We start from the raw sequence: 56,271 nt of genomic DNA on the forward strand, positions 1-56,271 counted from the left end.
GCTCCAGCAGTTGCTGCAGGCTGACAAACTGTTGCAGGAAGGCGTTGCCGTCACTGGCCAGGTGCCCCATGCGCATCAACTCGATGAAGCGCAGCTCATAGCCTTGCTGCAGGCAGTAATCGAGCAGCGGCATGACCTGATCCAGGTTCTGCCCGCGCAACGGCACCATGTTGACCTTGATCTTCAGGCCCGCGGCCCGGGCCTGCTGCATGCCGTCGAGCACCGTGGCCAGATCGCCGCCACGGGCGATGCTGCGAAAAGCCGCAGCGTCCAGCGTATCGAGGGAAACGTTGATCCGTCGGATCCCGGCGTCCACCAGCAATGGCAGCTTGCGCGCCAGGAGCTGGCCATTAGTGGTCAAGCTGATGTCCTCCAGGCCCATCTGCCCCACCGCCCCCATGAAAGCCTCCAACTTGGGACTGACCAGAGGCTCGCCACCGGTGATGCGCAAGCGCTCGATGCCCGCTGCTTCCATCAGGTACGCCACGCCCCGGGCCATCGCCTGGGCCGACAACTCGTCCTGGGCAGCCACCAGCCGCTTGCCGTTGGGCACGCAGTAGGTACAGGCATAGTTGCAGGCAGACGTCAGACTGATCCGCAAGTTGCGAAAGCGCCTGCCTTGACGATCGACGATCATGGATGACTCCGGCGTAGGAAGGAGGAACCGGGCAAAACCTGACTTATAAATCAGGTTTTAGCAAGTCCCATGCCTGAGTATATTCCCCGGACACTGCGCCATACAGTTTCCCGATAGCGCCATACAACGGCTGAATGCCTCAGCCGTTGGAGGTGTCGGGGTCGCGCTTGCGCTTGTTGCCCATGCGCACGCCGATGTCCATCAGGAACTGGAAGAAACCTTCCTGGTCCTCCAGCACATTGCTCCAGAACGGCGAGTGGTACAGCGCCACCGCTCCATGCACCAGCGCCCAGGAAGCGCAGTAGTGGAAGTACGGCGGCACGTCTTCAAGCTTGCCTTCGCTGATACGGCCCTTGATCAACAGGGTCAGGCGTTCGAAGTTGGAAGCGCGGATCTTGTGCAACTCCTCGACCATCTCCGGCACCTGGTTGCCCTTGACCACCTTCTCTTCCAGGCGATCGAACAACCGGTAGCGCTGCGGATCACGCATGCGAAATTCGAAGTAGGCCCGGGACAGGGCTTCCTTGTCCTTGTCGACGTCGGCAGAGTGCAGCAGCTCGTTCAGGTCACGCTCGTAATCGAGCATCAGGCGCAGATAGATCTCTGCCTTGGACTTGAAATGCTTGTAGATGGTCCCTTTGCCGATACCCACGGCATCCGCAATCATCTCGACGGTGACACTGTCTTCACCTTGTTCGAGGAACAGCTTGAGCGCGGTATCGAGAATTTCTTGCTCGCGGCGACGAAACTCACGGACCTTACGAGGTTCTTTCTGCATAAGAAAAGGTCTGTTCGGGGTCAAAATCGAAGCCGCGTATTATGCCTAACTTGCGCAAAAATGCACGGATCATCCATCGTGGCTGCTGTTTCTGACGAAAAAACCGACCTGCCGAAACGGCTGGCACCGGCCTCAAAAACCCGGAAAAACCAGTGAATACTGGGCTGGCAAGCGGTCAAAACAGGAAACACCGCGTGATGCAAAGCCTAAGTTCAGACCATAAAGTCTTGGCCTTCCCGCAATAGGCGCCATATACCACCTCAAGCCCCACACTCGACGAAAACAGCTCAACGAGTCGTAATTCCACCACTATCCAATAGCCCGTAGCCTGCCCCTGGCGTGAAAAAGCGCCTGAATAGCTTCGGAAAAAAACGCCAACAATGGGTGATCACTCTGAAAGTATCGATGATATTGATGAAGATCCGCCTCTCAGGAAATTTAATCTGCAACGGCTTATGTACGAAACAAACGGGTAAAATCGCTTATTCCCAGCAAAAATCGCCTTAATTCAGTAAATATCCATGATTTTTCGCGGAATACTCATCTATACACGGCAAATGAGAACCCAACCGAAGCGCGTGTATTCCAAATTTGTTTAAAAAACGAGCAGGGGTAACTGGACTGAACGTAATAGTGATCAATACTTGAACTGTCGGCGGGACATCTCCCCCAAGTGGAACGCCGATGAAGGTACCGAAGGACCGCGTGCCTTAGTTTTACTCCTAATGGTCTTAACCCGGATTCACCCCCCAGAACCCGGGTTTTTTTTTGCCTGGGATTTACCTTCCCGACTTGCAACTCAAGCGCCGCTCTTGACCCGAGCCAGGGGAAACAGGCGCTTGAAGTTTGCCGTGGTCTGTTCGGCGAAGGCTTCATAGGCTTCGCCCCGCAGCATCGCCAGGAACTCCGCCACTTCACGCACATACTGCGGCAGGTTGGGCTTGCCGCGATAGGGTATCGGCGCCAGGTAAGGCGCATCGGTTTCCACCAGCAGCCGATCGGCCGGCACCTGGCGCGCCACGTCCCGCAAGGCGTCGGCATTACGGAAGGTGACAATCCCTGACAGGGAAATATAGAACCCCAGGTCCAGGGCCGCCTTGGCCATATCCCAGTCCTCAGTGAAGCAGTGCAGCACGCCGGCATTGGGCAGCGCCGCTTCACGCAGCAACGCCAGGGTATCTGCACGAGCGCCGCGGGTGTGCACCACCACCGGCTTGCCGGTTTGCTGCGCGGCCTGCAGATGCAGGCGGAAGGACTGCTGCTGCAGTTCAGCGGCCTCGGGCTCGTAGTGATAGTCCAGACCGGTCTCGCCGATGGCCACCACTCGCGGATGGTTCAGCTCGTCCAGCAACCAGTCCAGCGCTGGCGCCGCACCCGGCTGCACATCCAGCGGGTGCACCCCCACCGAACAATCGACATCGTCATAGCGATCGGCCAGGGCCTTGACGTCTGCCGCGTTGTCCGCGCTGACGCCAATGCACAGGAAATGGCCGACACCGCGCTGGCGAGCCGCCGCAAGCGCAGCATCCAGAGAGCCATCGTGGGCAGCAAGGTCGAGACGATCAAGGTGGCAATGGGAATCTACGAGCATAGGAGGCTACAACTACATCCGATAAATGAAAGAGCCGGACTTCACCGTCCGGCCGGATACAAGCTTGATTCTAGGCGCCGCACATCAGTTCTGGGCAGGCAGTGCCGCCCATTGCACCAGCAGTGCTTCCAACAGCAGTACACGATTGAGGTTGGCCTTGCTCAGGACCTTTTGGCGCTGTGCCAGGATCCAGTCCTGAATGCTCAGCACCTTGGGCTGGCTGGACTTTTGCGCGAGGTACTGCACCACCTTGCGCATATCCTGCAGCCCCAGCCCTTGCTCATCCTGGGTCAATTGATAACGAAGGACCAGGCTCGACCAGTCGCAAAACCAGTCGAACAGCAACAGCAAGGGAATGCTATTCCAGGACTCGGCCAACTGAGTCGGCGACTGCTGCTGCTTGAGCAACTTCTTCACCCCTTCCACCACCAGCGCCCGCTGTTCGCGAACGCCCTGGGCCTGCAAGCTGACCGCAGCCAACGGCGAGCCGGCGGCCAGGGTCAACAGCTCTCCTCGCTCCTCCTCGGTACACTCGGGCAAGGCATGGGACAGCCACTGCAGGCTCACCGCCTGGCTGGGCAATGGGCACGCCTGCTGCACGCAACGGCTCTTGATGGTGGGCAACAGCCGGCTCGGCTGGTGACTCACCAACAACAGCACGGTATTCCCGGAAGGCTCTTCAAGGCTCTTCAACAACGCGTTGGCGGCGTTGATATTCATCGACTCCACCGGCTCGATCAGCACCACCTTGCGGCCGCCCAACTGCGCGGTCTGGACCACGAAGCTCACCAGATCACGAACCTGGTCGACCTTGATCGCCTTGTCCGCCTCCTCAGGCTCCAGCACGTAGTTGTCCGGGTGGCTTCCTGCCTGCAATAGCAGGCAGGACTTGCACTGTCCACAGGCATCCAGCCCATCCGGACGCTGGCACAGCAGCCGGGCCATGAGGCGCTCGGCCAGCGCCCGCTTGCCGATACCCGCCGGGCCATGCAGCAGGTAGGCATGAGCATGCTGCGCGCGCCCCGCCAGTTGCTGCCAGAGGGCATCCTGCCAGGGAAAGACCTCAGCCACGGGCGCGCTCCAGCAATTGCGGAAGCAAAGCATCCAGGGACTGCTGGACCTGAACCAGGGGCTGCGCCGCATCTACCAGAAAATAACGCTGCGGGGCAGCTTCAGCGCGCTTCAGGAAAGCCTCACGGACCTTCTGGAAAAAAGCCTGGCCTTCCTGCTCGAAACGGTCCAGTCGACCCCGGGCGCTGGCCCGCGCCAGGCCGACCTCCACCGGCAAGTCGAAGACCAGGGTCAGGTCCGGGCGCAATGCGCCCTGGACGAAATCCTCCAGGGCAGCGATACGCTCAAGGCTCAGACCGCGACCGGCACCCTGATAGGCATAGGTCGAATCGGTGAAACGGTCGCACAGCACCACCGCCCCGCGAGCCAACGCCGGGCGAATCACCGCTGCCAGGTGCTGGGCTCGGGCCGCAAATACCAGCAGCAGTTCGGTATCGGCATTCATGACCTCCTCACCCGGGGTCAGCAACACCTCGCGAATACGTTCGGCCAAGGGCGTGCCACCAGGCTCACGGGTCAACAACACTTCGATACCCGCATCGCGCAGACGCTCGGCGAGGTACTCGCGGTTGGTACTTTTGCCGGCGCCTTCCGGGCCTTCCAGAGTAATAAACAAGCCAGTCACAGGCAGTCCTTAATCAAAGTCATTGCGGGCTTTTCGGCACAGGCTCGAGCTCGCTGGGCGCAGGAGTCACGACCGGCACTGACGGTGCATCCGGCATGCTGGGCGGAGCAACTTCCGGCGTGACCGCCGGTGCTGGACTCGTAGCCTCGGGAGCCACCGGGCTGGTTGCAGGCGCAGGGCTGGAGCGATAGTCGGCACGACGCTTGAGCTGGAACTCGCGCACAGCGCTGTTATGAGCATCCAGATCGTCGGAGAACACATGACTGCCATCACCCCGGGCAACAAAATACAGGCTCTTGCCCGGCACCGGATTGAGCGCCGCATGAATCGCTTCGCGCCCGACCATGGCAATCGGTGTCGGCGGTAACCCAGCAATCACGTAGGTGTTGTAAGGCGTGGCCTCCTTGAGATGCGCCCGGGTCAGCTTGCCGGTGTAACGCTCCCCCAGGCCATAGATGACGGTCGGATCGGTCTGCAGCAGCATGCCGATCTGCATGCGCCGCACGAACACTCCGGCGATCTGCCCGCGCTCCTGAGGTACGCCGGTTTCCTTTTCCACCAGCGACGCCATGATCAGCGCCTGATAGGGGTCGTTATAGGGCGCATTATCCGCACGCTTGCTCCACTCCTTGGCCAGCACATCATCCAGGCGGTCGTAGGCTTTTTCCAGAAGCTCGGCATCCGTCATGCCTCGCACGAAACGATAGGTATCGGGAAAGAAACGCCCCTCGGGAAACACTCCGGCATGCCCGAGTTTTTCCATCACCTGGCTGTCACTGAGGCCGACCAGGGTCTGTTGCAACTTGTCACTTTTGGCCAACGCGTTGCGCACCTGGCGAAAGTTCCACCCCTCCACCAGAGTCAGGCTGTATTGCACCACTTCGCCACGCTGCCAGAGGCCGATCAGCCCTTCGGCAGTCATGCCGGGGGTCATGCGGTACTCACCGCTGTGCAGAGGCTGGCCCGGCAGATTGAAGCGCCAATACAGGCGCAGCCACAACGCATCCTTGATCACTCCGTCGGCTTGCAGACGATTGAAGGTGCCAGTGGGGGTAGATCCAGCAGGAACATCGAGCAATTGTTCCTGGCTCAGGTTCAGCGGTTGGTCCAGGGCCGAGTACAGTTTCCAGGCACTCGCGCCCAACAGCAGCCCTGCCAGGACCAGTCCGGTTTCCAGCAGGAGCAGTAATTTACGTCTCACGAATCAAGCATCCAGTAGTGCACGGGTAATGACCTGCAGTTTACGGGTGAGCGGTCCTGCCGACCAGCTCATCCCGGCGCAGGCACGTACCGGCCAGATGCCATAGACGCTGTTGCAGACGAACACTTCATCCGCCTGCTCCAGCTGAACAAGACTGATATCGGCGACTTGTGTAGGGATGCCCTGTGACTCGGCCTGAAACAATATTTCAGCCCGCATCACCCCGGCTACGCCACAGCGGCTCAGATCCGCCGTCAGCAAACGCCCCTGACTGATCAGGAACAGGTTACTGAACACACCCTCGACCACCCTCTCGGCGGCATCCAGCATCAAGCCTTCGGCATGCTCGGCGTCGCGCCATTCAGCACGGGCCAAAACCTGCTCCAGGCGATTGAGGTGCTTGAGACCCGCCAATAGCGGCTGCTCGGACAGACGCGTAGCACAGGGAAACAAACGAACCCCCTCCTCGGCATGGGCCGGCGGATAGGTCGGGAATGCGCTGCCCAGGAGAATCCGCCGCGCGGTAGCCGCTGGATCGGCGGCATACCCTCGCAGGCTGTCGCCCCGAGTGAGGATCAGCTTGAGTACGCCATCCCCCAGAGCCGCCGCATAGGCCAGCACTTCACTGCGGATCAGTGACTGATCCGCAGTGAGCGCCAGACGCCGGCAACCTTCAGCCAGGCGCTGCAGATGCCGCTCCAACAGTTGCGGCCGTCCCGATTTGACCGCGATGGTCTCGAACAGACCATCACCGTAGGCCAGGCCGCGGTCCCTGAGCGACGATGTGTCAGCCGGCTGACCGTCGACCCAGCTGTGCATTACTCGGAGAACCGGCGGAACACCAGGGAGCCGTTGGTGCCACCAAAGCCGAAGGAGTTGGATAGCACCACATCGATGTCCATGCTGCGCGCAGTGTGCGGCACGAAATCAAGGTCACAACCCTCATCCGGCTCATCCAGGTTGATGGTCGGCGGCGCCACCTGGCTGTTGATCGCCAGCACGCTGAAGATTGCCTCGATGGCCCCGGCGGCACCCAGAAGGTGACCGGTCATGGACTTGGTGGAGCTGATCGCGAGCTTGTAGGCATGATCGCCGAACACGCTCTTGATCGCCGCGGACTCCGCCAGATCGCCGGCAGGCGTCGAAGTGCCATGGGCGTTGATGTACTGCACCTGGTCGACATTGAGCTTGGCGTCGCGCAAGGCGTTGGCGATACAGCGAGCGGCACCGGCGCCATCGGCTGGCGGCGAGGTCATGTGATAGGCATCACCGCTCATGCCGAAGCCGATCAGTTCGGCGTAGATCGTGGCACCACGGGCCTTGGCATGCTCCAGCTCCTCCAGGACCAACGCACCGGCACCATCGGACAGCACGAAGCCGTCACGCCCCTTGTCCCACGGCCGACTGGCACGAGTCGGCTCGTCATTGCGGGTCGACAATGCACGGGACGCGCCGAAGCCGCCCATACCCAGACCACAGGCAGCCATTTCAGCGCCGCCGGCAATCATCACGTCGGCTTCGCCGTAGGCAATGTTGCGTGCGGCCATGCCAATGCAATGAGTACCAGTGGTACAGGCCGTGGAAATTGCGTAGTTCGGCCCCTGGGCACCCAGATGGATGGACAGGAAACCGGAAATCATATTGATGATCGAGCCAGGCACGAAGAACGGAGAAATCCGTCGCGGGCCGGAATCATGCAGAGTGCGACTGGTTTCTTCGATATTGGTCAAACCACCAATACCCGACCCCATGGCCACGCCGATGCGCTCACGATTGGCATCAGTGACTTCCAGGCCGGAATTGCGCACCGCCTGAAACCCGGCCGCCAGACCGTATTGAATGAACAGGTCGAGTTTGCGAGCCTCTTTGGCCGACAAGTACTCCTCGACATTGAAGCCCTTTACCGAGCCGCCAAAACGGGTGGAATAGGCAGAAAGGTCGGTGTGCTCGATCAGACCGATGCCACTTTGGCCAGCCAGAATGCCCTGCCAGCTACTCGGTACATCCGTACCCAATGGCGACAACATACCCATACCGGTGACTACGACGCGTCTACGCGACACAGCACTCTCCTTTTTCTAATGACGACACTTTGTATCAGGCCTAAAGAAAAAACCGCACGCCGTAACGGCAGTGCGGTTTTTCCATGACAGCAAAAGACGACTACAAACGATTAAGCCTGGTGGCTAGTAACGTAGTCGATAGCTGCTTGAACGGTAGTGATTTTTTCAGCTTCTTCGTCAGGGATTTCGGTCTCGAATTCCTCTTCCAGAGCCATCACCAGCTCAACGGTGTCAAGGGAGTCGGCACCCAGGTCTTCAACGAAGGAAGCGGTGTTCACAACTTCTTCTTCTTTAACGCCCAGTTGCTCAGCAACGATTTTCTTGACGCGCTCTTCGATGGTGCTCATACCTTGTTTTCACTCCTAATGGACAAATTCAGGCAGCTGGCCAGTGGGTAAGTGTATAGAAAGACTTTTCAGCTTTTCAACTGAAAGCTTTGCTCCTCAAACCCTTTGGCCATCTGCCTATAAATAGATTGCAGCTTTATAACGGATTTTAGACAGCTCGTATGACATTTTTTTGAAGCAATCCGTCACATTTGACTTACATATACATCCCGCCGTTGACCGGGATTGTAGCCCCGGTAACGTAGGCCGCACCGTCCGACGCCAGAAAAGCGACCACTTGCGCGATCTCTTGAGCCTGACCCAGACGACCCAGCGGAATTTGTGTCAGCAGGGCTTCACGCTGCGCTTCCGGCAGCTCACGGGTCATATCGGTATCGATAAAACCTGGAGCCACCGAATTCACAGTGATCGACCGCGAACCGACTTCACGCGCCAGAGCACGGCTGAAACCTTCCAGACCGGCCTTGGCGGCGGCGTAGTTTACTTGGCCAGCGTTGCCCATGGCACCCACTACCGAGCCAATACTGATAATTCGACCCCAACGAGCCTTGGTCATGCCGCGCAGAACGCCCTTGGACAGGCGAAACAGACTATTGAGGTTGGTATCGACTACGTCGTACCACTCGTCATCTTTCATGCGCATCATCAGGTTGTCGCGGGTGATACCGGCGTTGTTCACCAGGATCGTCGGCGCACCGAACTGCTCGCTGATGCTGGCCAGGACTGCAGCCACGGACTCATCGCTGGTGACGTTGAGTTCAAGGCCAGTGCCTTGAATGCCGTTTTCCTTGAGGGTGGCAGCAATGCGCTCGGCCCCCGAGGCGGAAGTGGCAGTACCTACCACGATGGCACCCATACGCCCCAACTCAAGCGCGATGGCCTGGCCGATACCGCGGCTGGCGCCGGTCACCAGTGCAACTTTACCTTGCAGACTCATGCAAGCTTCTCCTAGTTCAGGCCAACGCTGCACGGGCGGCAGCGAAAGCATCTGGGGTATTCAGGTTAGAGGTCGACACGCCTTCGGCGCAGCGCTTGTTGAGGCCGGCCAGGACTTTACCCGGGCCACACTCGACCAACAGAGTGGCGCCATTGGCCGCCAGGGCCTGCACCGACTCGACCCAGCGCACTGGCTTGTACAACTGCTCCAGCAAGTCGCGCTTGAGGGTATCCAGATCAGCCGCTACCGCAGCGCTGACGTTCTGTACCAATGCAATCTGCGGCGCCTGCCAGTTGATCGCCGCGATCGACTCGGCGAAACGCTCAGCTGCCGGGCGCATCAGCTCGCAATGGGACGGCACGCTGACTGGCAGCGGCATGGCGCGCTTGGCGCCACGAGCCTTGCAGCCTTCAATAGCCCGCTCCACCGCCGCCTTGGCACCGGCGATCACCACCTGGCCCGGGGAGTTATAGTTCACCGCACTGACTACTTCACCCTGAGCCGCTTCGACGCAGGCCGCCACCACATCAGCGTCGTCCAGGCCGAGAATCGCCGCCATACCGCCCTGCCCCGCAGGCACAGCTTCTTGCATCAACTGGCCACGACGCTCCACCAACTTGACCGCTTCGGCCAAAGTCAGACTGCCTGCGGCCACCAGGGCGCTGTACTCGCCCAGACTATGACCGGCAACAAAGGCCGGGCGCGCGCCCCCCTCAGCCAGCCACACACGCCACAAGGCAATGGAAGCGGTAAGGATCGCAGGCTGGGTTTTATCGGTTTGATTGAGCAGCTCTTCAGGACCTTGCTGGGTCAACGCCCAGAGGTCGTAGCCCAGAGCATCGGAGGCTTCTTTGAAGGTTTCGAGGACCAACGGGTACTGCGCGCCCAACTCGGCCAACATGCCGAGGGACTGCGAGCCCTGCCCTGGAAAGACGAATGCGAGGGATGCAGACATGTAACAAGCCCCTAATGATCTTGTCGTCGGAGAATTGACGTCACACCGCGGTGGACGCAAGAAACTGACAGTTGGATGGCGAATTGAACTGAGCGGTCACATTTAAGCACTCCACAGGAAAAACGCCTAAAGCAACAAGTCTTCAAGACGCCCATGCAGACGTCTCGGCAAGTCTTCCTGAATCTCGATCAGCGCCCGCTGAATGGCACTTTGAAACCCCTGCACTCCTGCCGAACCGTGGCTTTTCACCACAATCCCCTGCAACCCGAGAAAACTTGCACCGTTATGCCGGGCCGGCGCCAGATCCGCCTGCAACCGACGCATCAGCGGCATCGCCAACGCGCCCACGACCCGCGACAACAGATTCTGCCTGAACAGCGCCTCGATACGAGCAGCAATCATGGTGGCTAGACCCTCGCTGGACTTGAGCAGGATATTGCCAACAAACCCGTCGCACACCACCACGTCGGCCTCACCGCGATACAGCCCATCACCCTCGACAAAGCCGATGTAGTTCAAACCGCGGGCTTGCTGCAGCAGACTCGCCGCCAGCTTGACCTGCTGGTTGCCCTTGATGTCTTCGGTACCGATATTCAGCAATGCCACTCGCGGTCGCACAATGCCCAGGGTTTCCGCCGCCACTGAGCCCATGATTGCAAACTGCAACAAGTGCTCGGCACTGCAGTCGACGTTGGCCCCCAGATCGAGCAATTGGCAGTAACCACGCTGAGTCGGAATGGCCGCCACCATCGCCGGACGATCGATACCGGGCAGGGTTTTCAACACGTAACGCGACAGCGCCATCAGCGCCCCGGTATTGCCGGCACTGACACAGGCCTGGACCTTGTCATCGCGCAGCAGCTCAAGCGCCACCCGCATCGAAGAGTCTGGCTTGCCACGCAGGGCCTGGGCTGGCTTTTCGTCCATGGTGATCACTTCGCTTGCCGGGGTAATTGACAGGCGCGAGCGGTCCACAGCCGATTGGCCGGAAATCAGTTCTTCAAGGAGAGAGGGTTGACCCACCAGGGTCAGATGCAGCGAGGGGGTAGCAGACAGGCAAGCAATACTGGCCTGAACAATGCTGCGGGGACCGAAGTCCCCGCCCATTGCGTCAATCGCGATGACTTGAGCGGACAAGGATTACTCGTCAGCGCCCTTGTCGATCACTTTACGACCACGGTATACGCCTTCTGGCGATACGTGGTGACGCAGGTGAACTTCACCAGTGGTCTTTTCTACGGACAGGGTGCTAGCCTCGAGGGCGTCGTGGGAACGACGCATGTCACGGGCAGAGCGGGATTTTTTGTTCTGCTGAACAGCCATAATTGATTAACTCCTAAACGTTTGGGTCACGCTTTAACTGCGCCAATACACTGAACGGGTTGGACCGCGTTACCTCGTCCTCGCTCGGTTCGGGCTCTTCGAGCCCTCCCGGCTGCTGGCATTCTTCCGGATGATGAGCAGGCACGATTGGCAAGGCAAGCAAAAGCTCTTCCTCGACCAATGCCTGCAGATCCAAAGGATCTTCGCCCAGTTCCAGCACGTCATAACCTTTCGGCAACGACTGGGTATTCGCACCCTCCTTCACCACAGCGTAACTGCACTCACTGTGGATCGGCAGGGTGACCAGCTCAAGACAACGCTGGCAAACCATTTTGACTTCGACGTCGATGCAGCTGTGAATAACCACAGCTTTACGCTCGTCACGCTCGAAAACGAATTTAGCCTGCACCGTACCGACATTGTCGGAAAGCGGGTCGCAGAGTCTCTCCAAATCGGCCAGCAGCAGTTCACCTTGAAGGGTGGTGCCACGATCAGCCAATTTGCGCGGGTCAACGTGAGGTGGAATCGGGTCATTCAACATAGGCGCAGCATTATAGGGATGCCCCCAGCCATGTCAAAGGAAATTCAAGCCTGTCCGTCACTTGCAAGCCCCGCTAGAATTCCGACCCTGCCTCAGGAGATGCGCATGCTGCCTTTATTACTCGCTTCAAGCTCGGTCTATCGCCGGGAATTACTGTCCCGCCTGCAACTACCCTTCACCTGCAGCTCTCCTGATATCGACGAAAGCCACCGCCCAGGCGAGACCGCCATAGCACTGGTGAAACGCCTGGCCGAGGCAAAGGCCCGCGCCCTTGCCGACACACATCCGGCGCACCTGATCATCGGCTCGGACCAGGTCGCGGTGCTGGGGTCGCAAATCATCGGCAAGCCCCATACCTTCGACAAGGCTCGCCAACAACTGCTGGACGCCAGCGGCGCCAGCGTGACCTTTCTCACTGGCCTAGCACTGCTCAACAGCCAGACCGGCCGATACCAGGTCGACTGCATCCCCTTTACGGTCAACATGCGCACCCTTGATAGCACCCGCATCGAGCGCTATCTACACGCAGAACAACCCTTTGACTGCGCTGGCAGCTTCAAAGCGGAAGGCCTAGGGGTCAGCCTATTCCAGAGCACCGAAGGCAGTGACGCCACCAGCCTGGTCGGCCTGCCACTGATCCGCCTGGTGGACATGCTGCTCGCCGAAGGCGTGGAGATCCCATGAGCGAACATAAAAAAGCCGGCACTCAGGCCGGCTCTTTTTGTTCAATACCGCCCGATCAGCGCAAGGTCGGCCCCTGAAACCCCATCCACATTGCGATCTGCTCAGCCACACTAGCACCGAGCTTCTTCGAGAAGCGATCGAACGGTGACTCCTGAACAGTGAAGTCCACCACTTCCTTCTCGCCAATCACGTCTCGCGCCACCGAACTGGTATTGCCCAGACCGTCGATCAACCCCAATTGCAGCGCCTGCTCGCCTGACCACACCAACCCCGAGAACAGCTCAGGGTGATCCTTGTCCCTGAGGCGGTCACCACGCCCTTGCTTGACGCTGGCAATGAACTGACGGTGGGTAGTGTCCAGCACACTCTGCCAAAACTGAGTCTCTTCGGGCTTCTGTGGCTGGAACGGATCAAGGAACGACTTGTGCTCACCCGAGGTATAGGTTCGGCGCTCGACCCCCAGCTTTTCCATGGCCCCAACAAAACCGTAACCAGCAGCCGTCACACCAATAGAGCCCACCAGACTCGCCTTGTCAGCGTAGATCTGGTCAGCCGCACTGGCGATATAATAGGCGCCGGACGCCCCCAGATCGGAAATAACCGCGTAGACCAGAGTGTCCTTGTGCAATGCCCGCAACCGACGAATTTCATCATATACGTAGCCAGACTGCACCGGACTGCCACCAGGACTATTGATGCGCAGGACAATACCCTTGACCTTGGGATCGTCGAAAGCAGTACGCAAACTACCAACAATATTGTCGGCACTGGCAGACTCCTTGTCGGCAATCACTCCAGTGACATCGATTACAGCGGTGTAGCTACCACCACGAGTGGCATTCTTTTCCATGGTCATCAGCGGCGTGAACAGCGCCAGCGCCACAAACAGATAGACAAAGGTCAACAGCTTGAAAAAGATCCCCCAGCGACGCGAGCGACGCTGCTCCTGAACACCGGCCAGCAGAGTCTTTTCCAACAGCTTCCAGCTTTTATCATCAGCACCTTCAGCGCCCGACTTGCTTGGCGCTTTCCATTCGTCGGTCATGCCTGCTACCCCAGCAAAAACTTAATCGGCACCCTGGCTAAGCCAGGCATGCAGTTCAGGAAAATGATCAATGGACAATCGCGGCTCGAATGCCTGCAAGGCCTCAATGGATTGAGCGCCGTAGCTCACGGCAACCGAATCCATGCCAGCGTTGCGCGCCATCAACAGATCAAAGGACGAATCCCCGACCATCAATGCCTGCCGAGGCTCGACACCGCAATGAGCAAGAATTTCCTCCAGCATCAACGGATGAGGCTTGCTGGCGGTTTCATCGGCGGCCCGGGTAATATCGAAATACCCCTCCCAACCATGAGCCTTCAACACTCTATCCAGCCCCCGCCGCGCCTTGCCGGTGGCGACCGCAAGATGATAACCCTCACCCCTGAACGCTTCGAGAGACCGCGCCACCCCGGCAAACAAGGGCGAAGGCTCGGCATCAAGCGCCATGTAGTGATCGGCGTAGCGCTGACGAAAGGCAATCACTTGCTCGTCATCAATTTCTGGATACAAGGTCCGAATCGCCTCCGGCAAGCCGAGGCCAATGATGCCTTTGACGGAAAAGTCATCCCGACGCGGAAAACCGGAGCGATCGGCAGACACATGCATCGACTCGACAATCCGACCAATGGAATCTGCCAGAGTGCCGTCCCAGTCAAAGATCAGCAGCTTGTAATCAGGGTGCACTCAGGCGCTCCACGGTTTTGGCCCACATCTCATCCACCGGAGCCTGCAACTTCAACTCACCACCATCCGGCAGCGGCACCGTCAACATATAGGCATGGAGAAACAGACGCTTACCGCCCAGATCGCGAATCTCGCGAGTAAAGTCATCATCGCCGTACTTGCTGTCACCGGCGATGCAATGTCCGGCATGCAAGGTGTGCACACGAATCTGGTGAGTCCGCCCAGTAACCGGCTTGGCCTCAACCATGGTGGCGAAATCACCGAAGCGGCGCAGTACCTTGAACATCGTCAAGGCCTCCTTACCCTCCTCATTGACCTCCACCATGCGCTCACCGGAACGCAGGTTGCTCTTGAGCAGCGGCGCGCGCACCTGCTTCACCGCAGTCGTCCAGTGGCCACGGACCAAAGCCATATAACGCTTGTCCACACCATCACCACGCAACGCAGCGTGCAGATGGCGCAACATGCTGCGTTTTTTCGCAATCATCAGCAGACCGGAAGTATCACGGTCAAGGCGATGCACCAGCTCCAGCTCCTTGGTATCCGGGCGCAACTGCCGAAAGGCCTCGATCACCCCGAAGTTCAAGCCGCTGCCGCCATGCACGGCAATGCCGGCCGGCTTGTTGATCACAATCAGAGCCTTATCTTCGAAGACAATCGAGGCTTCCAGGCGCTGCAACAACCCTTGGGCCAAAGGCACCGGCTCATCGCGCTCAGGCACGCGCACCGGCGGCACGCGCACCACATCACCGGCCTGCAGCTTGTACTCAGGCTTGATCCGACCCTTGTTCACTCGCACTTCGCCTTTGCGCAAAATGCGATAAATCAAGGTCTTGGGCACACCTTTGAGCCGAGCAAGAAGGAAGTTATCAATACGTTGGCCGGCATATTCCGGCGAGACCTCAAGCAATTGAACGCCAGGGGTCGAGGGGGCAGTAGTCGTCATACCGCGAATGATAACAATTTTTTATGGATTTGAAGCACTTAATGATTGCTGCTATAGTCGCGAACGCCGCCAAAAGCGGCTGGACAGCGGAACAGCGGCAACTAGCCGGCCCTGACCAACGCAATTCATAAGGGCGCAAGGCCGTCCTACGCAGCTCTCGCTACATACCGGAAGAGTTTGACGTTGTAACAAGCGCAGGTGACATGAGGCCTGAAACCCGTAGAAAGCAGAGTGATCACTCGCCTTTTACGCAGCGATTAACGGCCAGTTCACAAAGTGCAGTCAGCGACTAACAACCCCAAGCGAAGGTTGTGGAAACAATGCCTTTAGCCATGATGCGTGACCTCCCCTTTCGGAGTTCACGGTAAATGCCAACCCGCTGCGGATTCTGCGCGCGGCAGCACCCGAATTATCAGGGATACGTGTAGGGTGGAGATGCACAACCGTCGGACTGTGTAGCATTAGGCTTTATCAAGACGCTTCATCTCGTCCACAGTTGCCGGTTGATTCCTCCTCCTGACAGACTTTTGCTTAAGCGGTGCCTTAGTCACCACAGCAAGCAGGACGCGTGAGTCGCGACTTCGTCCTTGTTACTTGGATGATTCTCGCCAGACACTCGAGTGGACAACCACTCCTGACGCACCTGACACCGACCGTGAGAAGTCGTGTGTGCCGAACGCCGTTTCCGGCAGCCCGGAAACCGACGGTACTACATGAAAAGAATGCTGATTAACGCAACTCAACCCGAAGAGTTGCGTGTTGCTCTGGTAGACGGCCAGCGCCTCTACGATCTGGACATCGAGTCCGGTGCACGCGAGCAGAAAAAGGCCAACATCTATAAAGGCCGAATCACTCGTATCGAACCTAGCCTCGAGGCTGCCTTTGTCGATTTCGGCTCTGAGCGCCACGGCTTCCTGCCCCTTAAAGAAATCTCCCGCGAATACTTCAAGAAAGCCCCCGAAGGCCGCGTCAACATTAAAGACGTCCTGAGCGAAGGCCAGGAAGTCATCGTTCAGGTCGAGAAAGAAGAGCGTGGCAACAAGGGTGCAGCCCTGACCACCTTCATCAGCCTGGCAGGTCGTTACCTGGTACTGATGCCGAACAACCCGCGTGCCGGCGGCATCTCCCGTCGCATCGAAGGCGAAGAACGCAACGAACTGCGTGAAGCCCTGAACGGCCTGGTAGCACCTGCCGACATGGGTCTGATCGTGCGCACTGCCGGCCTGGGCCGCAGCAGCGAAGAAATGCAGTGGGACCTCGACTACCTGCTGCAACTCTGGACCGCCATCAAGGAAGCGTCCCTGGATCGCTCCGCGCCATTCCTGATCTACCAGGAAAGCAACGTGATCATCCGCGCGATCCGCGACTACCTGCGCCAGGACATCGGCGAAGTGCTGATCGACAGCGTTGAAGCCCAGGACGAAGCCCTGACCTTCATCCGCCAGGTGATGCCGCAGTACGCCAGCAAGATCAAGCTCTACGAAGACAGCGTTCCGCTGTTCAACCGTTTCCAGATCGAAAGCCAGATCGAGACCGCTTTCCAGCGTGTGGTCGAACTGCCTTCCGGCGGCTCCATCGTCATCGACCCGACCGAAGCCCTGGTGTCCATCGACATCAACTCGGCGCGCGCCACCAAAGGCAGCGACATCGAGGAAACCGCTCTGCAGACCAACCTGGAAGCAGCGGAAGAAATCGCTCGCCAACTGCGTCTGCGGGACATCGGTGGCCTGATCGTCATCGACTTCATCGACATGACCCCAGCCAAGAACCAGCGCGCCGTGGAAGAGAAAGTCCGCGAATGCCTGGAAGCCGACCGCGCTCGCGTGCAGATCGGCCGCATTTCGCGCTTCGGCTTGCTGGAAATGTCTCGTCAGCGCCTGCGTCCGTCCCTGGGCGAAAGCAGCGGCATCGTCTGCCCTCGCTGCAACGGCACCGGCATCATCCGGGACGTCGAGTCGCTGTCCCTGGCGATCCTGCGCCTGATCGAAGAAGAAGCCCTGAAAGACCGCACCGCCGAAGTCCGCGCCCAAGTTCCGATTCCGGTTGCAGCCTTCCTGCTTAACGAAAAACGCAACTCGATCACCAAGATCGAACTGCGTACCCGTGCTCGCATCGTCATTCTGCCGAACGACCACCTCGAAACTCCGCACTTCGAAGTTCAGCGTCTGCGCGATGACAGCCCGGAAGCCAGCACCAACCAGTCCAGCTACGAAATCGCTGCTGCCGCTGCCGAGACCGAGGAAGTTCAGCCTGTCGCCGCTACCCGCACCCTGGTTCGCCAGGAAGCGGCAGTGAAGACCGCACCGGCCCGCGCCAATGCACCAGTACCAACCGAAGCGCCTGCTCCAGTAGCCGCCCCAGCTCCGGTTATTGCTGAGCCAAGCCTGTTCAAAGGCCTGGTGAAGTCCCTGGTCAGCCTGTTCGCCACCAAGGAAGAGCCAGCGGCTCCAGTTGTGGTCGAAAAGCCAGTGACCGAGCGCGCACCTCGCAGCAATGAAGAACAACGTCGCAATGGCCGCCAACAGAGCCGCAACCGTAACGGTCGCCGCGATGAAGAGCGTAAGCCACGCGAAGAACGTGCTCCGCGTGAAGAACGCGCACCACGGGAAGAGCGCCAGCCACGTGAAGCTCGCGAAGCCCGTGAAGAAGTTCAAAGCGTAGCCCGCGAAGAGCGTGCACCACGTGCACCGCGTGAAGAACGTCAACCACGTGCCCCTCGTGAAGATCGCAAGCCACGCGGTGAGCGTGAAGAGCGCGTTCGCGAACTGCGTGAGCCTCTGGATGCCGCTCCAGCTGCAGCCGCCGCTACCGCAGCAGTTGCTGTTGCCGAAGAACGTCCGGCTCGCCAGCCTCGTGAAGAGCGCCAGCCGCGTCCGCCACGTGAAGAGCGTCAACCACGTGCCGAGCAGGCTCAAGCCGCAGACATCAGCGAAGAAGAAGCTCTGCCGAACGAAGAGCAATTGCAGGAAGATGGCCAGGACAACGCCGAAGGCGAACGTCCACGTCGTCGCTCCCGCGGCCAGCGTCGTCGCAGCAACCGTCGCGAGCGTCAGCGTGATGCCAACGGCAATGAGATCGAAGGCTCGGAAGAAAACGCCGAAGAGCCAAGCAGCGCCGATCTGGCCACAGGCCTGGCGGCTACCACTAGCGTTGCCAGCATCGCCAACACTGCAGCCGAAGCGCACCAGCAAGCCGAACGCGCTACCGCTACCGCTGCAGAGCAGGCTCCAGAAGCGCCTGCAGTCGAAGCTACAACACCGGTGGAAGCAGCTGCTGCCCCGGCAATCGAGGTCGCTCCAGTTGTTGAAGAGCCCGCCCAGGTTGAAGCTGCTGCCGAACCAGCGGTAGTTGTCGAAGCTCAGCCAGTGGTTGCCGAACAGCCTGCAGAACCTGCGGTTCAAGCACCAGTCGCTGAAGAAAAAACCAGCGCGCCGACTCAGGAAGCTCCAGCCCCTGCTGCTGAGCCTGTAGCAGTCGAGCAACCTGTGGTTGCCCAGCAGCCAGCTCAGGTTGAAGAACCTGCTCCGGTTGTAGCCCCTGTAGTTGCCGAAGCTCCAGCTCCGGTGGTCGAGGCGGCTCCGGCCAGTGCCCTGACCAGCAACGGCCGTGCACCTAACGACCCACGTGAAGTGCGTCGTCGCAAGCGTGAAGCCGAGCGCCTGCAGAAGGAAGCCGAACTAGCTGCCGCTGCCGCCCCGGTGGCCGCTGTGGTCGCTGCCGAGCCCGCTCCGGTAGAAGCACCAGTGGTCGTCGAGGCCGCTCCTGCTCCTGTCGAAGTGGCTGAAGCTGCACCAACCGCAGAGCCTGTGGCAGAGCAACCGGCCCCAGTGGTCGAGGCTCCACACGCTGTCGAGCACGCAGTTGAGCACGCAGTACACACCGAGGAAGAACAGCACGAGCCTAAACCTCTCGCCTGATTCCATCGGCCAATGAAAAAGCCCCGCCCGGGTAACCGGGCGGGGCTTTTTTTATCTCTGTACGATTCAACGATCCCGATAGATCAATGCCTGGGGCAGGTCCACATCCCATACCACGCCCGGATCCGTCACCGGCACCTCGATCACGCTCCCCGAAGCGAACAGGAGCCTGGCACCGCGATCACCGGACAAGCCTTGCAACGCTGCACCATAGGCCCGGCCGAACCCCACCGGATGCCCCAGATCAGCACCCAGCCGTGGCACGCTGATACCGTCCTCGGTTAGCGCCTCGATCACCTGCCTCACCGTAGAGGGCAAGATAAAGGGCATATCTCCCAGCAACACCAGCCAGCCATCGGCATCGGCACAAGCAGCGACCGCCGCCGCCAGGCTATGCCCCATCCCGGCAGAATCCAGCAACAACACCTGGCAGCCGTAGGCCCGCGCCAGATCCGCCACCTGCGGTCGATCCGCAGTGGTTACCAGCACTCGCCGAAGCACTTGCGCAGGCAGATTGACCAGCACCTGTTCCAATACAGAACGCACCACGCCATCACGCCCTCGACAAGGTGCCAGCAACTTGTCCTGATCAGCCCCCGCCGCCTGGCGATAACGACGGCCCTGCCCTGCCGCCAGAATGACTGCACTTGGCGCTGGGCTCACGTCGTAGCCTCGCCGACTCGCAGCAGCGACTTCTTTTGCAAGAGCTCAACGCCATTCTTGATCGCTACGATTTCTGCCATCAGCGACAACGCGATCTCCGCCGGCGTATGACTGCCGATATGCAGGCCAACCGGCCCGTGCAAACGCTCAATGGCTTGCTCCGACAAACCTAGCAGAGCCAGATGGCCTCGGCGCTTGCGAGTGTTGGCCCGAGACCCCAGGGCTCCGACATAAAACGCCCGGGAATCGAGCGCCGTCAGCAGGGCCATGTCATCCAGACGCGGATCATGGGTCAAGGCGACCACAGCAGTACGCTCGTCAGGCTCGATACTCAACACCGCATCGTCAGGCATGCCGGCAACAAATCGGCCATCCCGGTCGTCCCAGCCGTGAACAAACTCCTGTCGCGGGTCGCAGACCAATACCTCGAAATCCAGCAAGCGAGCCATTTGCGCCACATACCGGGACAACTGCCCCGCGCCGATCAGCAGCAGACGCCAGCGCGGCCCGTAAATCGCCCGCAAGGTAAGTCCGTCAAACGCCAGTTCATCGGTCTTGCTTGCCGCCTTGAGCTGTACCTCACCACTGCTCAGGCTTAACTCCCGAGCCACGATCTGATGCGCCTCGCAACGCTCCAGCAACTCAGCAACCCAACCCGGATCGCCGACCGGCTCTTCAGTCAGGCGCAAAGTACCACCGCATGGCAGACCGAAACGCGCCGCCTCCTCCAGGGTCACGCCATAGGTCACCAACTGCACTGGTGGCCCAGCCCCGAGCAAGCGCTCACGTCCCTGGCGCGTAATCAGGTCGTCCTCGATACAACCGCCAGACACCGAGCCGATCACCACCCCATCATCGCGCAAGGCCAGCATGGCTCCCGGTGGGCGGGGTGCACTGCCCCAAGTCTGAACCACGGTATAAAGCACCACCGCCCGCCCGGCACGGCGCCATTCCAGGACACTGCGCAGGACATTCAGGTCGACGCTGTCCATCAGGCGCTCCCCTGCCGCCAGCCCTGCAGCTGGTAGCGCACCGGCAGGTTGCGAATACGCTTGCCGGTAGCCGCGAAGATCGCGTTGCACAGCGCCGGCGCAATGGGCGGCACGCCAGGCTCACCGACACCGCCCAACGGCACATCCCCTGGTGGCGTGACCAGATGCACCTGCACCTGTTTCGGCGCCAGGGACATGCGCGCCACTTCATACATATGGAAGTTGTCCTGCTGGACCTTGCCGTCCTTGAAGCTGATTTCCCCCAGCACCGCATTGCCCAAGCCCATGACGCAGGCACCCTCGAACTGCGAGCGGATACGTTCGGGGTTGATCTGCGGACCACAATCCACGGCGATATCGGCCTGGTGCACGATCAACGTGCCATCTTCCTTGACCTCCACCTCGATCACCGCCGCTACATAGGTCACGAAACTGTAATGCACCGCCAGCCCCAGACCTCGCCCCTTGGCCAGAGAGCGCCCCCAACCGGCAGCCTTGGCCGCGGTTTCGAGCACCGCGCGCAGACGCCCGGTATCGATGGGATAGCGCTCGGGGGATTCACCGTAGTTCCACTCTTCGCTCAAGGTTCGCGGATCAATCTGACGATCCGCCCCCAACAACTTGAGCTGGTACTGCAACGAGTCCTGGCCGGCTTTATGAGCCAGTTCATCGACAAAGCTCTGGATGGCGAAGCCATGGGGAATGTTCGACACCGAACGGTACCAACCGACCCGGGTATGAGCGACGGCCTCAGGATTCTCCAGGCGCACGTTGGGAATCGCATAGGCCATGTTGGTGAAGCCCATCCCCAGTTCGAAGGCGCCCTCATGGTTCATCCCCGGGGCGAACAACGCGGTGATACTCGGCGCCACGGTGCGATGCAGCCACGCCACTGGCATGCCGTCCTTGTTCAGCCCGGCCTTGAGGTACTCCGCCGACACCGTATGAAAGTAGGAGTTGTGGATATCGTCTTCCCGGGTCCATTGCACCCGCACCGCCTTGCCGGGAAACGCCTTGGCCAGGATCGCCGCCTCAAGAATGAAGTCCGGCTTGGATTTGCGACCAAAGCCACCACCCAACAAGGTGACATTCACAGTGACCTGCTCAAAGCCTATTCCCAGCCTCTCGGCAATCCGCTCACGGGTAACCTGAGGCGCCTGACTCGGCGCCCAGACCTCACATCGCCCCCCCTCGAAGCGGGCCACGGCGACCATCGGCTCCATCGGTGCCTGGGCCAGGTGCGGCAGGTAATAGGTCGCCTCCAGGCTGCTCTCAGCACTCCCCAGAGCCTCATCGAGACTTCCGGTGCTGCGCACCACCTTGCCCGGTTTTTGCGCCGCCGCCTCCAGCGCCTTGCGGTACTCAATGGAGTTGTAACCGGCATTGACCCCGTCGTCCCACTCGATCAGCAACGCATCGCGGCCCTTGATCGCCGCCCAGGTATTGCTCGCCACCACGGCCACGCCGCCCAGGGGCTGGAACTCGGAAGGCAGAGGACGACTGTCAATGGGCATGACCTTGATCACCCCCGGAACCTTCAGCGCCGCACTGTCATCGACGGACTTGACCGTGCCGCCATAAACCCGGGGACGGGCCACTGCCGCGAACAGCATGCCGTCAAAATGCACATCCGCGCCGTACACCGCGCGCCCATTGACGATGTCCTGCCCATCAATCGCGCGGGCGGCCTCCTTGCCGATATAGCGAAACTCCGCAGGCTGCTTCAGTCGCAAGCTGTCTTGCGCCGGGACTGCCAAAGCCCCTGCTGCAACGGCCAGGGCGCCATAACCCAGCTCACGCCCCGTGGGCTGGTGAACAACCTTGTGCAACTGCGCCCGGCATTCCGCCAGCGGTACCTGCCACTGTTCGGCGGCCGCCTGCTCCAACATCGCCCGCGCCGCAGCACCGCAACGGCGCATGGGTTCATACCAGTGGCGCATGCTGCGGGAGCCGTCGGTGTCCTGGTTGCCAAAACGCACCTCGTCCCCCGGTGCCTGGCTGACCTTGACCAGCGCCCAGTCAGCGTCCAGTTCGTCGGCCACCACCATGCTCAGGCTGGTGCGCACGCCCTGGCCCATTTCCGAGCGATTGCAGACCACAGTCACGCTGCCGTCAGCGGCGATGCTCACATAAACCTTGGGATCATCGACCCAACCATGGGGCATGCCATCGGCACCGAACTTCTTGTCCTCGGCGAATGCGTCCTGCCACCCCCAACTGGCCGCCAGCACCAGGGCCCCGGTGGCGCCCACGCCTTTGAGAAAGCCCCGACGACTCAGGTTGCCGAGGGCAAAATCACTCGGTAAACGGTTCATGCCTTGGCCTCCTGCAGATGGCTGGACGCCCGGCGGATCGCAGTCTTGATCCGGTTGTAGGTACCGCAGCGACAGATATTGCCAAGCATCGCTTCTTCGATCTGCTCGTCGCTGGGATTGGGGTGAGTCTTGAGCAAGGCAGTGGCGGACATGATCTGCCCGCCCTGGCAGTAACCGCACTGGGCCACCGCCGTATCGAGCCACGCCTGTTGCACCACCTGCCCCACCGGATCGGTGTGCAGGTTGTCGATGGTGCTGACGTTCTTGCCCTGCACCGAGCCGATCGGGGTGATGCAGCTGCGTGCCGGGGAACCGTCGATGTGGATTGTGCAGGCACCGCACAGGCCCATGCCGCAGCCGAACTTGGTGCCGTTGTAGCCCGCCACGTCGCGGATTACCCACAACAGCGGCATGTCCTCGGTAACGTCCAGTGGATGATCTTGACCGTTGAGCTTCAGGGTAATCATGGGCACGCCCGCATTCTGTGAGGTGATGGGGTCAAGCCATCTGCCGCGCAATACCGCGGCTGCGGTGCACGCAGATCGGCTCAGGCTAATCAGGCTCTCTTATGAAGGCTGGGCTTCACTGGGCCTTTGAGAAGAACAAACATTGCATTCTTGGCTTGCTAAGTTAAGCCGCAATTAACAAAAAAGCCTTGCCCGAACGTCAGCCGGGCAAGGCTCTTGATGATTCCTGAAAGCGCTATCAGCGGACCATGCCTAATAAAGGTTGGGCTCCATCTCCAGCTCGACGCCGAACCGCTCGGCGATATCCCGCTGAATCCGCCGTGCCAGTTCAAGCAGTTGCAAACCAGTGGCCGTGCCGTAGTTGACCAGCACCAAGGATTGCAGGCGATGGACCCCGGCATCCGCGTCACGGAAACCCTTCCAGCCTGCCTGCTCGATCAACCAGCCGGCAGCCAGCTTCACTCGTCCGTCGGCTTGGGGATAACCCACCAGCCCCGGGTGCGACTGCTTGATCTGCGCTGCCAACACTGCCGATACCACCGGATTCTTGAAGAAACTGCCGGCATTGCCGAGCACCGCTGGGTCCGGCAGTTTTTCGCTGCGGATACCACAGATCGCCCGACTGACGTCGCTGGCGGTAGGTCGCTCGATGCCCTGCTCGCTCAGGCGCTGACGCACCGGACCGTATTCAAGGCGCAGGTGATCGACACGGTTCAGGGCAAAACGTACCCGCAGGATCAGCCAGCGACCTGCCTGGTGCTTGAACAGGCTGTCACGGTAAGCGAACTGGCACTGCGCCAGATCGAAGTCCCGCAATTCACCGGTCTGCCGGTCAAGGGCGGTCAAGCCAGCGAACACGTCCTTGATCTCGACCCCATAGGCACCGATGTTCTGCATCGGCGCAGCGCCGACCGTACCGGGGATCAAGCTGAGGTTCTCCAACCCGGACAAGCCCTGCTCGAGGGTCCACTGGACAAAGGGATGCCAGGTCTCACCGGCCTCGGCCTCCACCACCACCCGCTGCCCGTCATCACTGAGCAGGCGAATGCCACGGCTGGCCATGCGCAACACCAGGGCCTGGATATCCGCCGTCAGCAGCAGGTTGCTGCCACCGCCGATCACCAGCAGCGGCAACTGCTGCTCGGCACAATAGGCCAGCGCCTCACGCACGTCGTCATCGTTGTGAGCCTGAGCGAACAACCGAGCTCTGACCTCGACCCCGAAGCTGTTGAACGGCTTGAGGGACACATCGGACTGAAGGTGCAGGGTCATAACCGCCCCTTCAATTCGATCACCAGCCGATCACAGGCGCTCTCGATCAAATCCAGTACCTGCTCGAAGCCCTGCTCACCGTCGTAATAGGGATCCGGGACCTCGTCCAACGGCGCCTCGTAGCGGCGCAGGAACAGATCCAGTTCGGCCTTGCCCCGGGCTGGCTGCAAGGCCTTGAGATTACGCAGGTTGCTCTGGTCCATGGCGAAGATCAGGTCATAGCGCGCAAAATCGGCACTGCTGACCTGCTGCGCCCGTTGCGCCGAGAGGTCGTAACCACGCTGCAACGCCGCATGCTGGCTGCGCGTATCCGGCGCCTTGCCGACATGCCAGTCGCTGGTGCCGGCAGACGCCACCTGGACCTGGTCAGCAAGGCCAGCATCACGCAACTTGCGGCGTAGCACGCCTTCAGCGGTGGGTGAACGACAGATATTGCCCAGGCAGACGAACAGAACCTGCATCAGGCCTCCAGCAAGCGCCGAACGCGCTCAAGGTCTTCGGCGGTATCAACGCCCGTGGGCGGTGCTTCCAGGGCATCGGCAACGTGAATCCGCACGCCGTGCCACAAGGCACGCAACTGCTCCAGAGACTCGGTGTTTTCCAGCCAGCACGGGCCCCAACTGACGAAGTCATGGAGAAAGCCGGCGCGGTAGGCGTAGATGCCGATATGACGGCGATAAGGCACGCCTTGCGGCAGCTCGTCACGACGCTTGGCAAAGGCATCCCGTGCCCAGGGCAAGGTGGCGCGACTAAAGGTCAGCGCCAGGCCGTTGAGATCACTGACCACCTTGACCACGTTCGGATTGAACAGGGTCTCTACATCCTCGATCGGCTCGGCCAGGGTGGCCATGCGCGCCTCGGTGTGCGCCGCCAGGTTGGCCGCCACCTGATCGATCACAGCCGGCGGGATCAACGGTTCGTCGCCCTGGACATTGACCACGATTGCATCCGCGGCCAGGCCGAGCTTGCCGGCGACTTCCGCCAAGCGGTCGGTACCGGAGTTGTGATCTTCCCGGGTCAGTACTGCCTCAGCACCAAAACCCTGGCAAGCCTCGACGATGCGCTGGTCATCGGTGGCCACCACTACCCGCTCGGCGCTGCTCTTGCAGGCCTGCTCCCAGACCCACTGGATCATCGGCTTGCCGGCGATCAGCTGCAGGGGCTTGCCCGGCAGGCGGGTAGAGGCAAAACGCGCCGGGATGACCACGGTAAAGGCGTTGCTCATTTGTCCAGACGCTCTTCGGTGGTCAGGGTGCGGGCCTCGGTTTCCAGCATCACCGGGATGCCATCACGAATCGGATAGGCCAGGCCGGCGCCCTTGCTGATCAGCTCGGTCTTGTCGGCGCTGAGTTTGAGGGGACCTTTGCAGATCGGGCAAGCAAGGATGTCGAGCAGTTTGGTGTCCATGAGGATTCCCTGAATAGAAGCGTATTAAGGCAATAGACGATCAGGCAGCAGGCGCATCAACTGGGTATCGAACCAGGCGATGAAGGCCGGTGACGGCACCGCGTCGACCGCCAGGTACCACCAGTCGGCCGCCGCGAAAGCACGGCACTTGACCGCATCTTTCTCGGTCATGACCAACGGCAATGACGGGGTGAAAGCCAAGGCCTGCGCACTGTATTGGGCGTGATCGGCAAATGCATGGGGGACAGGCCGCCAGTGTAGCGTTTCGAGGGTATTGAAGAAACGCTGAGGGTTGCCGATACCGGCCACCGCATGCAGCGCCTGCCCTGGAGCAAAGTGTTGCACCGGGTAGCGCTCGCCGGTCTGTAGATTGACCAGCGCCGAAGGCTTGAGGTGAAAGGCGAAACCGTCGGCGCGATCATCGGCGGCGCCGTTGTACAGCAGCGCATCGACGCTTTGCAGGCGCTCCACCGGCTCACGCAGGGGACCGGCAGGCAGGCAGCGACGATTGCCCAGACCGCGGGCGGCATCGATCAGCACCAGCTCCAGGTCACGGGCCAGGCGGTAATGCTGCAGACCATCGTCAGAGAGAATCAGGTCCAGCCGCTCGGCAGCCAACAGGGCCTGCACTGCGCGACTGCGATCCGGGTCGATCATCAAGGGCACACCGCAGCGCTGGACAATCAGCAGCGGCTCGTCGCCGGCCACCTCGGCAGCGTCTTCGGCGCCAACCCGCCAAGGCAGCTGTGGCGGCTTGGCACCGTAGCCCCGACTGACCACCCCGACCCGCAGGCCAAGGCGCTGGCAGTGCTCTACCAGCCACAGGATCAACGGCGTCTTGCCGGTGCCACCGACAGTGATATTGCCCACAACAATCAATGGCACCGGTGGTTGATAGATCTCCCCTTCGCCGGCCAGGAAACGTTGGCGCTTGCCCACCACTACGCGGCGGTACAGCCATTCCAGGGGCTGCAGCAATTTCAGCGCGGGATGGCCGTTGTACCAGGCGGCGAGCAGACGATCGGAAAGTGCCATCAGGGTGCCGCAGCCGCCTCGACGGTGGTCATGCGCAGGTGGCTGAAGCCGAGCTTGCCGGCCGCATCCATGGCAGTGATCACCGCTTGATGTTGAGTCTTGCCATCGGCACTGATGGACAGCGGCAGGTTGGTGTCGCCTGCGGACTCCTTCTGTAGCGCATCGATCAGGGTTGTCAGATCGTTCTTGGGCAGCACCTGATTGTTCACCGAGAACACCCCGTCGGCGCTGATGGCGATGTCCAGTTGCTTGACCTGCTGGTCTTCGGCCGGCGAGCCACTGACCGCTTCCGGCAGGTCGACACGCAACTCGGTCTCCCGGGTGAAGGTGGTGGTCACGACAAAAAACAGCAGCAGGATAAACACCACGTCAATCAGTGACGCAAGGTTGATGTCCACGGTTTCCCGGGGTTTGCGCCGAAATTTCACGCTTTGCCCTCAGCCAGGTCGACATCACGGTCGCCCTGGATCACTTCCACCAGCTTGATCGCTTCCTGCTCCATGCCCACCACCAGCTCATCGACCCGACGCTGCAGGAAGCGATGGAAGAACACCGAAGGAATCCCCACCATCAGGCCCGCAGCGGTGGTGATCAAAGCCTTGGAAATACCACCGGCCAGCACATGGGCGTTAGTGGTCATGCCCGAGCCCATGAACGAGCTGAAGATATCGATCATGCCCAACACGGTGCCCAGCAGGCCCAACAAAGGAGCCATGGCGGCGATGGTGCCGAGGGCGTTGAGGTAGCGCTCCAGTTCGTGAATGACTCGGGCCGCGGCCTCTTCGATGCATTCCTTCATGATCTCGCGACCATGCTTGGAGTTGGCCAGCCCTGCCGCCAGGATCTCACCCAAGGGCGAGTCGGCGCGCAGAGCCTTGAGCTTTTCCTTGTCGAGCTGCTTGTCCTTGATCCAGCGCCAGACCTGGCCCAGCAGATGGGGCGGGGTGACACGGCTGGCCCGCAAGGTCCACAAACGCTCAGCAATGATGCCTACAGCCGCGATGGAACTCAGAATGATCGGCAACATCATCCAGCCGCCAGATTTGACCAATTCCCACACAGTGACAGTCCCCTCGAAAAAGTGCGCCACTCTAACATAGGGGCTGGACGCACCGAAGACCGTGATGTCGCATGTTCACGGGGTTTAATAACTCTCGGTTATTTAAGGTATTGCTGGTGACTCGCGCCAGAAACGCCGCTGCGCCCGCAGGCTTTCAGGTGGAGCGAAAGTGCCCAGTTGCAGCTTCAGTGCGCCGTGCTCGGCGCTGTCATAAATCGCTACACCCAGCCGTTGGTAGCGTGCCAACACTTGGGCATGAGGGTGGCCAAAGGCGTTGCCCTGCCCCCGGGAGATCAGTACCGCCGCCGGCATCAGGCGCTGGAGCAAGGCCACGGATGACGAGGTGCGACTGCCATGATGGGGCGCCTGCAACCAGTGAGTGTGAAGCGCCAGCGGGCTATCGAGCAAAGCCCGCTCGGCACGGGCATCGATATCGCCGGTGAGCAACAGGCGTTCACCGCCCGCCTCGACCTGCAATACACAGGAGGCCTGGTTGCCGTCCGTGGCGGCCGACCATTGCCATTGGGTGAAGTTAACGCCGTTCCATCGCCAGCTCAGGCCGGACTCGCAAGCAACCGACTGCAGGGAGACGGGCAACCCCTCGGGCTCGCCGCTGCGCACCTGGGCCACCGGCATGCCCCGCTGGACCGCCAGCGCACCACCGGCGTGATCATTATCAGCATGGCTGAGCAACATCAGGTCCAAACGCTTGATTCCGAGCCGATGCAGGGTCGGTAGCACCACCCGCTCCCCCAGGTCGAAATCGGCGACCCGTGCACCGACGTCATACAGCATCGCGTGATCACGGGTACGCAGGATGAACGACAGCCCCTGCCCCACATCCAGCTGCCAGACCTCCACCTCGCCGTGGGGCACCCGGTGCTGCGGCGGCCAGACCGCCAGCAACAACAGCGGCCAGCCCAGGACCCGCAGCGGTATCCCTTTGGGCAGTAGCAACAACAACGCGCCCAAGGTACTGAGGCCCCATAACCAAAGGGGAATCAGCGGCGCCACCCAGGCCGGCCACAACCCGGCGATCCACCCCAACAAGCGGAACAACAGATCCAGCAGCCCACCGGCCAGCCATAACAACCCTTCACCTACATAAGGTACAGGCAGCAACAAACAGCCCAGCAAAGCCGGCGGCAGGACCAGCAGACTGATCCAGGGCACAGCCAGCAGGTTGGCCAGCGGCCCACTGAGGCTGATAGGCAAGCCAAGGGCCAGCAGCGGCGGCAACAGGCCAATGGCAATCAGCCATTGGGCTCGGGTCCAGCTCTGCCACCAGCGCCAGGTACCCAGGCGACCGGCGAAGGTGAAAATCAGGATCGCCACGGCCGCAAAGGACAGCCAGAACCCGGGCTGCAAGCTGGCTAGGGGCTCGAACAGCAGCACTGCGTTCAGCGCCAGCAACCAGGGCCACCATGCCCCCAGATGACGGAAGCGTAAACGCCAGAACAGTACCAGGGCGACCATCATGCAGGCACGTTGCACCGGCACCTCAAACCCCGCCAACAGGCCATAACCCAGCGCCCCGAGAAAGGCCAGGGCACAGGCCCAGGGCAGCCACGGCCAGCGCTGGGGCCAGGCACCATAACGGGCCAGCCCGGCCACCCCGAGGTAGATCACGCCGGCCAACAGGCTGATGTGTTGCCCGGAAATCACCATCAGATGGACAGTGCCGGTGTCCTGCAACAACTGCCATTCTTCCCGCGTCAGCCCTGAACCATCGCCCATCACCAGCGCCGCCAGACCACCGGCCCGACCGTGGGCCTCTACCCCGAGCACTCGCTGACGCAACCCGTCGCGCCAGGCCTGAGCAGCCGGCGCCAACAATTGCCCATCCTTGACCGTACCGGTAGCACCGATGCGCCGGGCCAGTAGCCAGGCCTGGTAATCAAAGCCGTGAATATTCAACAGTCCCGCCGGGCGCCGGAGCTTGACTGCCAACCGCCAGCGCTCACCGCTGCTGACTGCCGGGCCGCCGTGCCAGGCCAGACGAATCAGCCGCGGCAGACGCTCGCGCCGGGACTGGGAATCTTGCAGCTCGAAACGCACCACACCCGTTCCCCGCTCCGGCAAGCCGCTGACCCGCCCCTCCAGCCAGCGGGTTTGCGCGTCCAGGCGCACAGGTAAACGATCGTCCAGTGCCCATTGCGCGGACACACAAGCCCAAGTGAAACCGAAGAGAAAAAATGCCACTGGATGTGTACGAAACGGCAGCAGCATCAGTGCCAGTATCGCCATCAGCAGCAACAGCCAGCCCGGCGGCAATACCGGCAGAAAACCCAGTGCCAGCAGCCCCGCAGCCAGCGCCAGCATTCCTGTACGCATCAGCCAGCCCATCCTTGGCAGTCCCTACTCTTGGCTTAGCCGAGAATGCGCGGGGCGGCTTTATCATTTGTCACAATGTCTGAATTTTCGCCGACTAGAATCCGGTCATAATCGCGGCCTGACCCGACCGAGAAGCCTTATGCCCCGGCGCTTATTCAAACGCTACATGCCAGATCCGACCAGCATCCGGGAACACAAGTCCTTACGCTTTCTCGGCACTCTGCTGCATGACGCCAACCTCTGGCACCTCAATCGGCATTCGGTGGCCCGAGCCATGGCCATAGGCCTGTTCGCCGCCTTTATCCCGATCCCGATGCAGATGCTGCTGGCGGCAGTTCTGGCCATCTGGCTGCGCGGCAATATGCCCATCAGCGTCAGCCTGGTCTGGCTGACCAACCCTATCACCATGCCGCCGGTGTTCTTCTGCACCTATCAACTGGGCGCCTGGATGATGAATGTACCGCCACGCAGCCTGCCCGACGAGCTGACCTGGGAATGGATCAGCAGCCAGCTCAGCACCCTGTGGCAGCCCTTCCTCCTCGGCTCGGTAGTGGCTGGACTGGTGCTGGGGGCCATCGCCTATTGCCTGACCATGCTGTATTGGCGCTGGTGGGTAGGACGCCAATGGCACAGACGCAAGCAAAAGCGCCAGTAACCAACGAAAACGGCCTCCCAAGGGAGGCCGTTTTCATCACTCGGCGAAACGGTTTACTGACGCATGCCACGCCCGCTGACCAACAGCCGGGCACATCCGAGATACAGCACGACAGTGGCCACCAGCATGAAGGTAATGGCCACGCTGATCTTGATGTCCGAGACCCCCAGGATGCCGAAACGGAAGGCGTTGACCATGTGTAGCACCGGGTTGGCCAGGGACACCGTCTGCCAGAACGGCGGCAGCAGGGTGATCGAGTAGAACACCCCGCCCAGGTACGTCAGAGGCGTCAGCACGAAGGTCGGGATGATCGAGATATCGTCGAAGTTGCGCGCAAACACCGCGTTGATAAACCCCAGCAGCGAGAAGATCGTCGCCGTCAGCACCACCACCAGTACAGTCACGCCCAGGTGATGCACCTGCAGCGAAGTGAAGAACAGCGACAGCAGGGTCACGATGACCCCCACCATCAGACCCCGCAGGACCCCGCCCAGGGTGTAGCCGACAAGAATGGTGTGAGGCGACACCGGCGATACCATCAACTCCTCGATGGAGCGCTGGAACTTGCTGCCAAAAAAACTCGATACCACGTTGCCGTAGGAGTTGGTGATCACCGACATCATGATCAAGCCCGGCACGATGTACTCCATATAGGTGAAACCACCCATATCGCCGATCTGCCGACCGATCAGGTTACCGAAGATGACGAAGTACAGGACCATGGTGATAGCCGGAGGCAGCAGGGTCTGCGGCCAGATCCGGGTAAAACGTCGGACCTCGCGATAAACGATCGTGTTCAAGGCCACCAGGTTGGGTTGCAGCTCGGAACTCATACCGCCACCTTCGACAGATTCTTCTCCACCAGGGACACGAACAGCTCCTCAAGTCGGTTGGTTTTGTTACGCAGGCTCAAGACCTCGATGTTCAGCAAGGCCAGCTGGCCGAACAGCGCGGTAATACCCACGGCTTTGTCCACCTGGACTTCCAGGGTGTGGCTGTCCACCAGTCGATTCGGGTAGCCCACCAGTTGTGGCGCCACGCTCATGTCGTGCTTGAGGTCGAGAAGGAAGGTCTCCACATGCAGCTGGCTCAGCAACTGGCGCATGCTGGTGTTCTCGACAATGGTGCCGTGATCGATGATGCCGATGTTGCGGCACAGTTGCTCAGCCTCTTCCAGATAGTGGGTGGTGAGGATGATGGTGATGCCTTTCTGGTTGAGCTCGGTGAGGAAGGTCCACATCGAACGACGCAGCTCGATGTCGACCCCGGCGGTGGGCTCGTCGAGGATCAGCAGACGCGGCTCGTGAACCAGCGCGCGGGCAATCATCAGTCGGCGCTTCATCCCGCCGGACAGGGAGCGCGACGGCACATCGCGCTTGTCCCACAGGCCGAGCTGGGTCAGGTACTGCTCGGCCCGCTCCTTGGCGATTTTCGCCGGAATGCCGTAGTAGCCGGCCTGGGTCACGACGATGTCGAAGGTTTTCTCAAACTGGTTGAAGTTGAACTCCTGCGGCACCACGCCGATACAGCGCTTGAGCGCCGCCGGCTGACGATCCAGGTCGTGGCCGAAGATATTCACGCTGCCGCTGGTCTTGTTCACCAGGGTCGAGAGAATGCCGATGGTGGTGGATTTACCCGCCCCGTTAGGGCCGAGCAAGGCGAAGAAGTCACCTTCGGCGACGTCCAGATCGATACCACTCAGGGCCTGGAAACCGTTGCCGTAGGTTTTGGTTAGCTGCCGGATGGACAGAGCGGAACTCATATCGGATTTACGCACCAAGAAGGGGGAGTTTTATAAGTAAGGGCAGCCCGGCTGGATTGCAACGACGCTGGACGCACGCCATGTTGCGTGCCGACGCCGTGCAAGTACAGTCACGCGTGTTGATAGTGGGTATTAAGTCAACGCGGTCATCACCGCCTGGCGATAGGCCGGACGTTGTTTCAGACGCAGGTACCAAGCCTCCAGATGCGGCAGCGACGGTCGCTCGATGGGCATCTCGAACCAAGCGTAGATGAAACTGCCCAAGGGAATATCACCGACACCGATTTCCGTTCCCGACAGATAAGGTTGCTCGGCCAGCGCCTGATCAACCCGAGACAGCAGGTCGCTGCAAATGGCTTTGGCGGCGTTGATCTGCTCCCAGTCCTGCTGCGGCGCCGGGGTGCGCAACACGCCCCAGAACAGTTGCCGGAAAGGTTCGGCGAATGTCGAGGTGGTCCAGTCCATCCACTTCTCGGCACTGGCCCGAACCTGCACATCGGCGGGATACCAGTGAGTGTTCGCGGCATGCCGGGCTGCCAGGTAACGCACGATGGTGTTGGATTCCCAGAGGACGAAACCTTCGTCTTCAATCAGCGGGATACGCCCGTTGGGGTTCAGCGCCCGGTACTCCGGGGTATCCACCACACCGAAGGCACCACCGGCGTCCAGGGACTGGTAGACCAGCCCCAGCTCCTCAGCGCACCAGAGTGCCTTCCTGACATTCGACGAGTTCTTGCGACCCCAGATCTTCAGCATGACCATCCCTCAGTAATGAATGCCGGGGCAGTCTACGCCTGATCAGCCACGACTCAAATCGCCGTGCATATCCCCCAATGAGCCAGTCAACGGCTCGCCGAACAGGTGCGGATAGCATTTTTCCAGGTGGGCAAAGAAGAAGTTTTCCGGCACATCGGCGAACTGCCCGTGGTCCACCAGATACTCCATCGATTGCTCACCCTGGCGGTTGAAGGGATGAAAAACGCTGTCCTGCACGCCATCAAAATCCAACGGCGCCACATCGAACAACTCGCACAGGCTCTGATTGAACGCCGGAGTGGCCTTGACCCAGCGTCCTTGCAAGAACATCTCGGTATAGCCGTGCATGGCGAACACATCACTGCGCAGCAATTCCAGCAGACGTGGCGTCGACAGATGATTGCGTACGTCTGCCAGGCCGATGCGCGCCGGAATCCCGCAGTGCCGGGCACAGCCGGCCAGCAATGTGGCCTTGGGCACGCAATAGCTTTCGCCGCTGGCCAGAGCATGGCTGCCCCGCAGGGTCTCGGGATCGCGATTGAAGGAGTAGAAGTTGTAGCGCACGGCTTCGCGCACTGCGTAATAGAGACTCACCGCTTGCTGCACCGGGTCACGGTCCGCACCGCGATGAGATTCGGCGAACTCCACCACCGCCGGGTGGTCACTATCGATGAAGCGGCTGGGACGCAGATACTCGAGCATGGGCATAACCTCCGAGTGAAGCCTGGAGTCTAGCGAGGCACCCGGCCCAGAGATAACGACGTTTCGGCCAAAGATCATGGCCTGCTTGATCAAACGAACCGGGCTTGAAACGCCTGGCCCACCCACAAAGGCTAGCGCTGCACCCACAGCGCCCTGATCACCCGCTTTGTCGGAGGCCGACTAAGCTCTGAGGTGATTTGGACCCCTGGCTTCATGGAGGATTGAATATGCTGTTGTTGTGGATACTGGTTCTGCTGGTTGGCGTTGCCTATCTGGCGCACCGTCGCATCTCTCCCCTGCCCGCCATGGGCGCAGTCGCTGTGTACCTGCTGGCCATGGGCGCGTTCAACCATGCTCCCGGCTGGCTGCTACTGGTTTTCTGGGTACTGCTGGCAGCGGTTGTCGCCCCTCTGCTGCTGCCCGACCTGCGGCGTAAATACTTCAGCGCACCGTTGTTCAGCTGGTTTCAAAAGGTCTTGCCGCCAATGTCGCAAACCGAGCGCGATGCCATCGATGCCGGCACGGTCTGGTGGGACGGCGAACTGTTCAGCGGTCGTCCGGACTGGAACACCTTGCTGGCCTACCCCAAGGCTCAGTTGACTGCAGAAGAGCAGGCCTTTATCGACGGCCCCGCCGAAGAACTCTGCGCCATGGTCAGCGACTGGCAGATCGGCCAGCACATGGACCTGCCAGCCCAAGCCTGGGCGCACATCAAGGAACATGGCTTCTTTGCCCTGATCATTCCCAAGGAATTCGGCGGCAAGGGTTTCTCCGCCTACGCCCACTCTCAGGTGGCGATGAAACTGGCCACCCGCAGCGGCGACCTGGCGTCCACCGTGATGGTGCCCAACTCTCTCGGCCCGGCAGAACTGCTGTTGCATTACGGCACCGATGAGCAGCGCAATCACTACCTGCCGCGCCTGGCCCGAGGTGACGACATCCCCTGTTTTGCCCTCACCGGCCCACTGGCCGGCTCCGATGCCGGGGCCATGCCCGACACCGGGATCATCTGCAAAGGCCAATGGCAGGGTGAAGAAACCATCGGCCTGCGCCTGAACTGGGAAAAGCGCTACATCACCCTGGGGCCGGTAGCGACCTTGCTCGGCCTGGCCTTCAAGGCTCACGATCCGGACCATCTGCTGGGCGATCAGGAAGACCTGGGCATCAGTCTGGCACTGATTCCCACCGATACTCCCGGGGTGGAAATCGGCCGTCGCCACCTGCCCCTGGGCGCCGCCTTCATGAACGGCCCGAACTCCGGCAAGGACGTGTTCATTCCCCTGGACTTCCTTATCGGTGGCCAGGAGATGCTCGGCAAGGGCTGGATGATGCTGATGAACTGCCTGTCGGTGGGCCGCTCGATCTCGCTGCCCGCCGTGGGTACCGGCGCCGCCAAGTTCACCAGCCTGGTGACCGGCCAATACGCTCAGGTACGGGAACAGTTCAATGTGCCACTGGCCGCCTTCGAAGGAATCCAGGAAGCTCTGGCCCGCATCGGCGGCAACGCCTGGCTGATGGACAGTGCGCGCATGCTCACCGCCAATGCCGTGGACCTGGGGGAAAAACCCTCGGTGCTGTCGGCGATCCTCAAATACCACCTCACCGAGCGTGGCCGCGAATGCATCAACCACGCCATGGACGTGCACGGCGGCAAGGGCATCATCATGGGGCCCAACAACTATCTGGGCCGCAGTTGGCAGGGAGCGCCGATCTTCATCACCGTGGAAGGCGCCAACATTCTCTCGCGCAACCTGATGATTTTCGGCCAGGGGGCGATCCGCTGCCATCCGTTCGTACTCAAGGAAATGGCCCTGGCCGGACGCGAAGACCATGCGCAGGCACTGCAAGAGTTCGACTCCCTGCTGCTCAAGCACATCGGTTTTGCCGTGAGCAATGCCGCCAGCACCCTGGTGCTGAACCTCGGTCTCGGCCACTTCGAACACGCCCCTGGCGACAAGATCAGCCAGGGTTATTTCCGTGCGCTGAACCGTCAGGCGGCGGCCTTCGCCCTATTGGCCGATCTGTCCATGATGCTCCTGGGAGGCGAACTGAAACGTCGCGAACGCCTGTCCGCACGCCTGGGCGACGTGCTCAGCCACCTGTACCTGGCCTCGGCGGCACTCAAGCGCTATCACGATCTCGACTCCCCGGAATACCTGCATCCCCTGCTGGCCTGGGCCATGGAAGAAAGCCTCGGCCATTCCGAGCGCGCCCTGGATGAATTGCTCAACAACTTCCCCAATCGCGTCTTCGGCTGCCTGCTGCGAGTGCTGGTGTTCCCCTTCGGCCGTCGCCATACAGGCCCCTCGGACCAGTTGGATGCCGAAGTGGCGGCGATCATCGGTCGCGCCCAGGGCGATCCGGCGCTGGAAGCGGTACTTGCCGGTTGCTACCGCCCACAATCCACAGACGACCCGGTGGGCGCCCTGCAACACGCCTGCAACCTGCTGAGTGCAGCCCAGCCACAGCAGAAGAAACTCCACGAAGCGCTGAAAAGTGGCCAGGTCAAACCAGCTGCTGGCGAATCGGCCATCGACGCAGCACTGGAGGCCGGTGTGCTGCAGGCGGCCGAGGCACAAACCTTGCGCGAAGCCGAAGCGGCGCGGCGCAAAGTCATCGATGTGGATGACTTCGCCAAGGAACAACTGACCTTGAGCGAGGGCAAGACCCGCTAGGCGGGCGCCCTCGCGGCAGGTCGATTATGAAACCGGGCGCGGGAGCTATATACTCCCGCGCCCGTTTTGCTCTTGAGGACCCTGTCATGTCCAACGTCGTCGCCGATCACCTCGTCCTCCTGGACCACCTGCGCAGCATCCTGGTAGCCGTGGGAGAAGCCGAACAGGTTCCCGAAGAAAGCCACGCCCTGTTCCTGGAACGTTTCGATGAACTGCGTGCGTCGCTGCCGATCGACCCGATCGAAAGCCAGTACCTGGGCCAGGACCTGCTGTGCCAGATCATCCAGCGCTATCCGCAGATCGCTCACCTGGTGCCTCGCGACCTGTTGTGGTACTTCGCCGGTGACTGCCTGCACTACATGCCCGATGATGAGATCGACCTGTACCAAGCCCTGGAAGAGCGTCGCTTCGAAGCCGAGCAGAACGACGAACCCTTTGACTGGAACCAGGAAAAGCAGCTGCTGGCACTCTCCGCCCAAGACAGCAAGCACTGATAGCTGCGCCTGCCGCAGCCAAGGCCCGTCCGGTTTGACCGACGGGCCTTTTTTTGTGCCGGGCTTTCGCTGGCAAGCCTGCGCCTACGGAGCGCGCTCCGCTTTGCCCGGCCGATTCAGGGTTGGCTCCCTGGCCAGGCATTCCACCAGGTAGTCGATGAACACCCGTAGTTTCGGCGGCAGGTAGCGGGTCGGCGAATGCAATAACCAGGCGCCGCCGTGGTAGGACGCCAGGAAGGTCCACTCCGGCAGCACCTGCTCGATCAACCCCTGCTCCAAGGCATGACGTGCGGTGAAATACGGCAGGCTGCCAATGCCCAGATGCTGCAGCACCGCATCCAGGCGCACCCCGGTGTGGTTGGCGGCATAACGCCCGCGCACACCGACCGTCACCGCCTTGCTGCCCTGGGTGAATTTCCAGCGCGCATCGCTGGAGGTTTCCCCCAGGTAGATGCAACTGTGCTGGCGCAGATCCTGAGGGTGAACGGGCGTGCCATGCTCCGCCAGGTACTGCGGCGTGGCGCAAAGCAGGTGATCGATGCGCAACAACTGACGACCGATCAACCCCGGCGGCGGACGATCGGTGATGCGAATCGCCAGGTCGACATTGTCATCAATCAGGTCGACATCGCGGTCCTCATGCAGCAACTCCACATCCACCTTCGGGTAGCGCCGAAGAAACTCCGGCATGTGCGGGTGCACCACGAAACGCCCCACCGCCTTGGGTACACTGACCCGTACCACGCCTTCGGCCTCATGGGTGAACTGGCCACTGATCTCCATCACCGAACGGGCGGCGCTGACCATCTCGCTGCAGCGCTTGAAAACCTCCTCGCCGCCATCGCTCAAACGCAGCTTGCGGGTGGTGCGCTGCAGCAGACGCGTGGCCAGGGCCTTCTCCAGGCGCGAGATGCTGCGACTCACCGCCGACGGTGACGAGCCCAACTGGCGCGCAGCCTCGGAGAAGCTGCCGGTCTCCACGACCCTGACGAAGATCGCCATTTCCGCCAGCAAAGGCAGGGATAGATTTATGCTCATGACGCAATAGTCCATTGAGTTTCGAACGGATTATCACGCAATTATCCAACCCGCATAATAAAAAAACACTTCGCTCCAGGGTTTGAGAAATGACGCTTCGCCTGTATTACCAACATGACCAATTGACCGCCCAGGTAGAAGTACTGAGTTGCACGCCCCACGACGACCTGTTCGCCACGACACTGGACGCCACACCCTTTCATCCCCAGGGCGGCGGCCAACCCAGCGACACCGGCTGGATCGGTGCAGCTCAAGTGCAGCGCGTAATGCAGGAAGGCGAGCAGATCGTGCATTACCTAGACCAACCCCTGAAGCCAGGGGTCTTTGAGGCGCTGGTGAATGAGACGCAGCGCCTGTTCAATAGTCGCATGCATTCCGCCGGACACCTGATCGGCCACTTCGTGCAGAGCCAGGGCTGGACACCAATCAAGGCCCATCACTGGCCGGGAGAGGGACGGGTGTCGTTCAAGCCGAGAGAACAGCCCGAGGAAATTGATGGTGCCAGCGTGCAGAGCGCCATCGAGCAGTGGGTCAACGCAGATTTAGAGCGCCACATCCTGATGGAGAGCGGATCGCGCCAGATCAGTTTTGGCCCATTGCCGGCTTATGGCTGCGGCGGCACTCACGTACGCCACCTGCAAGCACTGGGACAGGTAACCATCAGCTCGATCTCGGAGAAGAAAGGCATCCTCTCGGTCTGCTACAGCCTCGACTGAAAAACCTCGCACTCACCTACCTAGCTACCAGCCTTGCGGAGTCAGCATGCTGTCCAATTATCTCGGCGAGTTTCTCGCCCTGGCTGTCGTTCACTTTCTCGCCGTGGTCGCACCCGGACCGGACTTTGCCGTCACCATCCGCCAGAGCGTGCGCTTCGGTCGCATGACCGGAGTCTGTACGGCCCTGGGGATCGGCGCAGGAATTTCCGTGCACGTGCTCTACACCCTGCTGGGGGTCGGCGCACTGATGCACGCCACGCCCTGGTTGCTGAGCGCCGCCAAACTGCTCGGTGGTGCCTACATTCTTTACTTGGGCGTCAGCTTGCTGCGCAGCAAGGCCAAGACCACAGTTCCAGGCGATAGCGCGCAGGACGAGCCACGGCAAACCTTGCTGCGCGCATTTGCCACCGGCTTTCTGACCAACGCCACCAACCCCAAGGCGACACTGTTCTTCCTGGCAATCTTCACCACGCTGGTCAGCGCCACCACCCCATTGAGCATCCAGGCTTTGTATGGCGCCTGGATGTGCCTGGTGAACGCCCTGTGGTTCGTCACCGTTGCGCTGTTCTTTTCCAGCGCCCGGGTACGCCTGCAGTTCATGCGCCTGGGCCACTGGTTCGAGCGTTGCATGGGGCTGATCCTGGTGTTGTTTGCCGGGCGCCTGCTGTTATCGCTGTAAGCGCCACAACGACGAAGGCCCGCACAGCCAGGCTGGCGGGCTTTTTTATTGCGCAACAGCGCGAAAAGCTGAATCGCAGACAAACAAAAACGCCACTCAATGAGCGGCGTTTTTGTGAAATTGGAGCGGGAAACGAGACTCGAACTCGCGACCCCGACCTTGGCAAGGTCGTGCTCTACCAACTGAGCTATTCCCGCAAATGGCGTCCCCTAGGGGACTCGAACCCCTGTTACCGCCGTGAAAGGGCGGTGTCCTAGGCCACTAGACGAAGGGGACACGCTACCCGGAACACATGGTGTGTGTTTCGGTGTCCAGCCCCGCATCCGAAGACTTGGTTCTGGTTTCACTCAGCCCTGCCCGAGAGCAGTGCTGTTTAAAATTGGAGCGGGAAACGAGACTCGAACTCGCGACCCCGACCTTGGCAAGGTCGTGCTCTACCAACTGAGCTATTCCCGCAAATGGCGTCCCCTAGGGGACTCGAACCCCTGTTACCGCCGTGAAAGGGCGGTGTCCTAGGCCACTAGACGAAGGGGACACGCTACCCGGAACACATGGTGTGTGTTTCGGTGTCCAGCCCCGCATCCGAAGATTTGGTTCTGGTTTCACTCAGCCCTGCCCGAGAGCAGTGCTGTTTAAAATTGGAGCGGGAAACGAGACTCGAACTCGCGACCCCGACCTTGGCAAGGTCGTGCTCTACCAACTGAGCTATTCCCGCATTGGCGTCCCCTAGGGGACTCGAACCCCTGTTACCGCCGTGAAAGGGCGGTGTCCTAGGCCACTAGACGAAGGGGACACGCTAAAACATTCACTTCCTTCAACGTTTCGCTATTTGCTTTCCATTGAAAGTGGCGCGCATTCTATGGATGCTTTGGGGGGCCGTCAAGCCCCAGATATATTTTTATTTAAATCAATGACTTCGGGGTAGTTTGAGGCCCGCTTCGGGCTTTTCTGCCGTCCGTGCTTTGACGCCTATATTCTGGCACTCGACAAGGCGTTATAGTCCTCCGCAGTCGATGATGGCAATTTGAACCCAGGGAGCTCCTGGTCGTTTGCCACCTAATATAAGCAGCGCTATTGATGCTCTGCTCGTCGAGCGACGCTATGCGTCTAAATGCCAAGCCACTACACTCGCACGCGAATCCTATAACGAGGTTTTAACGGTGACACCACTCATGATCACCCTGCTGGTAATAGCCGGGATCGCACTATTGATCGCCATTGGCTACATGAACCATGTGGTGGAAAACAACAAACTGGAAAAAGCCCGTACCAAGGTCGAACTCAATGATCGCCTGCGTCGCTGTGGCGAAATCACCGAAACCTTTCCCGGCCAATTCATGTCGCCAGCTCTCAAGCTGCTACTGACACGCCTGGAACTCAATGTTGTGCAGCGCATGCTCAACCTCGACAAGACAGATACAGCCCTCAAGGCGCGTCAGGCCGAGCTCAATACGCTGATCGGCCAGGGTGAGTCGATCCCGGTGAACAATCCGCCGGCGCCAATCCAGACCGAAGCCAAGGCCAAGGATGTACGTTTCCTGCTGGAAGCCATGCACGGCCAGGTGACCCGTGCCGCCCATGACGGTTTCCTGCAGCCCAACGAAGCCAAGCGCTGGATCAAGGAAATCCGCCATATCCTGGTGCTGCTGCATATCGAGTTCTTCAACAACCTGGGCCAATACGCCCTGCAGCAGAACCAGCCGGGCCAGGCGCGCCTGGCCTTCGAACGCGGCGTGCAATACCTGCGTAAACAGCCGGACCCGGCGACCTACAAGGAACAGCTGGAGTACCTGGATAAACTCCTGGCACGGGCCAACTCCATGGTGCTGTCCACCCTTGAGCCGGCGCAAGATGAGGTCAATGAACTGACCCAGGGCCTGAAGACCGTGGAAGCCGACGCCGACTGGAAGAAGAAAGCCATCTACGACTGAGATGAAAAACCCTTGCCCGACGCGTCAATCGCCGGGCAAGGGTTCGATAGCGCAGCGCCCTCCCCACCGCTACAAGCGGAAATGCCCCACCATCCCTTTCAACTCGACGCCCAACTGCGCCAGCTCAATGCTCGACGCAGCGTTGCCCTGCATGGCCAGGGAAGACTGATCGGCACTGGCACGAATGCTGGTGACGCTGCGATTGATCTCTTCGGCCACCGAACTCTGCTGCTCGGCAGCGGCGGCGATCTGCTGGTTCATCTGTTGGATCAGTGACACCGCTGCAGCAATGCTGCCTAGGGCGCTTTCAGTTTGCAGGGCATCGCTGACCGCCAGCTTCACCAGTTCACCACTGCTCTGGATCTGCTGCACCGAAGAGTCGGCAGCCACGTGCAAGGCGCTCACCAGGCGCGCGATCTCCTCGGTGGACTGCTGGGTGCGCTTAGCCAAGGCCCGCACTTCATCGGCGACCACTGCAAAACCCCGGCCCTGCTCTCCTGCCCTGGCGGCTTCGATAGCGGCGTTGAGGGCCAGCAGGTTGGTCTGCTCGGCAACACTCTTGATCACATCCAGCACACTGCCGATGTTGTCGATTTCCGTACTCAGGCTCTCTATACCGCTGCTGGCACGGGTCGCGGAATCTGCCAACTGTTCGATCCGCTGCATGCTCTGGCGCACCACCCGCTGGCCGCTTTCCACCTTGTCATCCGCCGCCTGCGCGGCCTGGGCCGCTTCCTCAGCATTGCGCGCCACGTCGTGCACCGTGGCAGTCATTTGATTCATGGCAGTGGCCACTTGCTCGGTTTCTTCTTTCTGGGTGCTGACTTCAAGGTTGGTCTGCTCGGTCACCGTGGACAGCGACTGGGCCGAATTCGCCAGTTGCTCGATCCCGGCCTGCAGGCCACTGACGATACCGCTCAGGCCACTGCCCATCTGCTGCATTGCCTGCATCAACTGGCCGATCTCGTCACGCCGGGTCACCACCACGCTGGTAGTCAGGTCCCCCGCGGCAATCTGCTGGGCCACATGCATCACGCTGCGCAGCGGACGAACAATCAGGCGGGTGATGCTCAACGCCGCCAACAAGCCCACCAGCAGGGCCAGGGCCGAGGAGCCGATAATCAGCCAGGAGTTCTTCTCCAGCTCCCCTTGCATCGACTGGTCTTCAGCCAGATAAGCCTGATCAACCCGCGCCATCACCCGGGCCGCGCGCTCATGCAACTGTTGATAGACCTGCTTCTCCTGGGCCAGCAGGCCGGTGTATTCGTTGAGTTTCTCGCTGAAGTTGCCGATGTGCCCCGACACTTCATTGAGCACGGTCTGATAACCCGCATCCTTGACCGCCGCCTTCAACTGTTCGGCCTGGGCCAGGGCCTGCTCGGCCTGTTCGATCTTGCCTTGCTCGGCACTATCCTGGTCACCGCCCTTGCGATTCTGATCCAGGCGCACCCGGGCTTCGTTCATAGCCTGCAGCATCAGGCGCGAGACCTGGCTGATCTGATTGGCTTGCTCGATGAGTTCGGCGCCTTCCTTGCCCTGGGAATCCTTCAGCGCATAGGCGCCGTCATCCGCCAGCCCGGCCTGCAGCACGTCGAGGTTGTTGGCCACGCTGGACACCGACCAACTGGCCATTTCCAGGGCCAGGTCCTTGGCCTGGGTCAGTTCGACGAACTCATCAAAGGCCTTGCGATAATCCGCCAGGGCCAACTCGACATCAGCCATGGCCACTTGGTTGGCCGGGGATTGCCCCTTGAGCTGCAGGGCCAGGGCCAACAGAGCCGCAAGGCTTTCATGCAGGCTGTCGACGGTCTTGGCGTCGCCATGCAAAGCATAATCCTGCTCCAGCAGGCGCACCTTGAGCACGCCACTGTTGAGCTGCGACATCTGCTTGAGGCCATCAAAACGCTGGCTGATGGTTTGCAGGGACCAGACGCCAATGCCGGCCACCAGGGCCGTCAGGAGCAATACCAGGGCAAACCCGATGCCCAGTTTCTTGGCCATGCCCAAGTTGGCAAAACGTCCACTCGCGGTCGAAGTCATGCTGTGCAGCCCCCTTCCAGTCCCCAATGGCAATAGGGCCATTTTGTCTAAGTGAAGGGTCGCAACGGTGCGTACCGACGCACAAGTCTCTGACATCGGAATAATGGCAAAAAGCTACGTCAAGGTCGTTTTCAGGACACTGGAGGTCGATTCCACAAGGCACCCGGCGGCCCGCGCCGCCCAGAACCCGCCCCTCCACTCAGATTGCGGTGGCACCACCGTCGACGGCCAACGCATGGCCGGTGGTAAAGGCGGCGCCATCGCTGCACAGATAGAGCACGGCACTGGCGATTTCCTCGACCGTACCGATGCGGCCCACCGGATGCATCGCCGCGGCGAATTCGGCCTTCTTCGGGTCTGCCTCATAGGCACGACGGAACATATCGGTGTCGATCACCGCCGGACATACGGCATTCACCCGAATTTTCTTCTTCGCGTACTCGATGGCCGCCGACTTGGTCAGGCCGATCACCGCATGCTTGGAGGCCGCATAGATGCTCATTTTCGGTGCCGCGCCCAAACCCGCCACCGAGGCCGTATTGACGATCGCACCACCGCCCTGGGCGAGCAGCAGCGGCAACTGGTACTTCATGCACAACCACACCCCTTTGACATTGACCCCCATGATGGCGTCGAACTCGTCCAGGGAGCCCTCGGCCAGCCGGCCCTTCTCGATCTCGATCCCGGCATTGTTGAAGGCATAGTCCAGGCGGCCATAGGCTTCGACGGTACAGGCCATGAGGTTTTGTACATCAGCCTCCAGTGTGACGTTGCAACGCACGAACGACGCCTCGCCACCCGCCGCTCGAATCAGCGCAACAGTGCCTTCGCCTCCGGCCACATCCAGGTCCGCCACCACCATCTTCAGACCTTCTGCAGCGAACGCCAGAGCCGTCGCCCGGCCGATACCATTGGCCGCGCCAGTCACCAGGGCCACCTGGCCGGAAAACCTCATGCTCATTGCTCAGCTCCTCGATCAATTACGGGTCAACCACCCGAGCCAATCTAGCCACAGCCAGCCTTGCTCGCGTCAGCACTATCAAAAGGCCGGTTGGGTCCTTATGCGTCCGGGTGATGAAAGTGCCTGGGCCTTCATCACGGCATTGGATTGGCCCCCATTCGGCGGGCCGGCAAACCTTGCGGCATCGGCTTCGAGGGTCTATCAACTAGTGTTTCGTTCCCCCCTTTGAGTGCCTGCCATGACCAGCCTGACCAACCGCCAGTTCCTGCTCGCCAAACGTCCCGTCGGCGCGGCCACCCGCGAAACCTTCACCTACCAGCAGGTTGCAGTAGGCGAACCTGCCGCGGGGCAGATCCTGGTGCAGAACCAATACCTGTCCCTGGATCCGGCCATGCGTGGCTGGATGAATGAAGGCAAGTCCTATATTCCGCCGGTGGGCATTGGTGAGGTGATGCGCGCGCTCGGGGTGGGCCAGGTGATTGCCTCGAACAATCCGGGGTTCGCGGTTGGCGATTACGTCAATGGTGCCCTGGGCGTGCAGGACTACTTCCTCGGCGAGCCTCGGGGCTTCTACAAGGTCGACCCCAAGCTTGCACCGCTGCCGCGCTACCTATCGGCCCTGGGCATGACCGGCATGACCGCCTACTTCGCCCTGCTGGATGTTGGCGCACCGAAGGCCGGTGACACCGTGGTGCTGTCCGGCGCCGCCGGCGCGGTGGGCAGCATTGCCGGGCAGATTGCCAAGATCAAGGGCTGCCGTGTGGTGGGCATCGCCGGCGGCCAGGACAAATGCCAATTCCTCATCGACGAACTGGGTTTTGACGGCGCCATCGACTACAAGAACGAAGATGTCCATGCCGGGCTCAAGCGCGAGTGTCCAAAAGGCGTCGACGTGTTTTTCGACAACGTCGGTGGCGACACCCTCGATGCAGTGCTCAGCCGCCTGAACCTCAAGGCGCGGGTGGTGATCTGCGGCGCCATCAGCCAGTACAACAACGACGCGGTCAAGGGTCCGGCCAACTACTTGTCGCTGCTGGTCAACCGCGCGCGCATGGAGGGCTTCGTGGTGATGGACTATGCCGCTCAGTACGCCGCCGCCGGGCAGGAAATGGCCGGCTGGATGGCCACGGGGCAGCTCAAGAGCAAGGAAGACATTGTCGAGGGACTGGAGACGTTCCCGGAAACGCTGATGAAGCTGTTCAGCGGGGAAAACTTCGGCAAACTGGTGCTGAAGGTCTGAAAACAAGCCAGCCCCGGAATCGGGGCTGGCTCAGGTGCCGGACCTGGATTGCCGGCGTCGGCACCACCGGATCGCAGCGAGCCGGTTGTTACAGGGCCAGTTCGGCCACGACATCGGCCAAGGCCTTGGCCGGGTCAGCCGACTGGCTGATGGGGCGGCCGATCACCAGGTAATCGGAACCGGCATCCAGGGCCTGGCGCGGAGTCAGAATCCGCCGCTGGTCGTCCAGGGCGCTGCCCGCCGGACGAATCCCCGGGGTCACCAGTTGCAGGGACGGGTGAGCACTCTTCAAGGCCTGGGCCTCCAGGGCCGAGCACACCAGGCCGTCCATGCCGGCCTTTTGCGCCAGCGCGGCAAGGCGCAAAACCTGCTCCTGGGGCTCGATGTCCAGGCCGATGCCAGCCAAGTCCTCACGCTCCATGCTGGTCAGCACGGTGACACCGATCAGCAGGGGCTTGGGGCCGCTGCGCTGGTCGAGCACATCGCGGCAGGCGGCCATCATGCGCAGGCCGCCGGAGCAGTGCACATTGACCATCCATACGCCCATTTCCGCAGCGGCCTTGACCGCCATCGCAGTGGTGTTCGGAATGTCGTGGAACTTCAGGTCCAGGAACACTTCGAAGCCCTTGTCCCGCAGGGTCCCGACAATTTCGGCGGCGCAGCTGGTGAACAGCTCCTTGCCGACCTTGACCCGGCACAGTTTCGGGTCCAGTTGATCGGCCAGTTTCAGCGCGGCGTCACGGGTGGGGAAATCCAGGGCGACGATGATAGGAGTCTGGCAGATGGACATGAAGGGGCTCTCAGGCAAGTCGAAATCGGCGCGGATTGTAGCGCAAGCCGCGCCGATCCGGGACCCGACGAGCGCTATTTCATCCTCAACGGCAGCCCACACCGACGATCCGCCCGGTAAATAGCCCTGGCTGCCGGGTATTTGTATCAACCCGGATACACTGAAGACACGCCAGCAACAATCCGCAGCGCTACCCTCGCCAGCCGCAATACCCTCGAACAGCACTTCCAGCCCTCGGGCCGGACGCCTATGCTGAAGCCACAACCTCGTCGCCACCCTCTGGTGGCCGGCAGCCTACCTGGCAGATGACCGCACCTATGCATACCACTCCAGCCCCTCTGTACGACGACTCCAAAGCCCCGGTCAATGGCGACGACAAGCGCTGGAATACCCGAGCCCTGATCGTCGACGACGACGTACCGATCCGCGAGCTGCTGATCGACTACCTGGCGCGTTTCAATATCCACGCCAGTGGCGTCACCGACGGTGCCGCGATGCGCCAGGCCCTGCAGGCCGAACACTTCGACGTGGTGGTGCTCGACCTGATGCTGCCCGGTGAAGACGGCCTGTCCCTGTGCCGCTGGTTGCGTACCGAGTCGGACATTCCGATCCTCATGCTCACCGCCCGTTGCGAACCCACCGACCGTATCATCGGCCTGGAACTGGGGGCCGACGACTACATGGCCAAGCCTTTCGAGCCTCGGGAGCTGGTGGCACGGATCCAGACCATTCTGCGCCGGGTCCGTGATGATCGCAGCGAACAACGAGCCAATATCCGCTTCGACAACTGGCGCTTGAACAGCGTCCTGCGCCAGCTGATCTCTGCCGATGGCCTGGTGGTACCTCTTTCCAACGCCGAGTTTCGGCTGCTCTGGGTGTTCATCGAGCGCCCGCGTCGGGTGCTGAGCCGTGAACAACTGCTGGATGCGGCTCGCGGCCGCTCCATCGAGGCCTTTGATCGCAGCATCGACCTGCTGGTGTCGCGCCTGCGGCAGAAGCTCGGGGATGATCCGAAATCACCGCAGTTGATCAAGACTGTACGCGGTGAAGGCTATCTGTTTGATGCCCGAGACATCGGCTGATGCGTGGGCGCTTCGATACGCTGTTCGGCCGCCTGTTCGGTGTCCTGCTGATCGCGATCGTGCTCGCCCACCTGCTGGCGTTCTTCTGGTTTCACCACTACGGGCCTCCGCCCCCGCCACCGCCCATGTCCGCGAGCTTGAGCAACGGCCAGCCACCCGGCCAGCCCCCAGCCTATCCAAGACGGCCACCACGGCCCTGGTTCGGCGGCCCGCTGGTGCCGCTGACGTTCCAGTTCATTTCCTTGATCATCGCTGCCTGGTACGGCGCCAAGCTGCTGTCACGACCCATCCAGCGCCTCAGCGAAGCTGCTGAACGCTTGAGTGAAAACCTCGACAGCCCGCCCCTGGAAGAAGTCGGCCCCCGTGAGGCACGGCAAGCGGCCAATACCTTCAACCAGATGCAAAAGCGCATACGCGAACAGGTGCAGCAACGCGGGCGCATGCTCGGCGCCGTGTCCCATGACCTGCGCACCCCGCTTTCACGGCTGAAATTGCGCCTGGAACAGATCGAGGACAGCAAGCTGCAAGGGCAGATGCGCCAGGACCTGGACGACATGATCAAAATGCTCGATGCCACCCTCAGCTACCTGCATGAACAGCGCACCAGCGAGGCCGAGCAATGGATGGACGTGCAGGCACTGGTGGAGTCGCTGTGCGAGAACGCTCAGGATCAGGGCGCCAAGGTCCAGGCACAGGGCCATTGCGCGCCGCTGCTGGTGCAGCCCATGGCTCTGCAATCATGCATCAACAACCTGCTGGACAACGCCTTGCGATATGCCGGCCAGGCCACCCTGGCCCTGGAAGACAACCGTGAACACCTGCTGATCAAGGTCATCGACCACGGGCCGGGCATCGCAGCCGACAAGCGCGAGGCCGTGTTCGAGCCGTTCTTCCGCCTCGAAGGCTCGCGCAACCGCAACTCCGGCGGCGTCGGCCTGGGCATGACCATCGCCCGCGAGGCGGCGGGACGCATGGGCGGCCAGTTGCTTCTCGACGAAACCCCCGGCGGCGGCCTGACCGCGGTATTGCGTCTGCCCCGGCCCTGAGCGCCTTGTGTACCCATAGGTACAAAACGCCAATACCCAGGATAACTACCCCCCTGAGCCTGCATGAGCCGGAGCCCCCACCGGCTCTATTCATCCGCAGGGAGTGAGTCCAATGATCGGTAGCGTCAGCAGTAACCATTCGAGCTGCTACAGCTCCAGCAGCACCTCCAGTACCAGCCGTGGCCAGCAATTGCAGAAGGAGCTGTTTGCCAAGCTCGACAGCAACGGCGATGGCGCAGTGGACCAAGACGAGCTGAAAAACGCGCTGTCACAGAAGAGCGACAATCGCATCCTGGTCAGCCTGAGCAAGAACTTCAGCGACCTGGACACTGATGGCAACGGCAGCCTGAGCAGTGACGAGATGGCCGCCATGGCACCGCCCGCGCATGACCACGCGCCCAATACCGAACTCGCGGATGCCCTGCTCAGCGCCCTGGACAGCAATGGCGACGGTGTCATCAGCAGTGATGAACTGAACAGCGGCTTGAGCAGTGCTGGCAGCAAGCAGATCTTCTCGGCTCTGGACAAGAATCAGGACGGCACTGTCAGCCTCGATGAACTGGCCGCCAGCCTGGCGCCGCCACAACCGCCACAGCAGGGCTCCGGCAACCAGCTGTTCAGCCAACTCGACAGCGACTCGGACGGCAGTATCAGTGCCACGGAACTGAGCAGCGCCTTGCAGGCCAGCGACAACGGCTCAGGCAGCAACAGCAGTTCGGCGCTGCTGAAGATCCTCGATAGCGACAGCAGCGCTGGCATCAGCAGCGAACAGCTCAAGGCCACGCTGCATGCCGGGCCCAGCCAGGACATTGACACCCAGGGCAAACAGGCCAGCGTCGCCGATGCCCTGGGCAAGATGATCGCCAACCTGAGCAAGCAGTATCAGTTGAACGCCACCAGCAGTGTCGGCGGCAGCGTCAACGTCGCCGCCTGATAGGCCCTTGCCGTTCCCTTGCGGAGCGGCAATCGAGGTTTCAGTGCGGTTCCTGGGTCCGGGCCTGGCTGGCGCTCCAGTCCAGCAGCAGGCTGTAGGCCACTGCTAGCAGGGTCGGGCCGATAAACAGACCGATGAAGCCGAAGGCAATCAGGCCGCCGAACACCCCAAGCAGCACGATCACCAGGGGCAGGTTGCCGCCGCGGCTGATCAGGTACGGCTTGAGCACGTTGTCGACGCCACTGATGATGAACGTACCCCAGATCCCCAGGAACACCGCCATACCGTACTCGCCTTTCCAGGCCAGCCAGGCGGTGGCCGGAATCCATACCAGGGGCGGGCCCATGGGAATCAGGCTGAGCAGGAAGGTGACAATCCCCAGTACCAGCGCTCCCGGTACACCGGCAATGATGAAACCGATCAGCGCCAGCAGGCCCTGGGCCGCCGCCGTACCGATCACCCCGTTGACCACACGCTGCACGGTGCCAGCGACCAGGTCGATGTAGTAACCGGCACGCTCGCCGATCAATCGCTCCAGCAATTTGTGCACGAACAGCGCCAGACGCGGACCGTCGCGGTAGAAAAAGAACACGAAAACAATGCTCAGGGTCAGCTCGAGGATGCCCCCGCCGATCTGCGCGCTACGGGCCAGCAACCAGTTGCCCACTTGCCCCAGGTACGGCTTGACCGCCAGCATCAGGGCCGCGCCCTGCTGGTCGATGCTGTTCCACCAGCCTACCGCCCGCTCCCCGATAAAAGGCAGGCTCGCCAGCCAGTCCGGCGCAGCGGGCAGGCCATCGACCTGCACATCCTTGATAAAGACCGTGGCATCGCGCACATGGTCCGCCAGGTTGAGGCCAAGCCAGACCAGGGGCGCTGCCACCAGCAGCATCCAGCCCAGGGTCAGCAGGGCTGCGGCCAGGGACTCGCGCCCGTTGAGCCAGCGGGTCAGTAAACGCATCAGCGGCCAGCTGGCAAACGCCAGGACTGCACCCCAGAACAGCGCCGACCAGAACGGTGCCATCACCCAAAAGCTGGCACCAAAGAGCACCAGGAGCAGGATCTGCACCAGCAGGCGATCGTTATTGAGCATGAAATGTCTCGCGCAAGGATAACCAGTGAAGAGTAGGCGAACCCGCAATCGCGGGTTGCCCAAAACAGCTTAACGCAGCAGTTCGAAGTGTAGGCCAGCAGTATCGGTGTTACCGGTTTCCATCCGCCTCGCCAGCACTCCTTGCCCGATCAAGGCCTGACGCCAGGCTTCGGCCTGCTTCCCGGACAGGCTGACGCGCAGGGTGGTATCCAGATTCAGCCCGCGGGACAGCAGGTTGAGCCAGGTCGGCTGGGGATCCGTCAGTTTCGGAAAGTCCAGTTTTCCGGTGTCTTTCAACTGCCGCAGCAGGGTCGCCGAGGTCGGCAACAAATCCCCCAAGGGGGCTGCGGCGTCGAACTGTTCCACATGCAGATAAGCCCGACGGTTACCTCGAGTAATGCCGTACAGGGCTACCAGAGAGTTGTCCTGGGGCGCCGCCAGCCGCAGCAACAGATAGGCCTGCTGCTCATCGGCGCCAAACAGCTTGGCATTGCCGAACACCTCGTTGGCCCACAGGCTACTCTCGCCGCAATCACGCGCCTGGCACCAGAACAGCAGCTCGGCGCCCTGCTTCTGCAAGGCCTCCCGAGCCAGGGTGAAGGCATCGTTGGAGGTGCGCTCCGCTGGCAGTTGATAGGTGATGGCGGTGAGCTTGCCTCGGGCATTGACCTGGTTGTCAAAGCGCAACTGACCGCTGATCCTGCGGATCGAGCCCAAGGGATAGATGCGCTCCTGCTCCACTTCCGGACGGTAGTCGACGATTTGGGCATCGGTCAGGCGGGGTATCAAGGGCAGGTCATGACTGCCGGGCAGATCGGCGGCAAGCGCCAGGGAGCTTAGCAAGGACAAGCCCAGAACACTGATTGAACGCATGGAAACTCTCATCGGATAAGCATGGCCTGGGCGCCTTTGACGACGTTGGCATCGTCACTGCGTTGCGGAACCTGCAAGCCGCGCTGGACTGCAGGTCGGGCTTCCAGGGCCGCCATCCAGCGTTGCAAGGCAGGCAAACCCTCCACCGAGACACCGGACCACTCATGACCGCGCACCCAGGGGAAGGTGGCGATGTCGGCAATGCTGTAGTCCCCGGCCAGGTAATCGGCCTGTTGCAGACGAGTGTCGAGCACCTCGTACAAGCGCCGGGTTTCGTGTTGATAGCGGTCGATGGCGCCCTGAAGCTTTTCCGGGAAGTAGCGGAAGAACACGTTGGCCTGGCCCTGCATGGGCCCGATGCCGCCCATCTGGAACATCAGCCATTGCATGACGATCGAGCGGCCCTTGGGATCGGCAGGCAGCAATTGACCACTGAGTTCGGCCAGGTACACCAGGATCGCGCCAGATTCGAACACTGCGAAGTCGCCATTGTCGCGGTCGACGATGGCCGGAATACGCCCATTGGGATTGATCTTCAGAAACGCCGGCGCCTTTTGCTCCCGCTTGTCGAAACTCAAGGCGTACACCGTATAGGGCAGGCCGAGTTCTTCAAGCAGGATGGAAACCTTGTGGCCATTGGGGGTCGCAGCGGTGTACAGATCTATCATGGTTGTCTCCCATTTCAACCTGCCCAGCCTCGACAGTTGCCCCCGTCAAGTCAAGGAACGGCGAAAAACCGATTGAAACAGTCTGCGACAAAGCTTGCACCGATCTCATCGTTGAGGTGCAGGTGGTGCCCGCCTGGCAGCTTTTCACGGTTGAAATTGAAGGGTAGACGCTGCAACAGGCTTTCGTGCCTGGCCAGCATGCCGTCGGCGGCCACCACCAGTTGCGTCGGGCAACTGACCCGCTGGACGAAGGACATGGCCTGCTCATCGGTCAGGCGCAGCGGCGAGGCCAGGGTCAGGCGGCTGTCGCTGCGCCAGGTATAACCACCGGCCACTGGCATCAGGCCGCGCTGGGCCAGCAGTTCAGCGGCTTCGCGACTGACCGCCACCAGCCCCTGCATGCGCGCCTCGATGGCGCGTTCCAGGGTGCTGTAGACCGGCTTGCGCTTGCCCTGCAGCTCCAGTTGCGCCTGCAGGGCCATGCCCAAGCGTTCGGCGGCCCCCTCGCCACTGCTGGTCGGCGGAACAATCCCATCGATCAAGGCCAGGTGGCTGACCCGTTCCGGCAGCGCCGCCGTCAGCACCAGAGAGACAATCGCCCCCAGGGAATGGCCCATCAGGGCAAAACGCCGCCAGCCCAGTTGTTCGGCGACTTGCAGCACGTCATACGCGTAATCCCACAGGGCGTAACCCGCGCCCAGGGGGCGATGCGCGGAATGACCGTGGCCGGCCATGTCCAGGGCAACAATGCGCAGGCCTTTGAGCTTGGGCGCCAGCCGGGCAAAGCTGTTGGCGTTGTCCAGCCAGCCATGCAGGGCGATGACCGGCAAACCGTCCTCGGGCCCGAACAGATGGGCCGCCAGTTCGATATGCGGCAGGCTCAGGCGTACTTCTTCGACGGCGTGGCTCATGCACAACTCCGTGGCTGGCGCAGTTCCCAACGAGTGAACAGGTCCTTGAGCAAGGTCGCAGTGTCCTGGGGCCGCTCAAGAGGAAACATGTGGCCGCCCGGCATGGTCAGCGACTCGCCCTGGGGCATGCGCCCCACGGCACTGGTGTGGTGACGCATCACCACCCGGCTTTGCTGCCCGCGCACCACCGCCAGGGGCACCTTGAGCTGACGAGCACTCCCCGGGCTGGTGTGGGGCACACCACGATAGATGCTGATTTCCGTGGCCGGATCGAAGCGCAGCCGCAAGCGATCACCCACTTGCTGCAGGCCGTGCTGCAAGTAGGCGTCCAGGCACTCCGGATCGAACGCACGAAACAGTGTCTTGTGCGCGAAATAGTGGCGAGCGGATTCGATATCGGCAAACTCCTCGCGGCGCCCCAGGGTACGTCCAGCCGGAGTCAGCCGGTCGATGAAACCGAAGCGCTTGGCTGCGCGGATAACCCATTGGTCGGCCCGGGTCAGCACCGGCGAGTCGAGCATCACCACCCCCCGATACAACTCCGGACAGCGCAAGGCTGCATGCAAGTGCAGTACACCACCGAGCGAGTGCCCTACCCCCCACACCGGTTGCGCCTGCTGTTGCAGGTGGTGGATCAACTCATCCACCAGGCTGCGCCAGTTGTCGTCCACCGGAAAACGCGGGTCGTGGGCATGCTGCGGCAAGTGGGTCACCTCAAACTCAGGCGCCAGGGCAGCGAACAGCTTGCCGTAAGTGCCGGAGGGAAACCCATTGGCATGAGCGAAAAACACCTGTTGCGACATACCGACTCATCCATCCACCAAACCAACGGCGATTGTCCGCAAGCCCCGCCACCAGGGCAATGACCGTAACGGACAGGAATACTGACACCCAGGTTCAGCCTATGCAGGCTGAGTTCAAGCCGCCGGCGGCGTCTGCCCCAACGGCACCACCGCCATGGTCAAGCGCGAGACACAACTGGCCTTGCCTTCGTCGCTGCTCAGGCGGATGTCCCAGACGTGAGTGGTACGGCCGATATGGATAGCCCTGGCCACCGCCGTTACCCGCCCACTGCGCAAGCCCCGCAGGTGATTGGCATTGATCTCCAGGCCCACGCAATAGAACTTGCTGGCATCGATGCACAGGTAACTGGCCATGGAGCCGACGGTTTCCGCCAGCACCACCGACGCTCCACCATGCAGCAGGCCATAAGGCTGGTGGGTGCGATGGTCAATGACCATGCTGGCCGTCAGCGACTCCTGGTCAAAGGACTCGAAGCGAATGTCCAGCACTTCGCCGATGGTGTTCTTCTGGATTGCATTCAACTGCTCGATGTTCGGAATGGTACGCCACAGACTCATCGCCGCTTCCTTCTAGGGTGGTTATTGCCAATCAATCCTGCCACAGCACGGCTTCGCTGCGCTCGCTCCAGGTTTGAAAACTCCCACCATAGGTGGCCTCGATCACATTGCGCTTGATCTTCAGGGTCGGGGTCAGGAAGCCGTTCTCCACCGCCCAGCTGCCCTTGACCACCACCAGCCGATGCAGGCGCTCATGCTTGTCGAGGCTGCCATTGACCTGGGCCAGGAGACTTTCCAGGCTGCTGTGCAGCCCTTCACGGGAACTGCCACCGGCGGCCTGCAAGCCTGCTGCCGACAGCACGCACAACCCCAGGGGAGCGCTCAACCCGTCGCCGACCACACACACCTGTTCGATATGTGAATGCACCGCCAGGCGGTTCTCGATAGGCGCCGGAGCCACATACTTGCCCTTGCTGGTCTTGAAGATTTCCTTGAGCCGGCCGGTCAGGCGCAGATTACCGGCAGCGTCCTGCTCGCCCTTGTCACCGGTGCGCAGAAAACCGTCCTCGGTGATGGTTTCGGCAGTTTTATGCGGGTCCTTGAAGTACCCCTGCATGGTGGCGCCGCTGCGTACCAGGACCTCTCCCGCCTCGTCGATACGCACCTCGACTTGTGGACACGGCCGGCCGATCCAGCCGGGAACATGCTCCCCGGGACGACCGATATGGGAATAACCGCAGTTCTCGGTCATGCCATAAACCTCCAGCACGTCCAGGCCCAGGCGGCGATACCAGAGCAACAGGGTCTGGGGCACCGGCGCCGCTCCTGACAGTGCCACCCGCAAAGCATCCAGCCCCAGCCCGGCGAGAACCTTGTGGCCGATACGCTTGCCGATAAAAGGCAGGCTCAGGAGAAAATCCAGGCGTTTGGCCGGCACCTTGCTGTAGACCCCCATCTGGAACTTGGTCCAGATCCTCGGCACCCCAAATAACGCCGTGGGCCGAGCCCGTTGCAGATCGGCCAGAAAGGTATCG

Annotated in this window: 56 protein-coding genes, 6 tRNA genes and 1 pseudogene (2 of these 63 running past the window's edge); 12 read left to right on the forward strand and 51 right to left on the reverse strand. The window is 61.1% G+C overall.

Annotated features, from left to right (window positions below; all coding sequences use genetic code 11):
• From GV818_RS05740 to GV818_RS05805, 14 genes are all read right to left on the reverse strand, one after another.
• Window positions 1-637, reverse strand: partial view of a GTP 3',8-cyclase MoaA gene (locus tag GV818_RS05740; protein WP_161753431.1) — the 5' portion only. It extends 332 nt beyond the left edge of the window; the window shows 637 of its 969 coding nt (coding positions 1-637); its start codon is at window positions 635-637; the stop codon falls past the left edge of the window.
• A 139-nt stretch (window positions 638-776) separates the two neighbouring features.
• The gene (locus GV818_RS05745; RefSeq protein WP_159897239.1) at window positions 777-1,415 is read right to left on the reverse strand and encodes a TetR/AcrR family transcriptional regulator; all 639 of its coding nucleotides are present in this window, start codon (window positions 1,413-1,415) and stop codon (window positions 777-779) included.
• Between the two features lie 799 nt (window positions 1,416-2,214).
• Complete coding sequence (locus tag GV818_RS05750; protein WP_161753433.1) at window positions 2,215-3,006, reverse strand: TatD family hydrolase; 792 nt, start codon at window positions 3,004-3,006, stop codon at window positions 2,215-2,217.
• 84 nt (window positions 3,007-3,090) lie between these two features.
• A complete protein-coding gene (locus GV818_RS05755) occupies window positions 3,091-4,077 on the reverse strand; it encodes a DNA polymerase III subunit delta' (RefSeq protein ID WP_161753435.1) in 987 nt (328 codons plus the stop codon).
• Entirely contained in the window at window positions 4,070-4,702 is a 633-nt protein-coding gene (gene tmk, locus GV818_RS05760; RefSeq protein WP_161753437.1) for a dTMP kinase, read from the reverse strand. The genes GV818_RS05755 and tmk overlap by 8 nt, the downstream gene beginning before the upstream one ends.
• A gap of 19 nt (window positions 4,703-4,721) precedes the next feature.
• Window positions 4,722-5,903, reverse strand: coding sequence for an endolytic transglycosylase MltG (gene mltG / locus GV818_RS05765; protein WP_161753439.1), 1,182 nt, complete (start codon window positions 5,901-5,903; stop codon window positions 4,722-4,724).
• Window positions 5,904-5,906: 3 nt separating this feature from the next.
• Entirely contained in the window at window positions 5,907-6,722 is an 816-nt protein-coding gene (pabC, locus tag GV818_RS05770) for an aminodeoxychorismate lyase (protein WP_161776042.1), read from the reverse strand.
• A complete protein-coding gene (gene fabF, locus GV818_RS05775) occupies window positions 6,722-7,966 on the reverse strand; it encodes a beta-ketoacyl-ACP synthase II (RefSeq protein ID WP_161753443.1) in 1,245 nt (414 codons plus the stop codon). The genes pabC and fabF overlap by 1 nt, the downstream gene beginning before the upstream one ends.
• A 110-nt stretch (window positions 7,967-8,076) precedes the next feature.
• Window positions 8,077-8,313, reverse strand: coding sequence for an acyl carrier protein (acpP, locus tag GV818_RS05780; protein ID WP_003175607.1), 237 nt, complete (start codon window positions 8,311-8,313; stop codon window positions 8,077-8,079).
• Between the two features lie 196 nt (window positions 8,314-8,509).
• Complete coding sequence (fabG, locus tag GV818_RS05785; RefSeq protein WP_161753445.1) at window positions 8,510-9,250, reverse strand: 3-oxoacyl-ACP reductase FabG; 741 nt, start codon at window positions 9,248-9,250, stop codon at window positions 8,510-8,512.
• A gap of 16 nt (window positions 9,251-9,266) precedes the next feature.
• On the reverse strand, window positions 9,267-10,205 hold the full coding sequence (fabD, locus tag GV818_RS05790) for an ACP S-malonyltransferase (RefSeq protein WP_161776043.1): 939 nt from the start codon (window positions 10,203-10,205) through the stop codon (window positions 9,267-9,269).
• 126 nt (window positions 10,206-10,331) lie between these two features.
• A complete protein-coding gene (gene plsX / locus GV818_RS05795) occupies window positions 10,332-11,342 on the reverse strand; it encodes a phosphate acyltransferase PlsX (RefSeq protein WP_161753450.1) in 1,011 nt (336 codons plus the stop codon).
• Between the two features lie 3 nt (window positions 11,343-11,345).
• Window positions 11,346-11,528 carry a 50S ribosomal protein L32 gene (rpmF, locus tag GV818_RS05800; protein ID WP_003179396.1) on the reverse strand — a complete coding sequence of 61 codons (183 nt, stop codon included), beginning with the start codon at window positions 11,526-11,528 and terminating at the stop codon, window positions 11,346-11,348.
• Between the two features lie 13 nt (window positions 11,529-11,541).
• Window positions 11,542-12,069, reverse strand: coding sequence for a YceD family protein (locus GV818_RS05805; protein WP_161753452.1), 528 nt, complete (start codon window positions 12,067-12,069; stop codon window positions 11,542-11,544).
• 105 nt (window positions 12,070-12,174) lie between these two features.
• Between GV818_RS05805 and GV818_RS05810 the strand changes: the two genes are divergently transcribed.
• Window positions 12,175-12,753, forward strand: coding sequence for a Maf family protein (locus GV818_RS05810; RefSeq protein ID WP_161753454.1), 579 nt, complete (start codon window positions 12,175-12,177; stop codon window positions 12,751-12,753).
• 55 nt (window positions 12,754-12,808) lie between these two features.
• On the opposite strand, the gene sppA is transcribed toward GV818_RS05810, so the two are convergent.
• From sppA to rluC, 3 genes are read right to left on the reverse strand one after another with little or no spacing between them, the layout of a single operon-like run.
• Window positions 12,809-13,798, reverse strand: coding sequence for a signal peptide peptidase SppA (gene sppA, locus GV818_RS05815; RefSeq protein WP_161776044.1), 990 nt, complete (start codon window positions 13,796-13,798; stop codon window positions 12,809-12,811).
• 21 nt (window positions 13,799-13,819) lie between these two features.
• Complete coding sequence (locus tag GV818_RS05820) at window positions 13,820-14,482, reverse strand: HAD-IA family hydrolase (RefSeq protein ID WP_161753458.1); 663 nt, start codon at window positions 14,480-14,482, stop codon at window positions 13,820-13,822.
• Entirely contained in the window at window positions 14,472-15,428 is a 957-nt protein-coding gene (gene rluC / locus GV818_RS05825; RefSeq protein WP_161753460.1) for a 23S rRNA pseudouridine(955/2504/2580) synthase RluC, read from the reverse strand. The genes GV818_RS05820 and rluC overlap by 11 nt, the downstream gene beginning before the upstream one ends.
• Window positions 15,429-16,141: 713 nt before the next feature.
• Between rluC and rne the strand changes: the two genes are divergently transcribed.
• A complete protein-coding gene (gene rne / locus GV818_RS05830; RefSeq protein WP_161753462.1) occupies window positions 16,142-19,345 on the forward strand; it encodes a ribonuclease E in 3,204 nt (1,067 codons plus the stop codon).
• 66 nt (window positions 19,346-19,411) lie between these two features.
• Here the strand turns inward: rne and GV818_RS05835 are convergent, their stop codons facing one another.
• The 12 genes from GV818_RS05835 to GV818_RS05890 form a co-directional block, all read right to left on the reverse strand.
• Window positions 19,412-20,008 carry a nucleotidyltransferase family protein gene (locus GV818_RS05835; RefSeq protein WP_161753464.1) on the reverse strand — a complete coding sequence of 199 codons (597 nt, stop codon included), beginning with the start codon at window positions 20,006-20,008 and terminating at the stop codon, window positions 19,412-19,414.
• Window positions 20,005-21,000, reverse strand: coding sequence for an XdhC family protein (locus GV818_RS05840; RefSeq protein ID WP_161753466.1), 996 nt, complete (start codon window positions 20,998-21,000; stop codon window positions 20,005-20,007). The genes GV818_RS05835 and GV818_RS05840 overlap by 4 nt, the downstream gene beginning before the upstream one ends.
• Entirely contained in the window at window positions 21,000-23,315 is a 2,316-nt protein-coding gene (locus tag GV818_RS05845) for a xanthine dehydrogenase family protein molybdopterin-binding subunit (RefSeq protein ID WP_161753467.1), read from the reverse strand. The genes GV818_RS05840 and GV818_RS05845 overlap by 1 nt, the downstream gene beginning before the upstream one ends.
• A complete protein-coding gene (locus GV818_RS05850; protein WP_161753469.1) occupies window positions 23,312-23,782 on the reverse strand; it encodes a (2Fe-2S)-binding protein in 471 nt (156 codons plus the stop codon). The genes GV818_RS05845 and GV818_RS05850 overlap by 4 nt, the downstream gene beginning before the upstream one ends.
• 252 nt (window positions 23,783-24,034) lie before the next feature.
• A complete protein-coding gene (gene murB / locus GV818_RS05855; protein ID WP_161753471.1) occupies window positions 24,035-25,054 on the reverse strand; it encodes a UDP-N-acetylmuramate dehydrogenase in 1,020 nt (339 codons plus the stop codon).
• Window positions 25,051-25,515: a low molecular weight protein-tyrosine-phosphatase gene (locus tag GV818_RS05860; RefSeq protein WP_161753473.1), complete on the reverse strand. Its 465-nt coding sequence runs from the start codon at window positions 25,513-25,515 to the stop codon at window positions 25,051-25,053. Before GV818_RS05860 ends, murB begins: the two co-directional genes overlap by 4 nt.
• A complete protein-coding gene (gene kdsB, locus GV818_RS05865; protein ID WP_161753475.1) occupies window positions 25,515-26,279 on the reverse strand; it encodes a 3-deoxy-manno-octulosonate cytidylyltransferase in 765 nt (254 codons plus the stop codon). The genes GV818_RS05860 and kdsB overlap by 1 nt, the downstream gene beginning before the upstream one ends.
• Entirely contained in the window at window positions 26,276-26,461 is a 186-nt protein-coding gene (locus tag GV818_RS05870; protein ID WP_161753477.1) for a Trm112 family protein, read from the reverse strand. Before GV818_RS05870 ends, kdsB begins: the two co-directional genes overlap by 4 nt.
• A 24-nt stretch (window positions 26,462-26,485) precedes the next feature.
• Window positions 26,486-27,496, reverse strand: a complete 1,011-nt coding sequence (gene lpxK / locus GV818_RS05875) for a tetraacyldisaccharide 4'-kinase (RefSeq protein ID WP_161753479.1) — start codon at window positions 27,494-27,496, stop codon at window positions 26,486-26,488.
• The gene (locus GV818_RS05880; RefSeq protein ID WP_161753481.1) at window positions 27,496-27,924 is read right to left on the reverse strand and encodes an ExbD/TolR family protein; all 429 of its coding nucleotides are present in this window, start codon (window positions 27,922-27,924) and stop codon (window positions 27,496-27,498) included. The genes lpxK and GV818_RS05880 overlap by 1 nt, the downstream gene beginning before the upstream one ends.
• Entirely contained in the window at window positions 27,921-28,556 is a 636-nt protein-coding gene (locus GV818_RS05885; RefSeq protein WP_368668862.1) for a MotA/TolQ/ExbB proton channel family protein, read from the reverse strand. Before GV818_RS05885 ends, GV818_RS05880 begins: the two co-directional genes overlap by 4 nt.
• Before the next feature lie 102 nt (window positions 28,557-28,658).
• A complete protein-coding gene (locus GV818_RS05890; protein WP_161753485.1) occupies window positions 28,659-30,890 on the reverse strand; it encodes a DNA internalization-related competence protein ComEC/Rec2 in 2,232 nt (743 codons plus the stop codon).
• 139 nt (window positions 30,891-31,029) lie between these two features.
• On the opposite strand from GV818_RS05890, the gene GV818_RS05895 reads away from it, so the two are divergent.
• Entirely contained in the window at window positions 31,030-31,545 is a 516-nt protein-coding gene (locus tag GV818_RS05895) for a DUF2062 domain-containing protein (protein ID WP_161753487.1), read from the forward strand.
• Between the two features lie 53 nt (window positions 31,546-31,598).
• On the opposite strand, the gene GV818_RS05900 is transcribed toward GV818_RS05895, so the two are convergent.
• The 4 genes from GV818_RS05900 to GV818_RS05915 form a co-directional block, all read right to left on the reverse strand.
• On the reverse strand, window positions 31,599-32,378 hold the full coding sequence (locus GV818_RS05900) for an ABC transporter permease (protein ID WP_161753489.1): 780 nt from the start codon (window positions 32,376-32,378) through the stop codon (window positions 31,599-31,601).
• Window positions 32,375-33,307 (reverse strand): ABC transporter ATP-binding protein, encoded by a 933-nt coding sequence (locus GV818_RS05905; RefSeq protein ID WP_161753491.1) that lies wholly within the window; start codon window positions 33,305-33,307, stop codon window positions 32,375-32,377. The genes GV818_RS05900 and GV818_RS05905 overlap by 4 nt, the downstream gene beginning before the upstream one ends.
• 132 nt (window positions 33,308-33,439) lie before the next feature.
• Window positions 33,440-34,063 carry a glutathione S-transferase family protein gene (locus GV818_RS05910; RefSeq protein WP_161753493.1) on the reverse strand — a complete coding sequence of 208 codons (624 nt, stop codon included), beginning with the start codon at window positions 34,061-34,063 and terminating at the stop codon, window positions 33,440-33,442.
• Window positions 34,064-34,105: 42 nt separating this feature from the next.
• Window positions 34,106-34,765, reverse strand: a complete 660-nt coding sequence (locus GV818_RS05915) for a transglutaminase-like domain-containing protein (RefSeq protein WP_161753495.1) — start codon at window positions 34,763-34,765, stop codon at window positions 34,106-34,108.
• Window positions 34,766-34,992: 227 nt separating this feature from the next.
• On the opposite strand from GV818_RS05915, the gene GV818_RS05920 reads away from it, so the two are divergent.
• Complete coding sequence (locus tag GV818_RS05920) at window positions 34,993-37,440, forward strand: acyl-CoA dehydrogenase (protein WP_161776045.1); 2,448 nt, start codon at window positions 34,993-34,995, stop codon at window positions 37,438-37,440.
• Window positions 37,441-37,526: 86 nt separating this feature from the next.
• The gene (locus GV818_RS05925; protein WP_161753499.1) at window positions 37,527-37,934 is read left to right on the forward strand and encodes a PA2817 family protein; all 408 of its coding nucleotides are present in this window, start codon (window positions 37,527-37,529) and stop codon (window positions 37,932-37,934) included.
• An 84-nt stretch (window positions 37,935-38,018) separates the two neighbouring features.
• Here the strand turns inward: GV818_RS05925 and GV818_RS05930 are convergent, their stop codons facing one another.
• A complete protein-coding gene (locus GV818_RS05930; RefSeq protein WP_161753501.1) occupies window positions 38,019-38,972 on the reverse strand; it encodes a LysR family transcriptional regulator in 954 nt (317 codons plus the stop codon).
• Between the two features lie 89 nt (window positions 38,973-39,061).
• On the opposite strand from GV818_RS05930, the gene GV818_RS05935 reads away from it, so the two are divergent.
• Complete coding sequence (locus GV818_RS05935; protein ID WP_161753503.1) at window positions 39,062-39,688, forward strand: alanyl-tRNA editing protein; 627 nt, start codon at window positions 39,062-39,064, stop codon at window positions 39,686-39,688.
• Window positions 39,689-39,734: 46 nt separating this feature from the next.
• A complete protein-coding gene (locus GV818_RS05940; RefSeq protein ID WP_161753505.1) occupies window positions 39,735-40,367 on the forward strand; it encodes a LysE family translocator in 633 nt (210 codons plus the stop codon).
• Between the two features lie 121 nt (window positions 40,368-40,488).
• Here GV818_RS05940 and GV818_RS05945 read toward each other — a convergent pair.
• The 6 genes from GV818_RS05945 to GV818_RS05970 all read right to left on the reverse strand — a co-directional run bounded on the left by GV818_RS05945 (window position 40,489) and on the right by GV818_RS05970 (window position 41,160).
• Window positions 40,489-40,564, reverse strand: a tRNA-Gly gene (locus tag GV818_RS05945).
• Window positions 40,565-40,567: 3 nt separating this feature from the next.
• Window positions 40,568-40,643 (reverse strand) — tRNA-Glu (locus tag GV818_RS05950).
• Between the two features lie 104 nt (window positions 40,644-40,747).
• Window positions 40,748-40,823: transfer RNA gene (locus GV818_RS05955), tRNA-Gly, on the reverse strand.
• A gap of 3 nt (window positions 40,824-40,826) precedes the next feature.
• A tRNA-Glu gene (locus tag GV818_RS05960) sits at window positions 40,827-40,902 on the reverse strand.
• 104 nt (window positions 40,903-41,006) lie between these two features.
• Window positions 41,007-41,082, reverse strand: a tRNA-Gly gene (locus tag GV818_RS05965).
• Between the two features lie 2 nt (window positions 41,083-41,084).
• Window positions 41,085-41,160, reverse strand: a tRNA-Glu gene (locus GV818_RS05970).
• A 367-nt stretch (window positions 41,161-41,527) separates the two neighbouring features.
• Between GV818_RS05970 and GV818_RS05975 the strand changes: the two genes are divergently transcribed.
• The gene (locus GV818_RS05975) at window positions 41,528-42,298 is read left to right on the forward strand and encodes a hypothetical protein (RefSeq protein WP_161753507.1); all 771 of its coding nucleotides are present in this window, start codon (window positions 41,528-41,530) and stop codon (window positions 42,296-42,298) included.
• Between the two features lie 69 nt (window positions 42,299-42,367).
• Here the strand turns inward: GV818_RS05975 and GV818_RS34930 are convergent, their stop codons facing one another.
• The 3 genes and pseudogenes from GV818_RS34930 to GV818_RS05985 all read right to left on the reverse strand — a co-directional run bounded on the left by GV818_RS34930 (window position 42,368) and on the right by GV818_RS05985 (window position 45,299).
• A complete protein-coding gene (locus GV818_RS34930) occupies window positions 42,368-43,249 on the reverse strand; it encodes a methyl-accepting chemotaxis protein (RefSeq protein ID WP_372242066.1) in 882 nt (293 codons plus the stop codon).
• A pseudogene (locus tag GV818_RS34935) lies at window positions 43,229-44,434 on the reverse strand (HAMP domain-containing protein); the annotation flags it as partial. The gene GV818_RS34930 and the pseudogene GV818_RS34935, both read right to left, overlap by 21 nt.
• 103 nt (window positions 44,435-44,537) lie before the next feature.
• Complete coding sequence (locus GV818_RS05985; RefSeq protein WP_161776047.1) at window positions 44,538-45,299, reverse strand: SDR family oxidoreductase; 762 nt, start codon at window positions 45,297-45,299, stop codon at window positions 44,538-44,540.
• 238 nt (window positions 45,300-45,537) lie between these two features.
• On the opposite strand from GV818_RS05985, the gene GV818_RS05990 reads away from it, so the two are divergent.
• Window positions 45,538-46,539, forward strand: a complete 1,002-nt coding sequence (locus tag GV818_RS05990) for an NADP-dependent oxidoreductase (RefSeq protein WP_161776048.1) — start codon at window positions 45,538-45,540, stop codon at window positions 46,537-46,539.
• 88 nt (window positions 46,540-46,627) lie between these two features.
• Here the strand turns inward: GV818_RS05990 and pyrF are convergent, their stop codons facing one another.
• Window positions 46,628-47,329 carry an orotidine-5'-phosphate decarboxylase gene (pyrF, locus tag GV818_RS05995; protein ID WP_178124743.1) on the reverse strand — a complete coding sequence of 234 codons (702 nt, stop codon included), beginning with the start codon at window positions 47,327-47,329 and terminating at the stop codon, window positions 46,628-46,630.
• Window positions 47,330-47,646: 317 nt separating this feature from the next.
• Here pyrF and GV818_RS06000 point away from each other — a divergent pair, with 317 nt between their 5' ends.
• From GV818_RS06000 to xopAW, 3 genes are all read left to right on the forward strand, one after another.
• A complete protein-coding gene (locus GV818_RS06000) occupies window positions 47,647-48,411 on the forward strand; it encodes a response regulator (protein ID WP_161753514.1) in 765 nt (254 codons plus the stop codon).
• Window positions 48,411-49,457: a sensor histidine kinase gene (locus GV818_RS06005; RefSeq protein WP_161753516.1), complete on the forward strand. Its 1,047-nt coding sequence runs from the start codon at window positions 48,411-48,413 to the stop codon at window positions 49,455-49,457. Before GV818_RS06000 ends, GV818_RS06005 begins: the two co-directional genes overlap by 1 nt.
• A 112-nt stretch (window positions 49,458-49,569) precedes the next feature.
• A complete protein-coding gene (gene xopAW / locus GV818_RS06010) occupies window positions 49,570-50,391 on the forward strand; it encodes a XopAW family type III secretion system calcium-binding effector (protein WP_161776049.1) in 822 nt (273 codons plus the stop codon).
• Window positions 50,392-50,431: 40 nt separating this feature from the next.
• Here xopAW and GV818_RS06015 read toward each other — a convergent pair whose 3' ends face one another.
• The 7 genes from GV818_RS06015 to GV818_RS06045 form a co-directional block, all read right to left on the reverse strand.
• Window positions 50,432-51,484 carry an AI-2E family transporter gene (locus tag GV818_RS06015; RefSeq protein WP_161776050.1) on the reverse strand — a complete coding sequence of 351 codons (1,053 nt, stop codon included), beginning with the start codon at window positions 51,482-51,484 and terminating at the stop codon, window positions 50,432-50,434.
• 69 nt (window positions 51,485-51,553) lie between these two features.
• Window positions 51,554-52,357 (reverse strand): DUF4892 domain-containing protein, encoded by an 804-nt coding sequence (locus tag GV818_RS06020; RefSeq protein WP_178124744.1) that lies wholly within the window; start codon window positions 52,355-52,357, stop codon window positions 51,554-51,556.
• 8 nt (window positions 52,358-52,365) lie between these two features.
• Window positions 52,366-53,025 (reverse strand): glutathione S-transferase family protein, encoded by a 660-nt coding sequence (locus GV818_RS06025; protein ID WP_161753524.1) that lies wholly within the window; start codon window positions 53,023-53,025, stop codon window positions 52,366-52,368.
• Between the two features lie 50 nt (window positions 53,026-53,075).
• Window positions 53,076-53,936: an alpha/beta hydrolase gene (locus GV818_RS06030; protein ID WP_161753527.1), complete on the reverse strand. Its 861-nt coding sequence runs from the start codon at window positions 53,934-53,936 to the stop codon at window positions 53,076-53,078.
• A complete protein-coding gene (locus GV818_RS06035; protein ID WP_161753529.1) occupies window positions 53,933-54,739 on the reverse strand; it encodes an alpha/beta fold hydrolase in 807 nt (268 codons plus the stop codon). Before GV818_RS06035 ends, GV818_RS06030 begins: the two co-directional genes overlap by 4 nt.
• 114 nt (window positions 54,740-54,853) lie before the next feature.
• A complete protein-coding gene (locus GV818_RS06040; protein ID WP_161753531.1) occupies window positions 54,854-55,297 on the reverse strand; it encodes a hotdog fold thioesterase in 444 nt (147 codons plus the stop codon).
• A gap of 31 nt (window positions 55,298-55,328) precedes the next feature.
• On the reverse strand, window positions 55,329-56,271 hold the 3' portion of the coding sequence (locus GV818_RS06045) for an AMP-binding protein (protein ID WP_161776051.1). The gene runs 725 nt beyond the window's last position; the window shows 943 of its 1,668 coding nt (coding positions 726-1,668); its start codon lies off the right edge, out of view; it ends in the stop codon at window positions 55,329-55,331.

Origin of the sequence: Pseudomonas sp. Fl4BN1 (assembly GCF_009908285.1) — a bacterium.
GTDB lineage: Bacteria > Pseudomonadota > Gammaproteobacteria > Pseudomonadales > Pseudomonadaceae > Aquipseudomonas.

What these genes read in the sequence shown, in the direction of transcription:
- GV818_RS05925 (WP_161753499.1), top strand. Translation starts at nt 37,527, where the DNA reads ATGTCCAACGTCGTCGCCGATCACCTCGTCCTCCTGGACCACCTGCGC.
- GV818_RS05850 (WP_161753469.1), bottom strand. Translation starts at nt 23,782, where the DNA reads ATGATTACCCTGAAGCTCAACGGTCAAGATCATCCACTGGACGTTACC.
- GV818_RS06030 (WP_161753527.1), bottom strand. Translation starts at nt 53,936, where the DNA reads ATGAGCCACGCCGTCGAAGAAGTACGCCTGAGCCTGCCGCATATCGAA.
- GV818_RS05930 (WP_161753501.1), bottom strand. Translation starts at nt 38,972, where the DNA reads ATGAGCATAAATCTATCCCTGCCTTTGCTGGCGGAAATGGCGATCTTC.
- lpxK (WP_161753479.1), bottom strand. Translation starts at nt 27,496, where the DNA reads ATGGCACTTTCCGATCGTCTGCTCGCCGCCTGGTACAACGGCCATCCC.
- rluC (WP_161753460.1), bottom strand. Translation starts at nt 15,428, where the DNA reads ATGACGACTACTGCCCCCTCGACCCCTGGCGTTCAATTGCTTGAGGTC.
- xopAW (WP_161776049.1), top strand. Translation starts at nt 49,570, where the DNA reads ATGATCGGTAGCGTCAGCAGTAACCATTCGAGCTGCTACAGCTCCAGC.
- GV818_RS05745 (WP_159897239.1), bottom strand. Translation starts at nt 1,415, where the DNA reads ATGCAGAAAGAACCTCGTAAGGTCCGTGAGTTTCGTCGCCGCGAGCAA.
- GV818_RS05935 (WP_161753503.1), top strand. Translation starts at nt 39,062, where the DNA reads ATGACGCTTCGCCTGTATTACCAACATGACCAATTGACCGCCCAGGTA.
- GV818_RS06040 (WP_161753531.1), bottom strand. Translation starts at nt 55,297, where the DNA reads ATGAGTCTGTGGCGTACCATTCCGAACATCGAGCAGTTGAATGCAATC.
- GV818_RS05990 (WP_161776048.1), top strand. Translation starts at nt 45,538, where the DNA reads ATGACCAGCCTGACCAACCGCCAGTTCCTGCTCGCCAAACGTCCCGTC.
- GV818_RS06025 (WP_161753524.1), bottom strand. Translation starts at nt 53,025, where the DNA reads ATGATAGATCTGTACACCGCTGCGACCCCCAATGGCCACAAGGTTTCC.
- GV818_RS06015 (WP_161776050.1), bottom strand. Translation starts at nt 51,484, where the DNA reads ATGCTCAATAACGATCGCCTGCTGGTGCAGATCCTGCTCCTGGTGCTC.
- GV818_RS05920 (WP_161776045.1), top strand. Translation starts at nt 34,993, where the DNA reads ATGCTGTTGTTGTGGATACTGGTTCTGCTGGTTGGCGTTGCCTATCTG.
- GV818_RS05860 (WP_161753473.1), bottom strand. Translation starts at nt 25,515, where the DNA reads ATGCAGGTTCTGTTCGTCTGCCTGGGCAATATCTGTCGTTCACCCACC.
- GV818_RS05895 (WP_161753487.1), top strand. Translation starts at nt 31,030, where the DNA reads ATGCCCCGGCGCTTATTCAAACGCTACATGCCAGATCCGACCAGCATC.
- GV818_RS05870 (WP_161753477.1), bottom strand. Translation starts at nt 26,461, where the DNA reads ATGGACACCAAACTGCTCGACATCCTTGCTTGCCCGATCTGCAAAGGT.
- pyrF (WP_178124743.1), bottom strand. Translation starts at nt 47,329, where the DNA reads ATGTCCATCTGCCAGACTCCTATCATCGTCGCCCTGGATTTCCCCACC.
- GV818_RS05845 (WP_161753467.1), bottom strand. Translation starts at nt 23,315, where the DNA reads ATGAACCGTTTACCGAGTGATTTTGCCCTCGGCAACCTGAGTCGTCGG.
- rne (WP_161753462.1), top strand. Translation starts at nt 16,142, where the DNA reads ATGAAAAGAATGCTGATTAACGCAACTCAACCCGAAGAGTTGCGTGTT.
- GV818_RS05985 (WP_161776047.1), bottom strand. Translation starts at nt 45,299, where the DNA reads ATGAGCATGAGGTTTTCCGGCCAGGTGGCCCTGGTGACTGGCGCGGCC.
- kdsB (WP_161753475.1), bottom strand. Translation starts at nt 26,279, where the DNA reads ATGAGCAACGCCTTTACCGTGGTCATCCCGGCGCGTTTTGCCTCTACC.
- fabG (WP_161753445.1), bottom strand. Translation starts at nt 9,250, where the DNA reads ATGAGTCTGCAAGGTAAAGTTGCACTGGTGACCGGCGCCAGCCGCGGT.
- fabD (WP_161776043.1), bottom strand. Translation starts at nt 10,205, where the DNA reads ATGTCTGCATCCCTCGCATTCGTCTTTCCAGGGCAGGGCTCGCAGTCC.
- GV818_RS05900 (WP_161753489.1), bottom strand. Translation starts at nt 32,378, where the DNA reads ATGAGTTCCGAGCTGCAACCCAACCTGGTGGCCTTGAACACGATCGTT.
- GV818_RS06000 (WP_161753514.1), top strand. Translation starts at nt 47,647, where the DNA reads ATGCATACCACTCCAGCCCCTCTGTACGACGACTCCAAAGCCCCGGTC.
- GV818_RS05890 (WP_161753485.1), bottom strand. Translation starts at nt 30,890, where the DNA reads ATGCGTACAGGAATGCTGGCGCTGGCTGCGGGGCTGCTGGCACTGGGT.
- rpmF (WP_003179396.1), bottom strand. Translation starts at nt 11,528, where the DNA reads ATGGCTGTTCAGCAGAACAAAAAATCCCGCTCTGCCCGTGACATGCGT.
- GV818_RS05910 (WP_161753493.1), bottom strand. Translation starts at nt 34,063, where the DNA reads ATGCTGAAGATCTGGGGTCGCAAGAACTCGTCGAATGTCAGGAAGGCA.
- GV818_RS06005 (WP_161753516.1), top strand. Translation starts at nt 48,411, where the DNA reads ATGCGTGGGCGCTTCGATACGCTGTTCGGCCGCCTGTTCGGTGTCCTG.
- GV818_RS06020 (WP_178124744.1), bottom strand. Translation starts at nt 52,357, where the DNA reads ATGCGTTCAATCAGTGTTCTGGGCTTGTCCTTGCTAAGCTCCCTGGCG.
- GV818_RS05905 (WP_161753491.1), bottom strand. Translation starts at nt 33,307, where the DNA reads ATGAGTTCCGCTCTGTCCATCCGGCAGCTAACCAAAACCTACGGCAAC.
- GV818_RS06035 (WP_161753529.1), bottom strand. Translation starts at nt 54,739, where the DNA reads ATGTCGCAACAGGTGTTTTTCGCTCATGCCAATGGGTTTCCCTCCGGC.
- sppA (WP_161776044.1), bottom strand. Translation starts at nt 13,798, where the DNA reads ATGACCGACGAATGGAAAGCGCCAAGCAAGTCGGGCGCTGAAGGTGCT.
- pabC (WP_161776042.1), bottom strand. Translation starts at nt 6,722, where the DNA reads ATGCACAGCTGGGTCGACGGTCAGCCGGCTGACACATCGTCGCTCAGG.
- acpP (WP_003175607.1), bottom strand. Translation starts at nt 8,313, where the DNA reads ATGAGCACCATCGAAGAGCGCGTCAAGAAAATCGTTGCTGAGCAACTG.
- GV818_RS05810 (WP_161753454.1), top strand. Translation starts at nt 12,175, where the DNA reads ATGCTGCCTTTATTACTCGCTTCAAGCTCGGTCTATCGCCGGGAATTA.
- GV818_RS05840 (WP_161753466.1), bottom strand. Translation starts at nt 21,000, where the DNA reads ATGGACAGCGTCGACCTGAATGTCCTGCGCAGTGTCCTGGAATGGCGC.
- GV818_RS05915 (WP_161753495.1), bottom strand. Translation starts at nt 34,765, where the DNA reads ATGCTCGAGTATCTGCGTCCCAGCCGCTTCATCGATAGTGACCACCCG.
- murB (WP_161753471.1), bottom strand. Translation starts at nt 25,054, where the DNA reads ATGACCCTGCACCTTCAGTCCGATGTGTCCCTCAAGCCGTTCAACAGC.
- GV818_RS05750 (WP_161753433.1), bottom strand. Translation starts at nt 3,006, where the DNA reads ATGCTCGTAGATTCCCATTGCCACCTTGATCGTCTCGACCTTGCTGCC.
- GV818_RS34930 (WP_372242066.1), bottom strand. Translation starts at nt 43,249, where the DNA reads ATGCAGGCAATGCAGCAGATGGGCAGTGGCCTGAGCGGTATCGTCAGT.
- GV818_RS05940 (WP_161753505.1), top strand. Translation starts at nt 39,735, where the DNA reads ATGCTGTCCAATTATCTCGGCGAGTTTCTCGCCCTGGCTGTCGTTCAC.
- GV818_RS05805 (WP_161753452.1), bottom strand. Translation starts at nt 12,069, where the DNA reads ATGTTGAATGACCCGATTCCACCTCACGTTGACCCGCGCAAATTGGCT.